Source organism: Pseudomonas citronellolis (assembly GCF_900112375.1).
GTDB classification, from domain to species: domain Bacteria; phylum Pseudomonadota; class Gammaproteobacteria; order Pseudomonadales; family Pseudomonadaceae; genus Pseudomonas; species Pseudomonas citronellolis.
The window spans coordinates 113,532-168,060 of record NZ_FOLS01000006.1 but is presented as its reverse complement, the minus strand read 5'-3'; the positions used below and the strand labels follow the sequence as shown (position 1 = coordinate 168,060).

The 54,529-nt window shown below is 65.0% G+C and carries 59 protein-coding genes and 1 tRNA gene (1 of these 60 running past the window's edge); 36 read left to right on the top strand and 24 right to left on the bottom strand.

All coding sequences use genetic code 11. From position 1 onward, the window contains the following. Positions 1–26: 26 nt before the first annotated feature. Both BM060_RS08090 and BM060_RS08085 read right to left on the bottom strand, forming a co-directional pair. A complete protein-coding gene (locus BM060_RS08090; protein WP_074979031.1) occupies positions 27–371 on the bottom strand; it encodes a hypothetical protein in 345 nt (114 codons plus the stop codon). Positions 372–627: 256 nt separating this feature from the next. Then, positions 628–861, bottom strand: coding sequence for a DUF4224 domain-containing protein (locus BM060_RS08085; RefSeq protein ID WP_074979029.1), 234 nt, complete (start codon positions 859–861; stop codon positions 628–630). Positions 862–1,203: 342 nt separating this feature from the next. Between BM060_RS08085 and BM060_RS32310 the strand changes: the two genes are divergently transcribed. Beyond that, complete coding sequence (locus BM060_RS32310) at positions 1,204–1,578, top strand: hypothetical protein (RefSeq protein ID WP_135499959.1); 375 nt, start codon at positions 1,204–1,206, stop codon at positions 1,576–1,578. A gap of 155 nt (positions 1,579–1,733) precedes the next feature. Here BM060_RS32310 and BM060_RS08080 read toward each other — a convergent pair whose 3' ends face one another. The 17 genes from BM060_RS08080 to BM060_RS08010 all read right to left on the bottom strand — a co-directional run bounded on the left by BM060_RS08080 (position 1,734) and on the right by BM060_RS08010 (position 13,600). Continuing rightward, the gene (locus tag BM060_RS08080) at positions 1,734–1,997 is read right to left on the bottom strand and encodes an HNH endonuclease (protein WP_245323015.1); all 264 of its coding nucleotides are present in this window, start codon (positions 1,995–1,997) and stop codon (positions 1,734–1,736) included. Between the two features lie 86 nt (positions 1,998–2,083). Then, on the bottom strand, positions 2,084–2,314 hold the full coding sequence (locus BM060_RS32305; protein WP_135499960.1) for a hypothetical protein: 231 nt from the start codon (positions 2,312–2,314) through the stop codon (positions 2,084–2,086). Further along, a complete protein-coding gene (locus BM060_RS08075) occupies positions 2,314–5,163 on the bottom strand; it encodes a phage tail tape measure protein (RefSeq protein WP_074979025.1) in 2,850 nt (949 codons plus the stop codon). Before BM060_RS08075 ends, BM060_RS32305 begins: the two co-directional genes overlap by 1 nt. A gap of 139 nt (positions 5,164–5,302) precedes the next feature. Beyond that, positions 5,303–5,569 (bottom strand): hypothetical protein, encoded by a 267-nt coding sequence (locus BM060_RS32900; RefSeq protein WP_074979022.1) that lies wholly within the window; start codon positions 5,567–5,569, stop codon positions 5,303–5,305. After that, entirely contained in the window at positions 5,569–5,808 is a 240-nt protein-coding gene (locus tag BM060_RS32895) for a hypothetical protein (protein ID WP_074979020.1), read from the bottom strand. The genes BM060_RS32900 and BM060_RS32895 overlap by 1 nt, the downstream gene beginning before the upstream one ends. Then, on the bottom strand, positions 5,805–6,173 hold the full coding sequence (locus BM060_RS08060; RefSeq protein WP_074979017.1) for a hypothetical protein: 369 nt from the start codon (positions 6,171–6,173) through the stop codon (positions 5,805–5,807). The genes BM060_RS32895 and BM060_RS08060 overlap by 4 nt, the downstream gene beginning before the upstream one ends. Next, on the bottom strand, positions 6,173–7,192 hold the full coding sequence (locus tag BM060_RS08055; RefSeq protein WP_074979016.1) for a phage major capsid protein: 1,020 nt from the start codon (positions 7,190–7,192) through the stop codon (positions 6,173–6,175). The genes BM060_RS08060 and BM060_RS08055 overlap by 1 nt, the downstream gene beginning before the upstream one ends. A 93-nt stretch (positions 7,193–7,285) precedes the next feature. Next, entirely contained in the window at positions 7,286–7,552 is a 267-nt protein-coding gene (locus BM060_RS08050; RefSeq protein WP_074979014.1) for a hypothetical protein, read from the bottom strand. After that, the gene (locus BM060_RS08045) at positions 7,545–7,844 is read right to left on the bottom strand and encodes a hypothetical protein (RefSeq protein WP_074979012.1); all 300 of its coding nucleotides are present in this window, start codon (positions 7,842–7,844) and stop codon (positions 7,545–7,547) included. The genes BM060_RS08050 and BM060_RS08045 overlap by 8 nt, the downstream gene beginning before the upstream one ends. Next, positions 7,844–9,382 (bottom strand): DUF3631 domain-containing protein, encoded by a 1,539-nt coding sequence (locus tag BM060_RS08040; RefSeq protein WP_074979010.1) that lies wholly within the window; start codon positions 9,380–9,382, stop codon positions 7,844–7,846. Before BM060_RS08040 ends, BM060_RS08045 begins: the two co-directional genes overlap by 1 nt. Then, a complete protein-coding gene (locus BM060_RS08035) occupies positions 9,375–10,298 on the bottom strand; it encodes a toprim domain-containing protein (RefSeq protein ID WP_074979008.1) in 924 nt (307 codons plus the stop codon). The genes BM060_RS08040 and BM060_RS08035 overlap by 8 nt, the downstream gene beginning before the upstream one ends. 5 nt (positions 10,299–10,303) lie before the next feature. Further along, entirely contained in the window at positions 10,304–10,681 is a 378-nt protein-coding gene (locus tag BM060_RS08030) for a hypothetical protein (RefSeq protein WP_074979006.1), read from the bottom strand. Next, positions 10,678–10,956, bottom strand: a complete 279-nt coding sequence (locus tag BM060_RS08025; protein WP_074979004.1) for a hypothetical protein — start codon at positions 10,954–10,956, stop codon at positions 10,678–10,680. The genes BM060_RS08030 and BM060_RS08025 overlap by 4 nt, the downstream gene beginning before the upstream one ends. A gap of 429 nt (positions 10,957–11,385) precedes the next feature. Beyond that, on the bottom strand, positions 11,386–11,595 hold the full coding sequence (locus BM060_RS08020; protein WP_074979002.1) for a helix-turn-helix transcriptional regulator: 210 nt from the start codon (positions 11,593–11,595) through the stop codon (positions 11,386–11,388). Positions 11,596–11,684: 89 nt separating this feature from the next. Then, positions 11,685–12,104: a hypothetical protein gene (locus BM060_RS32295; RefSeq protein WP_135499962.1), complete on the bottom strand. Its 420-nt coding sequence runs from the start codon at positions 12,102–12,104 to the stop codon at positions 11,685–11,687. Then, on the bottom strand, positions 12,101–13,306 hold the full coding sequence (locus tag BM060_RS08015; protein ID WP_074979000.1) for a tyrosine-type recombinase/integrase: 1,206 nt from the start codon (positions 13,304–13,306) through the stop codon (positions 12,101–12,103). The genes BM060_RS32295 and BM060_RS08015 overlap by 4 nt, the downstream gene beginning before the upstream one ends. 208 nt (positions 13,307–13,514) lie before the next feature. Next, positions 13,515–13,600, bottom strand: a tRNA-Leu gene (locus BM060_RS08010). A gap of 103 nt (positions 13,601–13,703) precedes the next feature. Here BM060_RS08010 and queA point away from each other — a divergent pair. The 6 genes from queA (at position 13,704) to BM060_RS07980 (ending at position 19,838) form a co-directional block, all read left to right on the top strand. Further along, positions 13,704–14,747, top strand: coding sequence for a tRNA preQ1(34) S-adenosylmethionine ribosyltransferase-isomerase QueA (gene queA, locus BM060_RS08005; protein ID WP_074978996.1), 1,044 nt, complete (start codon positions 13,704–13,706; stop codon positions 14,745–14,747). A 12-nt stretch (positions 14,748–14,759) separates the two neighbouring features. Then, positions 14,760–15,878 carry a tRNA guanosine(34) transglycosylase Tgt gene (gene tgt, locus BM060_RS08000; RefSeq protein ID WP_134163504.1) on the top strand — a complete coding sequence of 373 codons (1,119 nt, stop codon included), beginning with the start codon at positions 14,760–14,762 and terminating at the stop codon, positions 15,876–15,878. A gap of 39 nt (positions 15,879–15,917) precedes the next feature. Next, entirely contained in the window at positions 15,918–16,259 is a 342-nt protein-coding gene (gene yajC / locus BM060_RS07995) for a preprotein translocase subunit YajC (RefSeq protein WP_074978993.1), read from the top strand. A 66-nt stretch (positions 16,260–16,325) separates the two neighbouring features. After that, on the top strand, positions 16,326–18,188 hold the full coding sequence (gene secD, locus BM060_RS07990) for a protein translocase subunit SecD (RefSeq protein WP_074978991.1): 1,863 nt from the start codon (positions 16,326–16,328) through the stop codon (positions 18,186–18,188). A 13-nt stretch (positions 18,189–18,201) separates the two neighbouring features. Beyond that, positions 18,202–19,119 carry a protein translocase subunit SecF gene (gene secF, locus BM060_RS07985; RefSeq protein ID WP_009616157.1) on the top strand — a complete coding sequence of 306 codons (918 nt, stop codon included), beginning with the start codon at positions 18,202–18,204 and terminating at the stop codon, positions 19,117–19,119. A 182-nt stretch (positions 19,120–19,301) separates the two neighbouring features. Next, a complete protein-coding gene (locus BM060_RS07980) occupies positions 19,302–19,838 on the top strand; it encodes a glycine zipper 2TM domain-containing protein (protein WP_009616158.1) in 537 nt (178 codons plus the stop codon). A 398-nt stretch (positions 19,839–20,236) separates the two neighbouring features. Here the strand turns inward: BM060_RS07980 and suhB are convergent, their stop codons facing one another. Further along, a complete protein-coding gene (suhB, locus tag BM060_RS07975) occupies positions 20,237–21,052 on the bottom strand; it encodes a type III secretion system regulator SuhB (protein ID WP_043315890.1) in 816 nt (271 codons plus the stop codon). 152 nt (positions 21,053–21,204) lie between these two features. Here suhB and trmJ point away from each other — a divergent pair, with 152 nt between their 5' ends. The 21 genes from trmJ to BM060_RS07870 all read left to right on the top strand — a co-directional run bounded on the left by trmJ (position 21,205) and on the right by BM060_RS07870 (position 40,085). Continuing rightward, positions 21,205–21,984 carry a tRNA (cytosine(32)/uridine(32)-2'-O)-methyltransferase TrmJ gene (trmJ, locus tag BM060_RS07970; protein WP_074978989.1) on the top strand — a complete coding sequence of 260 codons (780 nt, stop codon included), beginning with the start codon at positions 21,205–21,207 and terminating at the stop codon, positions 21,982–21,984. Beyond that, positions 21,977–22,753: a serine O-acetyltransferase gene (gene cysE / locus BM060_RS07965; protein ID WP_009616161.1), complete on the top strand. Its 777-nt coding sequence runs from the start codon at positions 21,977–21,979 to the stop codon at positions 22,751–22,753. The genes trmJ and cysE overlap by 8 nt, the downstream gene beginning before the upstream one ends. Before the next feature lie 140 nt (positions 22,754–22,893). Continuing rightward, the gene (iscR, locus tag BM060_RS07960) at positions 22,894–23,391 is read left to right on the top strand and encodes a Fe-S cluster assembly transcriptional regulator IscR (RefSeq protein WP_009616162.1); all 498 of its coding nucleotides are present in this window, start codon (positions 22,894–22,896) and stop codon (positions 23,389–23,391) included. A gap of 28 nt (positions 23,392–23,419) precedes the next feature. Next, positions 23,420–24,634 carry an IscS subfamily cysteine desulfurase gene (locus tag BM060_RS07955; protein WP_074978986.1) on the top strand — a complete coding sequence of 405 codons (1,215 nt, stop codon included), beginning with the start codon at positions 23,420–23,422 and terminating at the stop codon, positions 24,632–24,634. Positions 24,635–24,662: 28 nt separating this feature from the next. Next, positions 24,663–25,049 carry a Fe-S cluster assembly scaffold IscU gene (iscU, locus tag BM060_RS07950; RefSeq protein WP_074978984.1) on the top strand — a complete coding sequence of 129 codons (387 nt, stop codon included), beginning with the start codon at positions 24,663–24,665 and terminating at the stop codon, positions 25,047–25,049. 25 nt (positions 25,050–25,074) lie between these two features. After that, positions 25,075–25,398: an iron-sulfur cluster assembly protein IscA gene (iscA, locus tag BM060_RS07945; RefSeq protein ID WP_009616165.1), complete on the top strand. Its 324-nt coding sequence runs from the start codon at positions 25,075–25,077 to the stop codon at positions 25,396–25,398. 7 nt (positions 25,399–25,405) lie between these two features. Beyond that, positions 25,406–25,927 (top strand): co-chaperone HscB, encoded by a 522-nt coding sequence (gene hscB / locus BM060_RS07940; RefSeq protein WP_043273029.1) that lies wholly within the window; start codon positions 25,406–25,408, stop codon positions 25,925–25,927. 45 nt (positions 25,928–25,972) lie between these two features. After that, on the top strand, positions 25,973–27,832 hold the full coding sequence (gene hscA / locus BM060_RS07935) for a Fe-S protein assembly chaperone HscA (RefSeq protein WP_074978981.1): 1,860 nt from the start codon (positions 25,973–25,975) through the stop codon (positions 27,830–27,832). 6 nt (positions 27,833–27,838) lie between these two features. Continuing rightward, positions 27,839–28,177 carry an ISC system 2Fe-2S type ferredoxin gene (fdx, locus tag BM060_RS07930; RefSeq protein ID WP_074978979.1) on the top strand — a complete coding sequence of 113 codons (339 nt, stop codon included), beginning with the start codon at positions 27,839–27,841 and terminating at the stop codon, positions 28,175–28,177. Between the two features lie 10 nt (positions 28,178–28,187). Further along, on the top strand, positions 28,188–28,388 hold the full coding sequence (gene iscX / locus BM060_RS07925) for a Fe-S cluster assembly protein IscX (RefSeq protein WP_074978977.1): 201 nt from the start codon (positions 28,188–28,190) through the stop codon (positions 28,386–28,388). 414 nt (positions 28,389–28,802) lie between these two features. After that, a complete protein-coding gene (gene ndk, locus BM060_RS07920) occupies positions 28,803–29,234 on the top strand; it encodes a nucleoside-diphosphate kinase (RefSeq protein WP_074978975.1) in 432 nt (143 codons plus the stop codon). Between the two features lie 27 nt (positions 29,235–29,261). Next, on the top strand, positions 29,262–30,404 hold the full coding sequence (rlmN, locus tag BM060_RS07915) for a dual-specificity RNA methyltransferase RlmN (RefSeq protein WP_074979114.1): 1,143 nt from the start codon (positions 29,262–29,264) through the stop codon (positions 30,402–30,404). A gap of 18 nt (positions 30,405–30,422) precedes the next feature. Continuing rightward, positions 30,423–31,178: a type IV pilus biogenesis/stability protein PilW gene (gene pilW, locus BM060_RS07910; RefSeq protein WP_009616172.1), complete on the top strand. Its 756-nt coding sequence runs from the start codon at positions 30,423–30,425 to the stop codon at positions 31,176–31,178. Beyond that, the gene (locus BM060_RS07905) at positions 31,175–32,209 is read left to right on the top strand and encodes a helix-turn-helix domain-containing protein (protein WP_074978972.1); all 1,035 of its coding nucleotides are present in this window, start codon (positions 31,175–31,177) and stop codon (positions 32,207–32,209) included. The genes pilW and BM060_RS07905 overlap by 4 nt, the downstream gene beginning before the upstream one ends. Before the next feature lie 2 nt (positions 32,210–32,211). Next, positions 32,212–33,324 (top strand): flavodoxin-dependent (E)-4-hydroxy-3-methylbut-2-enyl-diphosphate synthase, encoded by a 1,113-nt coding sequence (gene ispG, locus BM060_RS07900; protein WP_009616174.1) that lies wholly within the window; start codon positions 32,212–32,214, stop codon positions 33,322–33,324. A gap of 18 nt (positions 33,325–33,342) precedes the next feature. Continuing rightward, the gene (gene hisS, locus BM060_RS07895) at positions 33,343–34,632 is read left to right on the top strand and encodes a histidine--tRNA ligase (protein ID WP_074978970.1); all 1,290 of its coding nucleotides are present in this window, start codon (positions 33,343–33,345) and stop codon (positions 34,630–34,632) included. A gap of 26 nt (positions 34,633–34,658) precedes the next feature. Next, the gene (locus tag BM060_RS07890; protein WP_074978967.1) at positions 34,659–35,303 is read left to right on the top strand and encodes a YfgM family protein; all 645 of its coding nucleotides are present in this window, start codon (positions 34,659–34,661) and stop codon (positions 35,301–35,303) included. Between the two features lies 1 nt (position 35,304). After that, positions 35,305–36,447 (top strand): outer membrane protein assembly factor BamB, encoded by a 1,143-nt coding sequence (gene bamB, locus BM060_RS07885; RefSeq protein WP_099049079.1) that lies wholly within the window; start codon positions 35,305–35,307, stop codon positions 36,445–36,447. Between the two features lie 86 nt (positions 36,448–36,533). Further along, positions 36,534–38,018 (top strand): ribosome biogenesis GTPase Der, encoded by a 1,485-nt coding sequence (der, locus tag BM060_RS07880; protein WP_074978963.1) that lies wholly within the window; start codon positions 36,534–36,536, stop codon positions 38,016–38,018. A gap of 136 nt (positions 38,019–38,154) precedes the next feature. Continuing rightward, positions 38,155–39,303 (top strand): pyridoxal phosphate-dependent aminotransferase, encoded by a 1,149-nt coding sequence (locus tag BM060_RS07875; RefSeq protein ID WP_074978961.1) that lies wholly within the window; start codon positions 38,155–38,157, stop codon positions 39,301–39,303. Further along, positions 39,291–40,085, top strand: a complete 795-nt coding sequence (locus BM060_RS07870; protein WP_074978958.1) for an amidohydrolase — start codon at positions 39,291–39,293, stop codon at positions 40,083–40,085. Before BM060_RS07875 ends, BM060_RS07870 begins: the two co-directional genes overlap by 13 nt. A gap of 523 nt (positions 40,086–40,608) precedes the next feature. Here BM060_RS07870 and BM060_RS07865 read toward each other — a convergent pair. Next, the gene (locus BM060_RS07865; protein WP_074978955.1) at positions 40,609–41,562 is read right to left on the bottom strand and encodes an aldo/keto reductase; all 954 of its coding nucleotides are present in this window, start codon (positions 41,560–41,562) and stop codon (positions 40,609–40,611) included. A 342-nt stretch (positions 41,563–41,904) separates the two neighbouring features. Here BM060_RS07865 and dapA point away from each other — a divergent pair, with 342 nt between their 5' ends. Both dapA and BM060_RS07855 read left to right on the top strand, forming a co-directional pair. Then, a complete protein-coding gene (dapA, locus tag BM060_RS07860; protein WP_074978953.1) occupies positions 41,905–42,771 on the top strand; it encodes a 4-hydroxy-tetrahydrodipicolinate synthase in 867 nt (288 codons plus the stop codon). A 65-nt stretch (positions 42,772–42,836) separates the two neighbouring features. Continuing rightward, entirely contained in the window at positions 42,837–43,172 is a 336-nt protein-coding gene (locus BM060_RS07855; RefSeq protein WP_064584183.1) for a DUF5629 family protein, read from the top strand. A 322-nt stretch (positions 43,173–43,494) separates the two neighbouring features. Here BM060_RS07855 and leuA read toward each other — a convergent pair whose 3' ends face one another. Continuing rightward, positions 43,495–45,165: a 2-isopropylmalate synthase gene (gene leuA, locus BM060_RS07850; protein ID WP_074978951.1), complete on the bottom strand. Its 1,671-nt coding sequence runs from the start codon at positions 45,163–45,165 to the stop codon at positions 43,495–43,497. 404 nt (positions 45,166–45,569) lie between these two features. On the opposite strand from leuA, the gene BM060_RS07845 reads away from it, so the two are divergent. From BM060_RS07845 to BM060_RS07830, 4 genes are all read left to right on the top strand, one after another. After that, positions 45,570–45,980 (top strand): DUF2946 domain-containing protein, encoded by a 411-nt coding sequence (locus BM060_RS07845; protein WP_074979111.1) that lies wholly within the window; start codon positions 45,570–45,572, stop codon positions 45,978–45,980. A 98-nt stretch (positions 45,981–46,078) separates the two neighbouring features. Continuing rightward, complete coding sequence (locus tag BM060_RS07840) at positions 46,079–48,202, top strand: TonB-dependent copper receptor (RefSeq protein WP_074978948.1); 2,124 nt, start codon at positions 46,079–46,081, stop codon at positions 48,200–48,202. 117 nt (positions 48,203–48,319) lie between these two features. Continuing rightward, the gene (locus BM060_RS07835) at positions 48,320–48,832 is read left to right on the top strand and encodes a copper chaperone PCu(A)C (RefSeq protein WP_074978946.1); all 513 of its coding nucleotides are present in this window, start codon (positions 48,320–48,322) and stop codon (positions 48,830–48,832) included. A 102-nt stretch (positions 48,833–48,934) separates the two neighbouring features. Next, on the top strand, positions 48,935–49,342 hold the full coding sequence (locus BM060_RS07830; protein WP_074978944.1) for a DUF6491 family protein: 408 nt from the start codon (positions 48,935–48,937) through the stop codon (positions 49,340–49,342). Between the two features lie 3 nt (positions 49,343–49,345). Here BM060_RS07830 and BM060_RS07825 read toward each other — a convergent pair whose 3' ends face one another. After that, positions 49,346–50,182, bottom strand: coding sequence for a M23 family metallopeptidase (locus BM060_RS07825; RefSeq protein ID WP_074978941.1), 837 nt, complete (start codon positions 50,180–50,182; stop codon positions 49,346–49,348). A 328-nt stretch (positions 50,183–50,510) separates the two neighbouring features. Then, a complete protein-coding gene (gene xseA / locus BM060_RS07820; RefSeq protein WP_009616194.1) occupies positions 50,511–51,890 on the bottom strand; it encodes an exodeoxyribonuclease VII large subunit in 1,380 nt (459 codons plus the stop codon). A 137-nt stretch (positions 51,891–52,027) separates the two neighbouring features. Between xseA and guaB the strand changes: the two genes are divergently transcribed. Continuing rightward, a complete protein-coding gene (gene guaB / locus BM060_RS07815; RefSeq protein WP_009616195.1) occupies positions 52,028–53,497 on the top strand; it encodes an IMP dehydrogenase in 1,470 nt (489 codons plus the stop codon). A gap of 101 nt (positions 53,498–53,598) precedes the next feature. Next, positions 53,599–54,529 carry the 5' portion of a glutamine-hydrolyzing GMP synthase gene (gene guaA / locus BM060_RS07810; RefSeq protein ID WP_009616196.1) on the top strand. It continues 650 nt past the right edge of the window, so 931 of the gene's 1,581 nt are visible here — the first part of the coding sequence; its start codon is at positions 53,599–53,601; its stop codon lies off the right edge, out of view.

Sequence of the window (54,529 nt, the reverse complement as noted above, 5' to 3'; positions counted from 1 at the left end):
CACTGCGGGGCTTTCCGTTTCTGGCTTCAGTGCCACCCTTCTCGTTTCGATCCGCACATAAGACATTTGCTGTAGTTCCCCCACCTGCCGGACAGGTGGCGCATTGGACCGCCGCAGTTGTGGCAACCACCGTCCAGATCTCCGCGGGCCCAGCGGTACTCCAGGTAGACACTCCAGCAGAGCCACAGGAAACCACCGCAACTGACGGCCAGCGCGCCATAGAAGATTGCGCGCTTGATCGGCATGAGCATCTGGTCGAGCACGCCAGCTGACTCAGGTGTCATCGCGACAAACCCCATCCCAATCAGGCCAATGATCACCAGCAACGCCGGGCGGGCGTATAAGCGGAATGCGCGCTCAAGGTCGTTCATGGAGGGACTCCGTTCCTATGGATGGCCCAATCATCCGCCATGGCGCGGCCAAATGCCATCAGGCTAGAGCGGTGCCTGCTCTTCATTTACTGGCGAGCAACCCTGTCCCGCGCCGGATTTCAAGGCTTCAAGGCTTTGAGTCTTTGAGCCGGCAGGGCTCCTCATGAGTAGGAGCTCGATCGGCATTGTGGTGAACACCAGGTTCGACCCCTCTCCGGGACACCAGCAGTACGACGGATTTCGAATCCGTTGTGCCTTACGGCTGATGCTGTTGGCCTGAGCGAAGGTTAAGCTGTGGCTCTCGCTTCTTCTCATTTGATTTCCCGCCAAGGCGCGTCTCGACGACCTGGCGCAGAACCTTTGGACGACCATCACCGCCTACCACGAAAGTTAAATCGTTCTGTTTCAGCCAGCGAGCTTGGGCGGATGGCTTCTGATATCCGGACAGTTCTGCGACCTCTTCAGCAGTGAGCAGTAGGCTGCCTTCCATGTGCGATTCCTCGGTGTCCGGCTGGTATATCGGTAAACCTTACCAGTATGGTTAACTTGTTAACCATTTGCTGATTTCAAATGGAAGTTAACAAGTGGTCAAAGCTTAGTGCCACAAGGGTTGCAGGCTGGTTTGTTAACGGTAAACAACTGGTAAACCGATTTCAAAAGGGGGATTTTTTCTGCGCGTGAGGGCAGGCGTAGTTTCCAGTCGAAAGGGGCTAGGAATATCCGACTACCCCCCCACCTGACTGAGACCTGGTTGCAGTTTCGATCGGGGCAGACTGATACTCCGGGGTCAGCATTACCTACGACTGTGATCAGGGACTGAAGGAGAAGCACAATGGAACTGTGGGAATTGATCAAACGCTTGCTGGCTGCTGCCAATGGAGGTGGACAGACCTTCAGCCCTGGCATTATTGCGGGGCAGTACGAGCGTGAACTTCTCGCCGCTCAAGCCAAGCTCAACCAAACTCACGCTGAACTGATTGAAATCAGTGAACTACTCGGAGAGCAGTTGCAAGCGTCTGGGCTAATCCGACCTGCTGGCGTCCGCCGTGGAGGCGCTGCGATCCTGGGTGCGATGGAGAGAACAGACTTCGGTGAGGAGCTCTACCAGACTCTTCGCGGCCGAAACGTAGTCCAGTTTTTTGAAGGGATGCAGGCAGAAGTGGATGCAGGGGAAATCAGACGTCTCCTCCACCAACTGTCATCCTGAGTAACCTAGCATCCCAGGCCTTCACTTCGAGCGCCTCTCCAAATGCGCGGGCCTGTTTGAATCTGTAGTAACGAAAATTCTACGGATTAATGAAGAAAGACTTACCGAGGTGGTTTCCGCCTCGGCGCCCACCAGGGTATGCGTATCCCCCCGAGTCAGCTCACTGGCCACCCATCGATACCGATGGTTCTCTTCTGGTTGTATCCGAGGTCAGTCGCAGTCTTCTTCGCGTGACATCCATCAGGGCCCGAGCAAAGCACCTGGCAGTTTTCATCAGTGTCAGCACCACCAGCGTGAAGGGATAGCTTGTGATCCAGCTCGAAGCCCTCAGGGAAGGCGCAAAGCCTTCCACAGTGGGCGCAGCATGGATTCTTCGACCACACGCGCAGGCGCCTCTCCTGGAGCTTCCTGCCGGTCATCCTGCGCTCCCTCGTGCTGGGCACCGCTTGGAGCTGGCGACTTGGCGCTTCCTGCAGGCGGGGCTTGATGGTTTGCAGGCGAGCCATCAGTGCGCTCCTTTGCCGGTGATCTCCCGATATTTGATATTCGCGTCTTCCTTGCTGCTCGTGATGACTTGAATGAATCCACCTGGCTGGACAACGGTGATAACCCGAGTTCCTTTCTCTGTCACAACCTCGAACTCCATAGGACGATCTTCATTGTTCGTTGCAGTCCACAGCGTGGCTTTGCCGTCGGGGCGATCTACCAAGTCAATCTTCACTTCTTCATTTGGCATCAGTTGTACCTCTGCGCTGCGTCTACGGCTTGGGCAATGCGACGAGCCGCCCGTGCCGTACTGGTCTTCTGGCCGCCGCCATTTCCGGCTGCCTCGTAGTAATTGACTGTAGTACTGCGACTGCTGTTGTTCGTGGTGGATGGCACAGAAGCGTCCATAGTCGCCGGCAGCTTTGCGAAGGATCTATCGGAGCGGAGGGCCTCCAGGTTGTCCACGCCGATACGCGCTGTGGCCGCGGCGTCGAATACGAACTCCTTACCGTGGACCAGGCCTGCGACATCGTTGACCCCCGTGTAGCCGGTAAAGCCGCCAGACGCGAACCCGGGGAGCAGTTCGCCAAGATCTGCGATGCCACCCCCGCCATCACTCGCGGAAGCTGCGCCAGCAGCACCGGCGGCACCTCCACCGAAGAATCCAGCGATGCCTGTGATCGTCTTCACTACAAGGGCCTTGGCAGCAATCTCAATCAGGGCCTGAACAATGGCGTTGCTCAGATCGGCAATGATCGACATTGCGCCATCGGCGAAGCTTTCGGTGCCCTGCAGGATCTCCATGAAGTTCTGGGTAACCGAAGACGAGGCGGTATTCAGCACAGCCTCGATGGCATCCGCCGCCTGAGCGCTGTAGTTGCTGGCTGCGTCGGCATAGTTCGCCCAAGCCTCATCGGCCCCCTTGCTCCAGTCTTGCTGCAGATCGTCGAGTTGCTTGTAGTACTGCTGCTGGTCTTGCAGTTGCTGATTCAGCGAAGCCTGGATGGCCTTGGTTTCCTGGTCGTAGAGCTCTGGGGTGATCCGACCGGTGTTGTACTGCTCGTTGAGCGACTTCTGTTGGCGTAGGTAGCTTTGCTGGATGGAGGCCATTTCCTGCAGGCGGCTGGCCTCTTTGTCGCCCATGCCGAAGGTAGCGAGCGATAAGCCATTTCTCTGCTGCGCCTGATCGATTTGGGACTTGAGCGTCTCTTGGAATGCAGAGAGCTTTTGAGCGTCTTCAAGGCTCTGCTTGCGGAGCGAGACTTCTTTTTCCAAGGCGGCATTGCGCTTCAGCTGGGCCGTGATCAGATCTGAGCTCGCCAACAGTTGCTGCTGATCGGCGGTTAGGGTCTTTTTCTCCTTCAGTTGGGAGAGTTCTTCTTCCCAGCGTGCGAGCGCCTGGGCCTGAGCTCCCAGCTTCTGCGAGACCTTGTCTTGATCGTCGAGAGCGACGTTCTGCGCCTGGATGGCTGCGTACTGCTGGCGAAGGTTGTCCAGCATCTTGGCGCCGGCATCTTCCTGGTATGCCTTTGGCTTGGCGGTGGTCTTCTTGTCGAACTGATCGTTGATCTGCTTAACCCGCTCAGCATAGGAGCCGCCAGAGAACTCCTGGCCGTTGTACTCGACGCCGGCCAGCAGCGGGCTTGATTGGCCAGTGATCGAGGAGGCCTTCATCAGCCCAAGATACTGGTCCTTCAGATCGCTCAGAGCTTTTGCCTTGCGCTTCTCGGGAGAGCCGTCGGAGAGCGCTGTATCGATAGTGCCGGAGAGGCGGATGTAGTCTTGCTGCGCCTGGTTCGCATCGGCTTGGGCTTGTGCCATATCCCCTTCAGATTTGACCTGCGTATCCAGTAGCTTGATGCGTTGTTGAAGGTACTGAAGCCCCTCTTGTCCGGTGACGGTGCGGCTCTCCCCAGGGACGGAAACCTCCTGGCCAGGGAACCTCTGCAAGAATTCCAGCTGGCTCTTGGTCTGAGTCAACAGTTCGGCATTGGTCTGCGGCATGAACTTGGAGCGGCCGAAGTTGTAGGCACTGGCCGCAGCTTCAGCGATGTTGTTCCAGAGCTGCTTAACGCCAGTCAGCGATTCCTTGTACTGCTTCAGGCGCGCCATGGCGTTCTTGTTCAGGCTTTCGCCAAGCACGTCTAGGGCTTTCTGGTGTTCGCCTTGATCGTCGAGCGCCTTGATCAGGTCGTACTGCTCGGCGGTGATGAGGCGGTATTGCTCGCTCGCCTTTTGCGCTGCATCAGTGGCGTTTTTGCCCAGGCCGGCAAATGCCGTGGCAATGTCGGCGGCACTCTTGCCGGTGTACTGCGCCACAGCAGCGGCCGCTTCGCCAAGGTTCGCAACCTGGCTAAAGCTGAGGTCGCCGGCCTTGGCCAATGCCGTCACCGCATCTTCTGCGTCGCTGAAGTCGCCGACGGTTGCGCCAATCTGACTGGACAGAGCCACAAGCTGCCCGGTGGTGGCGCCGATGGTTTTGTTGCCAGCAAGAAGGGCCTGGTCGAATTCGCTCTGGGTCTTCTCTGCGTCGTAGTAGGTTAACGCCAGACCGGCAAGCGCGGCTCCAGCGATGGTGACTGGATTTGCCAAGGCCAGCAGATAGCGGGCAGTACCCGCTAGCGCGGCGCCAGCTCCACCGAACTGGTCCTTGATTTGACCGCCCTGCTGTAGGAAGACGGTCAGAGGGTTCTGCCCAGCAGCAAGCGAAGTAGCTATGTCTGTGAACTGCGCAGGAAGGCCGCGCGTCGCAGCTTGCATTTGCTTGATGCTGATGGCGTTAGCGCGATATGCGGAGTCGTTCGCGGCCAGGGCGTCGCGCTGGGCATTGAGCTGTTTGAGCAGGCCCTGGAACGAGGAGTCATCCAGGCGGTTCGCTTGGCGATGCTTCCGGAGCTGTTCTTCCATCTTGTCGAGACGGTTGTAGGCGCCGACCACCGGGTCGATTTGGCCGGCGAGCTTGTCGAGTTGATCACCCTGATACTTGGCTTCCTTGGTGGCGCTTTTCAGTGAGCGCTCAGCCTTGTCCATGCCGCGCTCAAAGCTGCCAGTGTTGGCGATCAGGTCTACTGTGAGGGTGCCGAGGCTGTCAGTGGCCATCTAGTTCTCCCGGTGGTGCGAAGTGGTTGCCTGCCGCCGTGCCGGCGATATCGCGCTTGAAATCGCTCGGAGGAGGGGATGCACGCGCAGGCTTTCGCGGTTGTTCTGGACACTCACGACTTGTCCGTTGAGGTCGGTGCTAGTGGATCTGTTTTGGCTCGAGCTTGAGCGTCATCAAGTACGGGGCCGGGTCGCCATTCAGCACCACGATGATCAGTTGGTCTGGCTCGACCTTCAGAACTCGAACCTCTCCCACTTCCTCGCTGACCTGGGCCAGGCGCCCGGCCAACTCGGGGTGGATTGGAAGCTGCTTCATGTGCGCGAGATAGGACTCGGGAAGCTCGGCTAGAAACTGCAGGAGGCGATCACCGGATGCCTCGAAAAACTCTCTCATCAGGTCGTTCATCAGCGGCGCCCCTTACCCTGGTGGTGGGCTTTCTCGCGGAGTGCTGCAGAAGAGACTTCAAAGGCCCGACGCATGTCATCGAAGGTGCCGTAGTCGTCAAGTTCCTCGTCCTCGTAGTTCGCTCGAGCGGCAATCATGGCGAGCTTCTGGAAGAGACGACCATCGAGCCAGTCGGCGTTCTGACCGATGATCCGGCCCATCGCGAAGATGACTTCGTTGCAGTTCTGATTCGTGCTCATCGAGTCGCCCCTTTGGCCGAGAGCTGCCAGTCAGAAACAGCTTCGTCGGGCACCTTGTCGGTGGCCTTCACCGCAGTCCAGAGGCAGCCTTTGTGGGTCACGCAGTCGCCACGCCGATAGTCCATGGCGCGCTGCCAGGTGCCGCAGTATTTGAGGCCACGCTCTTCGAGCGCAGTTGCTTGTTCAGAGAGCCCCTTCAATTTCCCTTCAAGCTGTTCGATGCGCTCAAGAGCGTGAATCAGTTTCCCTGTGAGCACGATAGCGGTGCCCATGCCGAATGGTTCCTTGACTCCAAGGCCCAGGCACTCCTTGGAGACTTTTTCGATTTCCTCGCGAAACTGGAGCGCCTTCGCTTCGTAATCCATCACACACCCCACTGAACGCCGGACAGCCAGGCGACAGAACCAGCGCGCGCCAATTCCCAGTTCAGGAAGCGCTCGACCAGCGCCGAAGTGAGATTGTTCTGCCAGAGCGAGAGAAGCTGGGTTCCGTCTTGGCCGTCGTAGATCTCGATTGTGGTGATATTCGACTGATGGATATCGACACCCTCATCCGTGAGCAGGATGCCGGCTGGATCGATCAAGGCGACCAAGGCGCCGTTGGAGTCCATCGGCACCGAGTCGCTGGTGACTACGGGAACTCCAAACAACTCGCCACCGCGCACTGTCAGGCTGCTTTCACCGAGGGACGATTGCATCAGCGAAAGCTCGAGTGCGGTCTCTGGATGCATGGCGATCACAGCTGTTTCGAGCGAGCCATCGAAGGCGGCGAAGAGTGCTCGGATATCTGCTCGAACGGCATCGGCATCGCTGCCTGAAGAGGGTACAGGCGCAACTCCGTGGGTGATGGAGGCTGGCGACTCGGCGCCGCCGGCGTTGGTCGGATCGAGCAGCGTGATACCTTCGAGGGCAGCAATCGGGTTCACCAGGTCGTTGCTCACTGCGGACTCGAATGCGGCGCCTTGTCCTTGAAGCAGTTCGTTGGTCAGTACCAGCAGACCGGTGATCTTCTTCGAGTCGAGGCGCTTCTGCTCGAAGGCTGTGTGAGTGGCCACCTTCGGCTGTCCTTGGGCGGTCCAATAGGCGGCGGGTCGTTCGGTTTGAGCCAGGACGCGGGTTTCTGCAGGGATTGCGCGGAATGGGGAGATGGCGTTGATCTTGCCGATCAGTGAGCGAACCTGAACAAGCTCGATAAATGCGCGCCCAGCGGAGCGGAAGTCAGGGTCGGCATGAAGATCGCTGGTGGTGACAACGGCCTTTTCCAACAGGCGGACCACGGCGTTGGAATGACCATACAGAGATCGGCTGATCGACAAGGCGGATTGGCGATCGCCACGGGTGGCTAGCAGCGCCTTGGTGAATTGAGAGAGGACGAGCTCGCGCATGGGGTTCTCCAGGAAAAGTTGCTGGAGAAATGGTCGCGTCCTTGCGCCCTGGGAACCATTCCGAGATTTCCGCGTATTCCGCGTTTTTCCGTGTTATCCGCGACCGTACGTCCTTTCGATCTCAACAGCGATGTCGCGCAGGCGGTAGAGGCGACGATTTCCAAGCCTCCGATAGGGGAGATGGCAAATGCCGTCGCTCACCTGCTTCCTGAGCGTGTCGCCGCTCGAATACCCCAGCAGATCAGCCGCATCGTTTTCGCTCACGGCGTGATCACCAGAAAGGCGGATGTCCCGTTCCCTGCATGTGTCCAGCAGCAACCGGGCGGTTGCTTCAACACGATCTTCGAAGGATTCAGCCATGACGAACCTCCGCTCCGGGCCAGCGCCAGGTTGCTGCCTCAAGAGCCTCTGTCTCCGTCATCGGTTCCCCGATCATGATGCAGAGAGGTTTCCCGCCAAGAGTGATTTGCCAATGGCTGCGGCGCTCCTGTCCATCGTTGGCTGCCAGCTCCGCCAACAACTCCAAGCGGTGCACCTTGATGTACTGGCGAACGTCAGGGGTGAGCTTTGAGGCCGGTGAAACGACCAGACGCTTACCATTCACCTTGGCGCTGAGCCCATGGTCATGGAGGAAGTCGATAGCGGCGCCCATCAGAATTCCTCCTTGTCGGCATCATCCCACTGCGGAAGTGCTTCTCCTTCTTCCCTTGGCCGAATAGGTGTTTTATCCGTCACACCGTCACAACCCGCGTCAGTCGTGGCTTTCGAGGCTTTTTTATCCGTCACACACAGGGTGCTTGTGACGCTTTTAAAATCGCTGGATACCGCGCCGTTACTGGTTTGTGACGGTGTGACGCTTGTAGAGGGTGCGACGTTGGAAAGGTATCGGTCGAAGGAGTCACGGAACTGATCCAGGGAATACCCTTTCTTGGTGTCGAAGCCCTGGCGAACTGTCCCGGATTTGATGCCGAAGTCGGCCAGCTTGGCCGAGAGCTGGCGTGGCGACATGGGCTTGCCGCGGTTCCAGGTTGCCCACGGTGCTTCCTCGTCGGCGACCAAGGCCTCGAGCAGATCGACGCTGAAGATCTTGCTGGCGCGCTTGTCGTCGAACACGGCTTTCACGTCGGCCAGCAGTTCGGCACCAACGCTGGGCGCCTCACCTTCCAAGCCGTGGAGCGTGATAGCGGCATTACGGGCCGACTTGGGCCAGTGCTCGCCCACCAGGTCGGCGATGGCCAGCAGCGGTTCCCAGGCATCGTTGGCGCGGTCGTTCAGTCCGGTGATGGGGGTTGGCCTGGCCTTGGCGATTGACGCAGCAACATCGAGAGCAAAGCGGGCAAGCCTCGAGCGCAGCCGCTCCCAAAGCGCAGGGTCGGAGTGGCGCAGGCTCTCCACGTTTTCGCCCGGAGTGCGACGGCGCAGGCGCAAGGGCACGCTACGGTCTGCCAGGGTGTCCGCGATCTTGCCGATGCCGCAAAGGGCCTTGGCGCCCCAGACGTTGAACGGGGTCGGCATGTGGTCGTCGCCCACGCAGCGGATGACGATTGCGCTGTCTCGAGTGAAGCCGGCATTGAGAATTCCGCGGGCGTCATCGTGGGCGGTCAGGAACGCGTCCACCTCATCGATCAGTAGGGTTGGCGACCATAGTTCGATGGAGCGGAAGAGGGCGGCGGGGGCGATGTTGGATACCTGAAGGGGACGGTTTGCCAGCTTGCCTAGAGCGGTGAGCAGAATGGACTTTCCACAGCGTTTCTCCGGGGCTGTGATGTTGGCGATGGGAGCCACCTGGACCACGTCGACGAACCAGGTGAAGGTCGCCCACAGTGCGGCTGCGCGCAGAGTCTCCTTGTCGGCAATTACGTGGCGGGCGAGGGCGTGGGTGATGTCGTCCAGCAGGTCGGCCCCATCCACGGGCTCATGCCATGGCTCAACCTCAGCGAAGATGTCGGAATTGGCTGCCTCACTCTCCGCCTCCCCGGGAGCGGTCAGGCGATCGAACTCCGGCATGCTCAACATCTTGGTTTCTTTGACCTGGATACGCAGTCGAGCAAACGCAGCAGGATCTTTACCGCGCATCTGTCGGAGCTGCTCCAGGATCAGCGGGGCATACAGCGCCCCGGCATCGTTCTCGAGGCTGTGGATAGCGTCCTGGATAGGGCTTTCAGCTTTGAGCGTCAGGACTTTATTCATGGGCAGCGCTCCAATTGGCCAGGTCGTTGAAGTCGGTCAAATGGATCGGCGCATCAGCAGGCCAATTGGGGAACGTGACCAAGGCGCCAGCAGCGAGGGCGGCGGCTGTTGCCGAGGTGCGCCCGGGGTTGCCCGGGGTCTGGCGGTCGTCGTCGCCAGCAATGACCAGCTCCACCAGGTCGCCGTATTTCGCTCGAAGAGCCGTGGCCACCGGTTTGAGGTTGCCGGCATTCATCGCGCAGGCGACGGGGCTGCCGCTGCTCTCGTGGATGCTGGCGCCGGTCGCCCAGCCCTCGCATACGTACAGCCGGCGCCCCGGGGTGATGCTGCCCAGAGGGGAGTAACAGCCGGTGATGCGGCCACCGCGCAGGAAGCGCTTGCCTCCGTCGGCACCGATGCGCTGCAGGTTTACCAGCACGCCGTCCAGATAGAGCGGTACCAGAAGCTCCTCCCGGTGCTGGCGCAGGCCGTAGGAGCGAACCTGCTTGGCCTGCAGGTAGGGGTGGGCAGGATCGGTGCGGCGGGCGTTGTCCCAGCGCCAGCTGGCGTATTCGGCTGCCTGCTGCTGGCGCTGGTGCTGATCGGCTTCACGCTGGCGCCGGGCCTGGTCGATACGCTGGCGCATCTGCTCGACATCAAGGGCAGTGACCTCGCCGCGGCTGCTCCAGTGGTGAACATCGCCGGCCTTCCAGCTGCCGAACGCGCCAGCGGCTATGCCGTCAGCGAACAGTACATACCAGCCATTGCGGGATCCTTGGCGGTCGCCGGGCACATGGAAACGGTGGATCGCGCTGTCAGCCAGCGGGAGCCAGTCGAGCGCGCCATAAGCGCCCTGCAGAGCCTCGCGGAAGAGGATTTCCGCTTTCTCCGGGCAAGCCGATCCCGTCGGCGCATAGGCGCCGTTTTGCGTAGTCATGTCAGTTACTCCAGGTCGGGATCGAAAGGAGTTGCGCCAGCCTGGAGTGCGCGCATCCCAATAATCGCCAATGCCGCGATACCAGTAGCAAAGCCGTCCTCAACCCCATGTCCGCAAACCCTCCAGTTTGGAGAGCTGAAGACGTTCCTGAGGGTAAGAAAGGCGTTACGCTCGCTGCCCTTCTGCAGCATTTGCAGTTCACGAACCAGAGTAAGGCCATGCGCGAAATCGATGTTCCATTGATCGATTTTTGGCTCAACACGTGCGGGGCTCCAAAAATCGAAGCGCCTGCAATGACCGTCCTCGTAGGTGTCGACAAAGCTCAGCTCATCGAACTTGCGCAGAGTCTTGCAGCGGGGAAGCTTGGTGATAGAGGCGTTCATTCCATATCCCCCTTCTCTACCGGTTGAGCTGCTGCGGCAAGCTCCCTGTCCATGTCAGCGGCGCGCTGATCGGAATAGGTCATCAGGTCATAGGTCAGGTAGTTGGCAAGCCCGGCCAAGGTCTTGGCGCGCTCCACTCGAGTTTCCAGCGCGGCCTTTCCATCAGAAAGCGCCTCACTGATGCTCACCGAAATGGCGTGCAGCCAACTGGCTTGTTCCCTGCAATAACGGGCGTGCTCGATGCCATCGTCGGCGATGCTTTCAATGGTGCTCATTTGCCACCTCCTGCGCTTCAAGAGCGCGAGCGCGGGCCATGGCGGCGTTGTAGCGAGCCAGACGGACGGAGAGGGAGGAGTTGCTGCGAAGGGCAGAGAAGGCGCGGGCCTTCCAGGCGGCAGCATGAGTAGACGGATTGCGAGTGTGCATGGTGTAGCTCCTAACGTTGAGGAGCTGCCACCGATCGCGGCCAAGCGATTGGAGGGTGGCAGCTGTACGCGGGTTGGCCGACCGGGACGTTAGGCACCCGGCACACCCGAAGGTGTCCCGCGCACAGCCGCCATAACACGAATGTGCGGACGCAAAAAAAGCGCCTGCAACGGTATGGAGGGCGCCTGTGCGCCTAACGATGTTCGACCGGCCAAGGTCGGTCACGGGATTTACCGTGACGGTCCCAATGTAGCTCTGAGGTGAGATGAGTGCAAGCATTAGGCGGCACTCCTCTCGGCGATACGCGCGTCCATCCAGGCGCGCACTTCGCTTTCCTGCCAAGCCGTGGTCATGGGGCCGAGTTTTACTTGAGTGGGGAAGGTGCCGTCCGCGATCCGGCGGTACAGATCTGACTTGCTGAGCGAGGTAATAGACAGCACCTCTTTGATGCGGATGAAGCGTTGGGGCTGGTTTGCTTTGTCTGCCATCGCACTAGCCTCCTTGGGGCTGGTTGGGAGCGACGGTCAGATTTTCGTGGCACATCTTGAGACTAAAAAGCCGGGGGGGTTTAGTCTCTCTACTCGGTTCTTTTAAGTGAGCGCTCTATTGTTTTTACATGGGCTCCACGCACTTCAGCGATCCAGCGCTTTGCTTCTGCTGCAGACATTTCCATAAACCGTACGGAGCGGTCGAACATTTCACGGTTAATTTTGTCTTCCAGCGCAGTGAATTGCGCGGGGCGACGCCCCTGAGATATGGGAATCAAGAACGGTAGCAAGAATGCTGGGATAGGTATTTCTGCTCCCAGCATCGCATCTAGTTGCTCTCGATCATGCCCCTCAATCGCTCGCTGGACAGCATGCACGTAATCGACGTTCCACATGCGCGCGTTTCCGTCCAACATTCCACGCTTCCACAATGAAAATTCTTCATCGGTAAGCGGCTCGTCCAACTTTTCGGCACGAGCGAGAAGTGCTGTCCATTCTGTTTTGTTCATGCTCGCCTAATGCTCATGACGTTTGCACCAGCGCACAGCGCGGCGATTTCGTCAGCCCAGGCTTGCATCATCTGCCGGCGCTGATCGAGGTAGTGGGCATGGTTGTAGGTGTCGCGCATCTCGTCGGCATCACCATGGGCCAACTGACGTTCTATCCAGTCGCGGTTGTAGCCGCGGCTGTTCAGCTCGGTGCTCAGTAGATGGCGGAATCCATGTCCGGTCTGCCGGCCCTTGTAGCCAGCCTCTGAAAGCGCCTTGTTGATGGTGTTCTCGCTCATGGGGCGCGAGCTGCTATTGCGTCCGGAGAACACTAGATCATGGTGGCCAGTGATCTGATGGAGCTGGCGCAGGATATCCACAGCCTGAGTGGGTAGCGGAACCAGGTGAGGTCGGCGCGCCTTCATCCGCTCCTTGGGGATCGACCAGGTTGCCGCATCGAGGTCGAATTCGCTCCAAGGTGCGGCGCGTAGTTCACCTGGGCGAACACCTGTGAGTACCAGCAAGTGAATGGCGCTGCGAGTGAGTACGTTGGTTCTGGCTGCGTCGACCTTGCGGAGCAATTCGGGAAGCTCAGCGATCGAGACGTGCGGGTGGTGGCGAGTATCGGGTGCGTGAGCGGCCACCACATCCAAATCTGTTGCCGGATTGGAGTTGACTGATCCCTTGGCCAGGCCGAAGCGGAAAATCTGGCCGAGCCATTGCCGAACCTTGCGGGCGACATTGTGAGCTCCGCGGTTCTCGATGCTGCGTAGCAGTTCCACCAACTCGGGGCGAGTGACTTCAACGACAGGGCGCATGCCGATGTTGGGGATGATGTCGTTGTCGAGGTAGAGGCGCGCTTTGTACGCGCTCGCTTCTGCCCAGCGAGGGGCTCGATATGTGTACCACTCGTTCGCCAGCATCTTGAAGGTATACACCTCGGCTTCCCGGGCCTTCTTTTCCGCTTGCTTGTGTTCGGAAGGATCGATGCCGGATGACACATGGGCACGAGCACGATCGCGCAACTCCCGGGCCTTCGCGAGCGTGACGGCAGGGTAGGCGCCAAGGCTGATCATCTTGGGCTTTCCGGCGTGGCGATAGCGGAAGCGCCAGAGCTTGCTGCCGGTGGTGGTGATTTCGAGGCAAAGGCCGAGGGAGTCAGAGAGGCGGTAGAGCTTCTCCTTGGGCTTGGCGGCGCGGACTGCGGAATCTGTGAGAGGCACGGCATTCCCCTTGAAGCCACGCCAGGCGCAGATCAAGTGGCCTGGTGTGAGTAGAAAATCAGGACCGAACTGGCTCTACTCACGAATCTACTCACAAAAAGTTGGGCTTACAAGGGAATGCATGGGAACGCTGGGCACAAAAAAACCGGCTCAAGGGCCGGTTTTCCTGGTGTCTTGGGCTTTCTGAGGAAAGCTTGGGACTATGTCGTGGTGCCCCGGGAGAGACTCGAACTCTCACTCTGTCGCCAGAAACGGATTTTGAATCCGCCGCGTCTACCATTCCGCCACCGAGGCAATGGCGCGGCAGTATAGGGAGGCCCTCGGTACCGGTCAATCCACCCGCGTGGCGATGCCATCGCAATTCCAGTAATATATCCGGCCCTTCGAGATATACCCCATGCGCGTCGCCGACTTCCATTTCGATCTGCCCGAGGCCCTGATCGCCCGCCATCCGCTCGCCGAACGTCGCGCCAGCCGCCTGCTGGTGCTGGACGGGCCGAGCGGCGCCCTCAGCCACCGTCACTTCGCCGACCTGCTGGAATACCTGCGGCCGGGCGACCTGATGGTGTTCAACAACACCCGGGTGATCCCGGCGCGGCTGTTCGGCCAGAAGGAATCCGGCGGCAAGCTGGAAATCCTCGTCGAGCGCGTGCTGGACAGCCGCCGCGTGCTGGCCCACGTGCGTTCGAGCAAGTCGCCCAAGCCGGGTTCGAAGATCCTCATCGACGGTGGCGCCGAGGCGCAGATGCTGCAGCGCCACGACGCGCTGTTCGAACTGGGCTTCGCCGAAGACGTGCTGCCGCTGCTGGAGCGCGTCGGGCACATGCCGCTGCCGCCCTATATAGACAGGCCCGACGAGGCCGCCGACCGCGAGCGCTACCAGACCGTCTACGCCGAGCGCGCCGGCGCTGTGGCCGCGCCCACTGCCGGGCTGCACTTCGACGAGGGCCTGCTGCAGGCCATCCGCGAGAAGGGCGTGGACACCGCCTTCGTCACCCTGCACGTCGGCGCCGGCACCTTCCAGCCGGTGCGCGTGGAGAAGATCGAAGACCACCACATGCACAGCGAGTGGCTGGAGGTCGGCCAGGACGTGGTCGACGCCGTGGCCGCCTGCCGCGCCCGTGGCGGCCGGGTGATCGCCGTCGGCACCACCAGCGTGCGTTCGCTGGAGAGCGCGGCCCGCGACGGTCAGCTCAAGCCGTTCAGCGGCGACACCGACATCTTTCTCTACCCGGGCCGGCCGTTCCATGTGGTCGATGCCCTGGTGACCAACTTCCACCTGCCCGAATCGACCCTGCTGATGCTGGTCTCGGCCTTCGCCGGCTATCCGCAGACCATGGCCGCCTATGCCGCGGCGGTGGAGCACGAGTACCGTTTCTTCAGCTACGGCGATGCCATGTTCATCACCCGCAACCCCGCGCCGCGCGGGCCCGAGGACTGATCCATGAGTTTCATGAAGTTCGAACTGCTGGCCACCGACGGCAAGGCCCGGCGCGGCCGCCTGAGCTTCCCCCGCGGGGTGGTGGAGACCCCAGCGTTCATGCCGGTGGGCACCTACGGCACGGTCAAGGGCATGTTGCCGCGCGACATCGAGGGCATCGGTGCGCAGATCATCCTCGGCAACACCTTCCACCTGTGGCTGCGCCCGGGCACCGAGGTGATCCGCAAGCACGGCGACCTGCACGACTTCATGCAGTGGCAGGGGCCGATCCTCACCGACTCCGGCGGTTTCCAGGTGTTCAGCCTGGGCGCGCTGCGCAAGATCAAGGAAGAGGGCGTGTACTTCGCCTCGCCGGTGGACGGCGCCAAGGTCTTCATGGGCCCCGAGGAGTCCATGGCGGTGCAGCGCGCGCTGGGCTCGGACATCGTGATGATCTTCGACGAGTGCACCCCGTACCCGGCCGAGTTCGACGTGGCCAAGCGTTCCATGGAGCTGTCGCTGCGCTGGGCCAAGCGCTCGAAGATCGCCCATGGCGACAGCCCCTCGGCGCTGTTCGGCATCGTCCAGGGCGGCATGCATGAAGAGCTGCGCATGCGCTCGCTGGAAGGCCTGCAGGAGATCGGCTTCGACGGCCTGGCCATCGGCGGCCTGTCGGTGGGCGAGCCCAAGGAAGAGATGATCCGCGTGCTGGACTTCCTGCCGCCACGCATGCCGGCCGACAAACCCCGTTACCTGATGGGGGTGGGCAAACCCGAGGACCTCGTGGAAGGTGTGCGCCGCGGCGTCGACATGTTCGACTGCGTGATGCCCACGCGCAACGCGCGCAACGGCCATCTGTTCGTCGACACCGGGGTGATCAAGATTCGCAACGCCGTGCACAAGCACGACGAATCGCCGCTGGACCCGACCTGCGATTGCTACACCTGCAAGCACTTCTCCCGCGCCTACCTCTACCACCTGGACAAGTGCGGGGAAATGCTCGGCAGCATGCTCAATACCATCCATAACTTGCGGCATTATCAGCGGCTTATGGCTGGTTTGCGCGAGGCAATCCAACAGGGTACATTGGCCGCCTTTGTCGACGCCTTCTATGCCAAACGCGGCCTTCCGACGCCGCCGCTGGGCGATTGATCCCGATTTTCCAAAAGAATATAGAGACAGGAGTATCCGATGAGCTTTCTGATTCCCGCCGCCTACGCCGACGCCGCTGCTCCCGCGGCCGCCGCAGGCCCGATGGGCACTGGTTTTGAGTGGGTCTTCCTGGTCGGCTTCCTGGTCATCTTCTACCTGATGATCTGGCGCCCGCAGGCCAAGCGTAACAAGGAGCACAAGAGCCTCCTGTCCAACCTGCAGAAGGGTGACGAAGTCGTCACTTCCGCCGGTATCGCCGGCAAGGTGCTGAAAGTCGCCGAGGACTTCGTGGTCGTCGAGGTCGCGGACAACGTCGAGCTGAAGTTCCAGAAGGGCGCCATCGCCGCGACCCTGCCGAAAGGCACGCTCAAGGCCATCTGAGTTCCAGGCAAAGAAAACCAATAGACGGGGCGCATGAAGCGCCCCGCGTCATAACGGGCGGTACCAATGCTCAACAAATATCCCCTGTGGAAATACCTGCTGATCCTGGCGGTGCTTGCCGTCGGTTTCATCTATTCCGCACCCAACCTCTACCCGGACGATCCGGCCGTGCAGGTCAGCGGCGCCAGCAGCGCGCTGCAGATCACCCAGGCCGACATCGACAAGGCCAGCAAGGCGCTGACCGACGCCGGCATCGCCGTCAAGGCGGGCAGCCTCGGCAAGAACAGCGGCCTGATCCGCCTGGTCAAGCAGGAAGACCAGCTTCCCGCCAAGGACATCGTGCGTCGCGCCCTGGGCGACGACTACGTGGTCGCCCTGAACCTGGCGCAGACCACCCCGAACTGGCTGCGCAACATCGCCGCCCACCCGATGAAGCTGGGCCTCGACCTTTCCGGCGGCGTGCACTTCCTCCTCGAAGTGGACATGGACAAGGCCGTCGACGCCCGCCTGAACGTCTACGAGAGCGAGATCAAGAGCGCACTGCGCAAGGAGCGCCTGCGCTACCGCAGCCTGCCGGTGCAGGACCGCGCCATCCAGCTGGGCTTCACCGACGACGAATCGCTGGACAAGGCCAAGGCGCTGATCGCCAAGGACTACCGCGACTTCGAGGTGACCCAGGATTCGCGCAACGGCATGCAGGTGCTGCGCCTGGCCATGACCGCGGCCAAGCTCGCCGAGATCCGCGAATACTCGATCAAGCAGAACCTCACCACCGTGCGCAACCGCGTCAACGAGCTGGGCGTGTCCGAGCCGCTGGTGCAGCGCCAGGGCGCCAACCGCATCGTGGTCGAGCTGCCGGGCGTGCAGGACACCGCCGAAGCCAAGCGCATCCTCGGCAAGACCGCCAACCTGGAGTTCCGCCTGGCCGCCGAGCCCGACGCCATCAAGTCGGCCACCGAGACCTTCGAATTCCGCGAGCCGCGCCGCCCGCCGGTGGCCCTGGAGCGCAGCGTGATCATCACCGGTGACCAGGTCACCGACGCCAGCGCCAGCTTCGACGAGAACGGCCGTCCGCAGGTGAACATCCGCCTCGACGGCCACGGCGGCGAGCTGATGAACCGCGCCACCCGCAACAACGTCGGCCGCAGCATGGCCGTGGTGTTCATCGAGCAGAAGCCGATCACCCGCTATGCCAAGCAGGTGGTCGACGGCGTCGAGCAGGAAGTCGCCGTCCCGGCCTTCAAGGAAGAGAAGAAGATCATCAGCCTGGCGACCATCCAGTCGGCCCTGGGCAACCAGTTCCGCATCACCGGCCTCGACGGCCCGGGCGAGTCCTCGGAACTGGCCCTGCTGCTGCGCGCCGGCGGCCTGGCCGCGCCGATGTACTTCGCCGAGGAACGCACCATCGGCCCGAGCCTGGGTGCGGACAACATCGCCAAGGGCATCGACGCCTCCCTGTGGGGCATGGTGTTCGTGTCGCTGTTCATCATCGTCATCTACCGCTTCTTCGGCGTGGTCGCCACCGTCGCCCTGGCCTTCAACATGGTCCTGCTGGTGGCGCTGATGTCGATCCTCGGCGCGACCCTGACGCTGCCGGGCATCGCCGGTATCGTGCTGACCATGGGCATGGCGGTGGACGCCAACGTGCTGATCTTCTCGCGGATACGCGAGGAACTGGCCGGCGGCATGTCGGTGCAGCGCGCCATCCACGAAGGCTTCAACCGCGCCTTCACCGCCATCGTCGACGCCAACCTGACCTCGCTGCTGGTCGGCGGCATCCTCTACGCCATGGGCACCGGCCCGGTGAAGGGCTTCGCCGTGACCATGTCGCTGGGCATTCTCACCTCGATGTTCACGGCCATCATGGTCACCCGCGCAATGGTCAACCTGATCTTCGGCGGGCGTGACTTCAAGAAGCTGTGGATCTAAGGGGGATCATGAGATGAATATCAAGATCGGTACCATCAACTTCATGGGCGTGCGCAACATTGCGTTCGCCGCCACCCTGGTCCTCACCCTGATCGCCCTCGGCAGCTGGATCACCAAGGGCATCAACTTCGGCCTGGACTTCACCGGTGGCACCCTCATCGAGCTGAACTACCAGCAGCCGGCCGACCTGGGCAAGGTCCGCGACGAGCTGGTCAAGGCCGGCTACGCCGAGGCCGTGGTGCAGAGCTTCGGCGACACCAGGGACGTGCTGGTGCGCATGCCCAGCGAAGACCCGGAGCTGGGCAAGAAGGTCGCCGCGGCGCTGCAGCAGGCCGACACCCAGAACCCGGCCAGCCTCAAGCGCGTGGAGTACGTCGGCCCGCAGGTCGGCGAGGAACTGCGCGACCAGGGCGGCCTGGGCATGCTCCTGGCCCTGGGCGGCATCCTCATCTACGTCGGCTTCCGCTTCCAGTGGAAGTTCGCCGTGGGCGCCATCCTCTCGCTGATCCACGACGCCATCATCGTGATGGGCGTGCTGTCGTTCTTCCAGATCACCTTCGACCTGACCGTGCTCGCCGCGGTGCTGGCGGTGGTGGGCTACTCGCTGAACGACACCATCGTGATCTTCGACCGGGTGCGCGAGAACTTCCGCGTGCTGCGCAAGGCCAGCCTGATCGAGAACATCAACATCTCGACCAGCCAGACCCTGCTGCGGACCCTGGCCACCTCGATCTCCACCCTGCTGGCCATCGCCGCGCTGCTGTTCTTCGCCGGCGACAACCTGTTCGGCTTCTCCATCGCGCTGTTCGTCGGCGTGCTGGCCGGCACCTACTCGTCGATCTACATCGCCGACGTGGTGCTGATCTGGCTGAAGCTCTCGGCCGAGGACCTGATCCCGCCGCAGGCCAAGGAAGTCGACGACCGCCCCTGAGGCCGTCCTGCCGTCCTTCGAAACTCCCGCTCCGGCGGGAGTTTTTCTTTGTGCGCGATCCGGCCGTGTGTCGGCATGCAGTGGCGCATCGTGAAGGAATGTCGGAACTTTCCTAAGAATTCCCTGCTCCAAGGCAAGGACAAGGGCAGGTGCCCGTATGAAAGGAAAGCCAGGAGGTCTATGTGAACAAGTCGTTGCTCATCGGTACCGTGTTGGGCGCAGTCGGCGTTACGGCGGGTGGAGCGGTGGCCACGTACAGCCTGGTGGACCGCGGCCCCGAGTATGCCGAGGTGGTCGCTGTCCAGCCGGTCAAGGAGACCATCAAGACTCCGCGCCAGGTCTGCAAGGACGTGGCGGTCACCCACCAGCGCCCGGTCAAGGACCAGCACCAGATCGTCGGCACCGCCATCGGCGCCATCGCCGGCGGCCTGCTGGGCAACCAGATCGGCGGCGGCAATGGCAAGAAGATCGCCACCGTGGCCGGTGCGGTCGGCGGCGGCTACGCCGGCAACAAGGTGCAGGAAGGCATGCAGGAGCGTGACACCTACACCACCACCGAAACCCGCTGCAGCACCGTGAACGACACCAGCGAGAAAGTGGTGGGCTACGACGTCAAGTACATGCTCGACGGCAAGGCCGGCCAGGTGCGCATGGACCGCGACCCGGGCAGCCAGATCCCGGTGGACAAGAGCGGCCGGTTGATCCTCAGCCAGCAGTAAGCATCGAAGCACGAGAAGGCGCCCCGCGGGGCGCCTTCTTCGTTTCCGGCAGAAGCTCTTTGTAGGAGCGAGCTTGCTCGCGAATGAGCCTCGTAGCGGAGTCTGTTCGCGAGCAAGCTCGCTCCTACGAGAATCCGTGCCGCCCATAGCGTAGGAGCGGATCTTATCCGCGAATCGCGCCGATACCTCCGGCTATCGCGGACAAGGTCCGCTCCTACAGGGGGCTGTGCCGAGGTGCTTTCGTAGGATGGGTTGAGCTTGCGATACCCATCGGGCCATGGTGATGGGTATCGCTTCGCTCAACCCATCCTACGGGGAGTTGAGCTTGCCGGAGGACTCGCTGGATGCGCCCAACAAAAAGCCCGGCACATGGCCGGGCTTTTTCATTCCGCTGGCGCTCAGCGCTTGAACGACGGCGGCAGGTGCGGCTGGATGCTGGTCAGCAGCGCCTTGAAGCACTTGGTGTTGCCGGCGACGATGTGGCCCTTCTCGAGGAATTCGTGGCTGCCGGTGAAGTCGCTCACCAGGCCGCCGGCTTCCTGTACCAGCAGGGCGCCCGCAGCCATGTCCCACTCGGACAGGCCGAACTCCCAGAAGGCGTCGAAGCGGCCGGCCGCGACGTAGGCCAGGTCCAGGCTGGCGGCGCCGGCGCGGCGGATGCCGGCGGTCTGGCCGACCAGGCTGCGGAACATGCCCAGGTAGGCGTCCAGATGGTCCAGCTGGCTGTCGCGGAACGGGAAGCCGGTGCCCAGCAGGGCGCCTTCCAGGCTCTTGCGGTTGCTCACCCGCAGGCGGCGGCCGTTCAGCGCGGCGCCGCGGCCGCGGCTGGCGGTGAACTCTTCCTGGCGCACCGGGTCGAGGACCACGGCGTGCTCCAGACGGCCCTTGTACTTGCAGGCGATGCTGACGGCGAAGTGCGGGACGCCGTGGATGAAGTTGGTGGTGCCATCCAGCGGGTCGATGATCCACAGGTAGTCGGCGCCTTCGCCGCTGCCTTCGAGGAAGCCGCCTTCCTCGCCCATGATGCCGTGGTTCGGGTAGGCCTTGCGCAGGGCGGTGACGATGCTGAGTTCGGCGGCGCGATCGACTTCGGTGACGTAGTCCTTGGCGTCTTTTTCGTTGACCGAGAGGGTGTCCAGGCGTTCGATGGAGCGGAAGATCAGTTCACCGGCGCTGCGGGCCGCGCGCAGGGCGATGTTCAGCATGGGCTGCATGGAGAGGTCACCTGGATGATGTTAAAGAAAGCCGAACATTGTACCAGAAAACCGTGGCGCTCATAGGGCGGCCTGTCGCTTGCGTGGCGCAAGACCGAGCGCTGCGGTAGGATTCCGTTCCTTTTCGTATCTGCTTGTGTGGAGAGCTTCGGTTGCTCGACAGAATTCGCGTGGTGCTGGTGAACACCAGTCATCCCGGCAATATCGGCGGTACCGCCCGGGCCATGAAGAACATGGGCCTGTCGCGCCTGGTGCTGGTCGACCCCATGGACTTCCCCAGCGGCGAGGCGGTGGCCCGCGCCTCCGGGGCGACCGACATCCTCGACGCCGCCCAGGTGGTGCCGACCCTGGAGGACGCCCTGGTGGGCTGCAGCCTGGTGCTCGGCACCAGCGCCCGTGACCGGCGCATCCCCTGGCCGTTGCTCGACCCCCGCGAGTGCGCGACCACCAGCCTGCAGCACGCCCAGCAGGGCGGCGAGGTGGCCCTGGTGTTCGGCCGCGAGTACGCGGGTTTGACCAACGAAGAATTGCAGCGATGTCAGTTCCACGTGCACATTCCCGCCAACCCCGAGTTCAGCTCGCTGAACCTGGCGACGGCGGTCCAGGTGCTCGCCTACGAGGTGCGCATGGCCTGGCTGGCCGCCGAAGGCCAGCCGACCAAGCAGGAGAAGCTGGAGACCACCGCCATGCTCAACAGCCTGCCGGTCACCGCCGACGAGCTGGAGCGCTTCTACGCGCACCTGGAGTCCACCCTGGTCGACATCGGCTTCCTCGACCCGCAGAAGCCGCGGCACCTGATGTCGCGCCTGCGCCGCCTGTATGGCCGCGCCGGGGTCAGCAAGCTGGAGATGAATATCCTCCGGGGTATCCTCACCGAAACACAGAAGGTCGCGCAGGGCGCGGCCTGCAAGCGGAGTGAAGATGATGTTTGAGCGTGTGCGCGAAGATATCCAGAGCGTATTCCATCGCGACCCGGCAGCGCGCAATGCCTTCGAGGTACTCACCTGCTACCCCGGCCTGCACGCCGTGTGGCTGCACCGCCTGGCCCACCTGCTGTGGACCTCCGGCTGGAAGTGGCTGGCGCGCCTGGTGTCCAACTTCGGTCGCTGGATGACCGGCATCGAGATCCACCCCGGCGCCAGGATCGGCCGGCGCTTCTTCATCGACCACGGCATGGGCATCGTCATCGGCGAGACCGCCGAGATCGGTGACGACGTCACCCTCTACCAGGGCGTGACCCTCGGCGGCACCAGCTGGAACAAGGGCAAGCGCCACCCGACCCTGGCCGATGGCGTGGTGGTCGGCGCCGGCGCCAAGGTACTCGGCCCGTTCACCGTCGGCGCCGGGGCGAAAGTGGGCTCCAATGCCGTGGTCACCAAGGAAGTGCCCCCGGGCGCCACCGTGGTGGGCATTCCCGGGCGTATCATCATGAAGGACGACGCCGAGCAGCAGGCCAAGCGCCAGGCCATGGCCGAGAAGCTCGGCTTCGACGCCTACGGCGTCAGCCAGGACATGCCCGACCCGGTGGCCCGCGCCATCGGTCAGTTGCTCGACCACCTGCAGGCGGTGGACGGCCGGCTGGAGGGCATGTGCCAGGCGCTGACGGCCCTGGGTAGCGACTATTGTGCGAAAAAGCTGCCGGAGCTGCGTGAAGAGGACTTCGCCGGCGTCAAGGATGAAGAGGGCAAGGCGGCGCATTGATGCGCCGCTAACGATTTCCTGCTACATTATGCCGCCCTTCGCTGGCTAATCCCGAGTAATTTGATAGGTCTTATAGTTGACTTAAATACTCGGAAAATGGCATTCTTCTGCCAGTCCAGTGATCCATTCGGGAATGTCCCATGCGTTTGACCACCAAAGGCCGCTATGCCGTAACTGCCATGCTCGACCTGGCGTTGCATGCCCAGCGTGGTCCGGTTTCCCTGGCGGACATTTCCGAGCGCCAGGGCATATCCCTGTCCTATCTCGAACAGCTGTTCGCCAAGTTGCGCCGTGGCAACCTGGTGACCAGCGTGCGCGGTCCCGGCGGCGGCTACCAGCTGTCCCGCGACATGGCCGGCATCCACGTCGCCCAGGTGATCGATGCGGTCAACGAGTCGGTCGACGCCACGCGCTGCCAAGGGCAGGGGGATTGCCACTCCGGCGACACTTGCCTGACCCACCACCTTTGGTGCGACCTCAGCCAGCAGATCCACGAATTCCTCAGCGGCATCAGCCTCGCCGACCTGGTCGAGCGCCGAGAAGTCCAGGAAGTCGCGCAGCGGCAGGATGAGCGTCGTTGCGGAGGCACCGGCAAACGGCCGAGCCTCGATAAGATTGAAGCGTCCGCCATCGATTGAGCGCGCGCCAGCCTGTAGGAGTTACCTGATGAAATTGCCGATCTACCTCGACTACTCCGCCACCACCCCGGTGGACCCGCGCGTCGCTCAGAAGATGGCTGACTGCCTGCTGGTGGACGGCAACTTCGGCAACCCCGCCTCGCGCTCCCACGTGTTCGGCTGGAAGGCCGAGGAAGCCGTGGAGAACGCCCGCCGCCAGGTCGCCGAGCTGGTCAATGCCGACCCCCGCGAGATCGTCTGGACCTCCGGCGCGACCGAGTCCGACAACCTCGCCATCAAGGGCGTGGCGCACTTCTACGGCAGCAAGGGCAAGCACATCGTCACCTCGAAGATCGAGCACAAGGCGGTGCTGGACACCACCCGCCAGCTGGAGCGCGAAGGCTTCGAAGTGACTTACCTCGACCCCACCGAGGAAGGCCTGATCACCCCGGCCATGGTCGAGGCGGCGCTGCGTGACGACACCATCCTGGTCTCGATCATGCACGTGAACAACGAGATCGGCACCATCAACGACATCGCCGCCATCGGCGAGCTGACCCGCTCGCGCGGCATCCTGTTCCACGTCGACGCCGCGCAGTCCACCGGCAAGGTCGACATCGACCTGGACAAGCTCAAGGTCGACCTGATGTCCTTCTCCGCCCACAAGACCTACGGTCCCAAGGGCATCGGCGCCCTGTACGTGCGCCGCAAGCCGCGCGTGCGCCTGGAAGCCCAGATGCACGGTGGCGGCCACGAGCGCGGCATGCGTTCGGGCACCCTGGCCACCCACCAGATCGTCGGCATGGGCGAGGCCTTCCGCATCGCCAAGGAAGAGATGCACGCCGAGAACGAGCGCATCCGCGCCCTGCGCGACCGCTTCTTCGCCAAGCTCGACGGCCTGGAGGAGCTCTACGTCAACGGCAGCCTGACCCAGCGCGTGCCGCACAACCTGAATCTGAGCTTCAACTACGTGGAAGGCGAGTCGCTGATCATGGCCCTGAAGGACCTCGCGGTCTCTTCCGGTTCGGCCTGCACCTCCGCCTCCCTGGAGCCGTCCTACGTGCTGCGCGCCCTGGGCCGCAACGACGAGCTGGCGCACAGTTCCATCCGTTTCACCTTCGGCCGCTTCACCACCGAGGAAGAGGTCGATTACGCCGCCGGTATCGTGGGGCAAGCCGTTTCCAAGCTGCGCGAGCTCTCGCCGCTGTGGGACATGTTCAAAGAGGGTGTCGACCTGTCCAAGGTCGAATGGCAGGCCCACTGACCCGCCCCATAGAGAGTGAGGATTAGCCATGGCATACAGTGACAAGGTCATCGACCACTACGAAAACCCGCGCAACGTCGGCAAGCTCGACGCCGAGGATCCCGATGTCGGCACCGGCATGGTCGGCGCGCCGGCCTGCGGCGACGTGATGCGCCTGCAGATCAAGGTCAACGAGCAGGGCGTGATCGAAGACGCCAAGTTCAAGACCTACGGCTGCGGTTCGGCCATCGCCTCCAGCTCCCTCGCCACTGAGTGGATGAAGGGCAAGACCCTGGACGAGGCCGAAGCCATCAAGAACACCACCATCGCCGAAGAGCTGGCCCTGCCGCCGGTGAAGATCCACTGCTCGGTGCTCGCCGAGGACGCCATCAAGGCGGCCGTGCGCGACTACAAGCAGAAGAAGGGTCTGCTCTAACCGCTCAGTTGAGTAAGGAGTTCCCATGGCCATCAGCATGACCGAAGCCGCCGCCAAGCATGTCCAGCGCTCCCTCGAGGGGCGCGGCAAGGGCGAGGGCATTCGTCTTGGCGTGCGCACCACCGGGTGTTCCGGCCTGGCCTACGTGCTCGAGTTCGTCGATGAGCTGGCGCCCGAGGACCTGGTCTACGAGAGCCACGGCGTGAAGGTCATCATCGACCCGAAGAGCCTGGTCTACCTCGACGGCACCGAGTTGGACTTCACCAAGGAAGGCCTCAACGAGGGCTTCAAGTTCAACAACCCGAACGTTCGTGGCGAGTGCGGCTGCGGCGAAAGCTTCAACGTCTGAGGCCGGCGTGGGTAGTCCTTGTCACTTCGCGCTCTTCGACCTGCAGCCGGCTTTCCGCCTCGATCTGGATGCCCTTGGCCAGCGTTATCGTGAGCTGGTCCGCAGCGTCCACCCGGACCGCTTCGCCGATGCTTCCGAGCGCGAGCAGCGCGTGGCGCTGGAGCGCGCCGCCGAGCTGAACGACGCCTACCAGACGCTGAAGAGCGCGCCGCGCCGGGCGCTGTACCTGCTGTCCCTGCGTGGCCAGGCGCTGCCGCTGGAAGCCACGGTGCAGGACCCGGAGTTCCTCCTGCAGCAGATGCAGCTGCGCGAGGAGTTGGAAGACCTGCAGGACAGCGCCGATCTGGATGGCGTAGCCGCCTTCAAGCGCCGCCTGAAGGCTGCCCAGCAGCAGCTGGAGGACAGCTTCGCCGATTGCTGGGACGACGCCGCGCGCCGCGAGCAAGCCGAGCGCCTGGTGCGCCGCATGCAGTTTCTCGACAAGCTGGCGCAGGAAGTGCGCCAACTCGAAGAGCGACTCGACGATTAATCCGCGCGGCCCGCGCCGCGCCCGTTACGCCTGATTAGAAGCCGCATGGTCCTATTGCAGATCGCCGAGCCCGGACAAACCCCTCAGCCGCACCAGCGCCGGCTGGCCGTGGGCATCGACCTGGGCACCACCAATTCCCTGGTCGCCGCCGTACGCAGCGGCGTCGCCGCACCCCTGGCCGATGCCGAGGGGCGCCTGATCCTGCCGTCGGCGGTGCGCTACCTGGCCGACCGCGTCGAGGTCGGCGAGTCGGTCAAGCGCGGCGCCTCCGCCGACCCGCTGAACTCCATCATCTCGGTCAAGCGCCTGATGGGCCGTGGCCTGGAGGATGTGAAGCAGCTCGGTGGCCAGTTGCCCTACCGCTTCACCCAGGGCGAGTCGCACATGCCGTTCATCGAGACCGTGCAGGGCCCGAAAAGCCCGGTCGAGGTCTCCGCGGAAATCCTCCGCAGCCTGCGCCAGCGCGCCGAAGCCACCCTGGGCGGTGAGCTGGTCGGCGCGGTGATCACGGTGCCGGCGTATTTCGACGACGCCCAGCGCCAAGCCACCAAGGACGCCGCGCGCCTGGCCGGCCTGCACGTGCTGCGCCTGCTCAACGAGCCCACCGCCGCGGCGGTCGCCTACGGCCTGGACAAGAACGCCGAGGGCGTGGTGGCCATCTATGACCTGGGCGGCGGCACCTTCGACATTTCCATCCTGCGCCTGACCCGTGGCGTCTTCGAGGTCCTGGCCACCGGCGGCGACAGCGCGCTGGGCGGCGACGACTTCGACCATGCCATCGCCAGTTGGATCATCCAGCAGGCCGGCGCTTCCGACGACCTCGACCCGGGCAGCCAGCGCCAACTGCTGCAGGCCGCCTGCGCGGCGAAGGAAGCCCTGACCCTCAACGAAAGCGTCGAGGTCGCCTATGGCGACTGGCGCGGCAAGCTGGACCGCAGCCAGCTGGATGCCCTGATCGAACCCTTCGTCGCCCGCAGCCTCAAGGCCTGCCGCCGCGCCGTGCGCGACTCCGGCATCGAGCTGGAGGACATCGGCGCCGTGGTCATGGTCGGCGGCTCCACCCGCGTGCCGCGCGTGCGCCAGGCGGTGGGCGAGCTGTTCGGCCGCGAGCCGCTGGTGGATATCGACCCCGACCAGGTGGTGGCCATCGGCGCCGCCATCCAGGCCGATGCCCTGGCCGGCAACAAGCGCGGCGAAGAGCTGCTGTTGCTGGACGTCATCCCGCTGTCCCTGGGGCTCGAGACCATGGGCGGGCTGATGGAGAAGGTGATCCCGCGCAACACCACCATCCCGGTGGCCCGCGCCCAGGAATTCACCACCTACAAGGATGGCCAGACGGCCATGATGATCCACGTGCTGCAGGGCGAGCGCGAGCTGGTCAAGGACTGCCGCTCCCTGGCGCGCTTCGAGCTGCGCGGCATCCCGCCGATGGTGGCCGGCGCGGCGAAGATCCGCGTCAGCTTCCAGGTGGACGCCGACGGCCTGCTGGCGGTGTCCGCCCGCGAGATGAGCTCCGGCGTCGAGGCGAGCATCCAGGTCAAGCCGTCCTACGGCCTGACCGACGGCGAGATCGCCCGCATGCTGCAGGACTCCTTCCAGTACGCCGGCGACGACATGAACGCCCGTGCGCTGCGCGAGCAGCAGGTGGAGGCCGAGCGCCTGCTCGAAGCCGTGCGCTCGGCGCTGGACGCCGATGGCGAGCGCCTGCTGGACGCCGACGAGCGGCTGGCCATCGAGGCCGGCATGGATACCCTGCGCGAACTGGCCGCCGGTAGCGATACCGCCGCCATCGAGCAACAGATCAAGCGTCTGTCCCAGGTGACCGACGCCTTCGCCGCGCGACGGATGGACGCTTCCGTCAAGGCCGCCCTGGCCGGTCGCCGGCTCAACGAAATCGAGGAATAAGCGAAGATGCCGCAGATCGTATTTCTGCCCCACCCCGAGCATTGCCCGGAGGGCGCGGTGGTCGAGGCCCAGCCGGGCGAGACCATCCTCAAGGCTGCGCTGCGCAACGGCATCGACATCGAGCACGCCTGCGAGATGTCCTGCGCCTGCACCACCTGCCACGTGGTCGTGCGCGAGGGCTTCAACTCCATGGAGCCTTCCGACGAGCTGGAAGACGACATGCTGGACAAGGCCTGGGGCCTGGAGCCTGATTCGCGCCTGTCCTGCCAGGCGGTGGTGGCGGACGAGGACCTGGTGGTGGAGATTCCGAAATACACCATCAACCAGGTTTCCGAAGGTCATTGAGGGAGCGGACATGAGCCTGAAATGGACCGATGTGCTGGAAATCGCCATCCAGCTGGCGGAAAGCCATCCCGACGTGGACCCGCACTACGTCAACTTCGTCGACCTGCACAACTGGGTGGTCGGCCTGCCGGAGTTCAGCGACGATCCGTCGCGTGGCGGCGAGAAAGTCCTGGAAGCCATCCAGGGCGCCTGGATCGAAGAGGCGGACTGAAAGCGGCGGCAGGCTACAGGCGGCAGGCTGCAGGTGAAGAGCGGGCCTTTCGTAGGATGGGTTGAGCTTGCGAAACCCATGCGGCCACTGTGATGGGTATCGCTTCGCTCAACCCATCCTACGGGTGTGGAAGTGGCCTTTCGCTTTCGCCTGCCGCTTGCGGCCTGTAGCTTGCAGCTGCCCTTATGCTTTTCCCCGAACCCGCGTATAATTCGCGGGTTTTATCTTTAGGTGTTCGGTCAGGTTCCCCGCGGTACCTGCCGGCGCCTGCCGGAACGCCGAGCGTGTACCGGCCCCGTGCGTGCCAGCCAGAGGCTGCCGCTGTCGCGCGGCTCACCCTGAATCACAGAAGCTCCTGGGGCCGCCCCAGGGGCTTCTCGGCATTACCAACCTTGCTTTTCGGAGTTATCCCAAATGGCCCTGCAACGTACCTTCTCCATCATCAAGCCCGACGCCGTCGCCAAGAACGTCATCGGCGAAATCCTGACCCGCTTCGAGAAGGCCGGTCTGCGCGTCGTCGCTTCCAAGATGGTCCAGCTGTCCGAGCGCGAAGCCGGCGGCTTCTACGCCGAGCACAAAGAGCGTCCCTTCTTCAAGGACCTGGTTGCCTTCATGACCTCCGGCCCGGTCGTCGTTCAGGTTCTGGAAGGCGAAGACGCCATCCTGAAAAACCGTGAGCTGATGGGCGCCACCGATCCGAAGAAAGCCGACGCCGGCACCATCCGCGCCGATTTCGCCGTTTCCATCGACGAGAACGCCGTTCACGGTTCCGACTCGGAAGCTTCGGCTGCCCGCGAGATCGCCTACTTCTTCTCCAGCACCGAGGTGTGCGAGCGCATTCGCTGATCCAGGCGAATGGGCGAGGGTGAATCCATGACTGATACCGCTGCAAAGGCCAACCTGCTGGGCATGACCAAGCCCCAGCTCGAGGAATTCTTCGAGTCCATCGGTGAAAAGCGCTTCCGCGCCGGCCAGGTGATGCAATGGATTCACCACTTTGGCGCCGAGGATTTCGACGCCATGACCAATGTCGGCAAGGCCTTGCGCGAAAAGCTCAAGGCCCGTGCCGAGATCCGCGGCCCCGAAGTGGTCAGCCAGGACATCTCCAGCGACGGCACCCGCAAGTGGGTGGTGCGCGTGGCGTCCGGCAGCTGCGTCGAGACCGTGTACATCCCGCAGAACGGCCGCGGCACCCTGTGCGTGTCGTCCCAGGCCGGCTGCGCCCTGGATTGCAGCTTCTGCTCCACCGGCAAGCAGGGCTTCAACAGCGACCTGACCTCCGCCGAGATCATCGGCCAGGTGTGGCTCGCCAACAAATCCTTCGGCACCGTGCCCGGCAAGATCGACCGCGCCATCACCAACGTGGTGATGATGGGCATGGGCGAGCCGCTGCTGAACTTCGATAACGTCGTCACCGCCATGAGCATCATGATGGAGGACTTCGGCTACGGCATCTCCAAGCGCAAGGTGACGTTGTCCACCTCCGGCGTGGTGCCGATGATCGACAAGCTCGGCGAAGTCACCGACGTGTCCCTGGCGCTGTCGCTGCACGCGCCCAACGACGAGCTGCGCAACCAACTGGTGCCGATCAACAAGAAGTATCCCCTGGCGGTGCTGCTGGACGCCTGCCAGCGCTACATCACCCGCCTGGGCAAGGAGCGCGTGCTGACCGTCGAGTACACCCTGCTCAAGGACGTCAACGACCAGCCCGAGCACGCTGAGCAGATGATCGCATTGCTCAAGGAAATTCCTTGCAAGATCAACCTGATTCCGTTTAATCCGTTCCCCCATTCCGGTTACGAGCGGCCGAGCAACAACTCGATCCGCCGTTTCCAGGACATGCTGCACAAGGGCGGCTTCAACGTCACCGTGCGCACCACCCGCGGCGACGACATCGACGCCGCCTGCGGCCAACTGGTCGGCCAGGTGATGGACCGTACCCGTCGCAGCGAACGCTACATCGCCGTACGCCAGCTGGCGGCCGACGCCGAGAAGGCGCCCGCCAATCGAAACTGATCTCGAGGGAGGATTCCGATGACCTTGCGCGCCGCGCTGTTCGTGTTCCTGGCCAGCCTGCTGGCGGGTTGCGTGACGTCTGGGAAGCAGGATCCCCTGAGCACCGCCAAGGGCCGTGAAGAGGCCCGCGACGCCTACATCCAGCTGGCCATCGGCTACCTGCAGAACGGCAATACCGAGCAGGCCAAGGTGCCGCTGCGCCAGGCCCTGGAGCTGGACTCCTCGAGCGCCGACGCCCACGCTGCGCTGGCCCTGGTCTACCAGCAGGAGATGGAGCCCAAGCTGTCCGAGCAGGAATACCGCAAGGCATTGTCCTCGCGCTCGGATGCGCGCATCTGGAACAACTACGGCAGCTTCCTGTACGAACAGAAGCGCTACGACGAGGCCACCAATGCCTTCCAGAAGGCCGCCGAGGACAGCCTCTACCCGGAGCGCTCGCGGGTCTTCGAGAACCTCGGCCTGGTCAGCCTCCAGCTGAAGCAGCGCGAGCAGGCCAAGCAGTACTTCGAAAAGGCCCTGCGCCTGAACCGCCGGCAGCCCAGCGCCTTGCTGGAAATGTCGCAGCTGTCCTATGACGATCGCCAGTACGTGCCGGCGCGCGACTACTACAACGAATACCTGAAGCAGGGACAGCAGAACGCCAAGAGCCTGCTGCTGGGCGTGCGGCTGGCGCGGGTCTTTGACGACAAGGACACCGCCGCCAGCTACGGCCTGCAGCTCAAGCGCCTGTATCCCGCATCCCCCGAATACCAGGCATACCAGGCAGAGAAATGATGAAGACGTCGCAGCCAGAAGTCGCCAGCACGAGCCGCGCCAATCCGGGTGAGGCCTTGCGCCAGGCGCGCGAGAGCAGGGGCTGGTCGACCTCGCAGGTGGCCGGTCAGCTGAACCTCACCGAGAATTCCCTGCGCCAGCTGGAGCTGGGCAATTTCGACAAGCTGCCGGGCCACACCTTCGCCCGCGGCTACGTGCGCGCCTACGCCAAGCTGCTGGGCATGGACCAGGCGCAGATGGTCACCGCCTTCGACCAGTTCACCGGCACCGACGCCACCGGCAGCAACGTGCAGAGCCTCGGCCGGGTGGCCGAGCCGATGCGCCTGTCGCGCAACCTGCTGCGCCTGTTCAGCCTGCTGCTGCTGGCGATCCTGGTGGGCTTCGGCTACTTCTGGTGGCAGGAGCGCGCCGGGCGCAACCTCGCCGAGAACAGCGGCCTGAACCTGGAGCACGTCGAGGTCGAGAGCGCCGACGGCACCACCGAGGTGCACAGCCTCGACGAGCCCGAAGACCAGGCCGTCGCCGAAGACAAGGCCAGCGCGCCGAGCGAGCCGGCCGGCGATACCGCCGCCGCCGAGCCCGAACAGAACGCCGAAGCCCCGGCCAACCCGGCCGAGGCCGCGCCCCAGGTGGCCGCCCCTGCAGCGCCGACTGCTCCCGCCGTACCGGCCGCCAACACTGCTGCCGTGCCTGCGACTCCGGTCGCTCCGGTTGTCCCGGCGGTCCCGGCTGCGCCCGCTGCCGAACCTGTTGCTCCGGCTGCCGCTCCGGTGGTGGCTTCGGCCGGCCAGGGCGTGGTCAAGGTGCAGTTCATCGCCGACTGCTGGACCCAGGTCACCGACGCCGACGGCAAGGTCCTGGTCAGCGCGCTCAAGCGCAAGGGCGACTCTATGGAAGTCGCCGCCAAGGTTCCCCTGGAGCTGCGCCTGGGCTTCGCCCGCGGCGCCCAGGTCAGCTACAACGGCCAGCCGGTCGACGTTTCGCCCTATTCCCGCGGCGAGACGGCACGCATGAAGTTGGGTGGTAACTAAAGATGCATTGCGCTTCTCCGATCAAACGCCGCCAGTCCCGCAAGATCTGGGTCGGCTCGGTGCCGGTGGGCGGTGACGCGCCCATCGCCGTACAGAGCATGACCAACACCGATACGCTGGACGTGGCCGCCACCGTCGCGCAGATCCGCCGCCTGGAAGACGCCGGCGCGGACATCGTGCGCGTCTCGGTGCCGGACATGGACGCGGCCGAGGCCTTCGGCAAGATCAAGCAGCAGGTCCGCGTGCCGCTGGTGGCCGACATCCACTTCGACTACAAGATCGCCCTGCGCGTGGCCGAGCTGGGCGTCGACTGCCTGCGCATCAACCCCGGCAACATCGGCCGCGAGGACCGCGTCAAGGCGGTGGTGGACGCGGCCCGCGACAAGAACATCCCGATCCGCATCGGCGTCAACGCCGGTTCGCTGGAGAAGGACCTGCAGAAGAAATACGGCGAGCCGACCCCCGAGGCCCTGCTGGAATCGGCCATGCGCCACGTCGAGCATCTCCAGCGCCTGGACTTCCAGAACTTCAAGGTCAGCGTGAAGGCTTCCGACGTGTTCATGGCCGTGGCGGCCTACCGCCTGCTGGCCAAGGAAATCGAGCAGCCGCTGCACCTGGGCATCACCGAGGCCGGCGGCCTGCGTTCGGGCACCGTGAAGTCCGCGGTGGGCCTGGGCATGCTGCTGGCCGAGGGCATCGGCGACACCATCCGCATCTCCCTGGCCGCCGACCCGGTGGAAGAGATCAAGGTCGGTTTCGACATCCTCAAGTCCCTGCACCTGCGCTCGCGCGGCATCAACTTCATCGCCTGCCCGAGCTGCTCGCGGCAGAACTTCGACGTGGTCAAGACCATGAACGAGCTGGAAGGCCGCCTCGAAGACCTGCTGGTGCCGATGGACGTGGCCGTGATCGGCTGCGTGGTCAACGGCCCGGGCGAGGCCAAGGAGGCCCACATCGGCCTCACCGGCGGCACGCCGAACAACCTCGTCTACATCGACGGCAAGCCGGCGCAGAAGCTGCAGAACGAAAACCTGGTGGATGAGCTGGAACGGCTGATCCGCGAAAAAGCGGCCGCCAAGGCCGAAGCCGACGCCGCCCTGATCGTGCGCGGCTGACCGCAACAAGGACAACATGTGAGCAAGTCCCTGCAAGCCATTCGTGGCATGAACGACATCCTGCCGGACCAGACCCCGGTATGGCGCTACCTGGAAAACACCTTCGCCGGCCTGCTGGAAGAATACGGCTACAGCGAGATCCGTCTGCCGATCATGGAGTTCACCGAACTCTTCGCCCGCGGCATCGGCGAAGGCACCGACGTGGTCGACAAGGAGATGTACACCTTCCTCGACCGCAACGAGGAGTCGCTGACGCTGCGCCCCGAAGGCACCGCGGGCACCGTGCGGGCCATGCTCGAACACGGCCTGACCGGCGGCGGCCAGGTGCAGAAGCTCTGGTACACCGGGCCGATGTTCCGCTACGAGAAGCCGCAGAAGGGCCGCTACCGCCAGTTCCACCAGATCGGCGTGGAAGTCTTCAACCTGCCGGGGCCGGACATCGACGCCGAGCTGATTATCCTCACCTGGCGCCTGTGGCAGAAGCTGGGCATGGCCGACGCCGTGACCCTGCAGCTCAACACCCTGGGTTCCAGCGAGGCCCGCGCGCGTTACCGCGAAGCGCTGGTGGCCTACCTGCAGGAACGCTTCGAGCAGCTCGACGAAGACAGCCAGCGGCGCATGACCACCAACCCGCTGCGCATCCTCGACAGCAAGGTGGAAAGCACCCAGGCGCTGCTGGTCGGCGCGCCGACCCTGCACGACTACCTGGACGAAGAGTCGATCGCCCACTTCGAGGGCCTGAAGGCCCGCCTGGACGCGGTCGGCCTGCGCTACGAGATCAACCAGAAGCTGGTGCGCGGCCTGGACTACTACTGCCGCACCGCCTTCGAATGGGTCACCGACAAGCTCGGCGCCCAGGGCACCGTTTGCGGCGGGGGCCGCTACGACGGCCTGGTCAGCCAGTTCGGCGGCAAGCCGACGCCGGGCGTGGGCTTCGCCATGGGCGTGGAGCGCCTGGTGCTGCTGCTGGAGACCCTGGGCGTGGTGCCCGCCGAGCTGAAACGCCCGGCCGACGTCTACGTCTGCGCCTTCGGCGAGCCGGCCGAACTGGCTGCCCTGAGCCTGGCCGAGAAGCTGCGCGACGCCGTTCCCGGCATCCGCCTGCTGCTCAACGCCGGCGCCGGCAGCTTCAAGAGCCAGTTCAAGAAGGCCGACAAGAGCGGTGCCCAATTCGCCCTGATCCTGGGTGACGACGAACTGGCCGCGCGCGTGGTAGGTTTCAAGCCCCTGCGTGGCGAGGGTGAGCAACAGAACATAGCCTGGGAGGCTCTGCCCGAGCACCTGGCAGCCTGCATCCAGCGGGCCTGAGAATCGAGCGGATTAGGAGTATTGGGGTGACCACGCGTACCGAAGAAGAACAACTGGCGGATCTCAAGGACTGGTGGCAGCGCAACGGCATGCCCCTGCTCACCGGGGCCGCCCTGGCGCTGGTGGTGGTGTTCGGCTGGCAGGCCTGGAAGAAGTACCAGGCCAACCAGTCGCAGAACGCCTCCATCCTCTACCAGCAACTGGTCGAAGCCTCGCTGACGCCCTCCGGCCAGCCGGACACCGCGCGCGTCGCCGAGCTGGCCAACAAGCTGACCAGCGAGTACGGCGGTACCCACTACGCCCAGTACGGCCGCCTGTTCGTCGCCAAGGTGGCGGTGGACGCCGGCAAGCTGGACGATGCCGCCAGCGAGCTGAAATCCGTGGTCGACAAGCCGGTTGACGCCACCCTCGGCGAGCTGGCCCGCCAGCGCCTGGCCCGTGTCCTGGCTGCCCAGGGCAAGGCCGAGGACGGCCTGAAGCTGCTCGAAGGCGACGCCGACAAGGCCTACCTCTCCAGCCGCGAAGAACTCAAGGGCGACCTGCTGGTGCAGCTCAAGCGCACCGACGACGCCCGCAGCGCCTACGAGAAGGCCAAGGCCGCCCTGCCCGAAGAGGCCGCCGCTGGCGCCCTGCAGGTGAAACTCGACGACCTCGCCAAGGGAGGTGCCTGACATGCTGCGCTGGAAACATGCGGCGCTGCTGGCGCTGACCCTGCTCGCGGTCGGTTGCAGCAGCAACAGCAAGAAGGAACTGCCGCCGGCGGAACTCACCGACTTCAAGGAAGAGGTGCGCCTGGACAAGCAGTGGAGCCGCTCGGTCGGTGACGGCCAGGGCGACCTCTACGAACTGCTGCAGCCGGCCGTGGACGGTTCCAGCATCTATGCCGCTTCCGCCGAAGGCCGCGTCATGGCCATGCAGCGCGAGAACGGCGACGTGCTCTGGAAACAGGACCTCGACCTGCCGATCTCCGGCGGTGTCGGCGTCGGTGGCGGCCTGGTGCTGGTCGGCACCCTGAAGGGCGACGTCATCGCCCTGAATGCCGCCAACGGCGAGCAGAAGTGGCGTACCCGCGTGCCCAGCGAAGTGCTGGCGGCGCCGGCCACCGACGGCGACGTGGTGATCGTGCAGACCCAGGACGACAAACTGATCGCCCTCGACGCCAGCACCGGCAACCAGCGCTGGGTGTACGAGAACACCGTGCCCGTGCTGACCCTGCGCGGCACCGGCGCCCCCATCATCGCCGGGCGCATGGCCATCGCCGGTCTGGCCAGCGGCAAGGTGGTGGCGGTGGACGTGCAGCGTGGCCTGCCGATCTGGGAAACCCGCGTCGCCGTGCCCCAGGGCCGTTCCGAACTGGACCGCGTGGTGGACATCGACGGCGGGCTGACCCTGGTCGACAACGTGATCTACGTGGCCAGCTACCAGGGCCGCGCCGCCGCCCTCGACCTGGCCAGCGGCCGGGTGATCTGGCAGCGCGAGGCCTCCAGCTATGCCGGCGTCGCCGAAGGCATCGGCAGCGTCTACGTCAGCGATGCCAGCGGCACCGTGGAAGCCCTGGACGGCCGCAGCTCGTCCTCGCTGTGGAGCAACGACGCCCTGGCGCGCCGCCAGCTGTCGGCCCCGGCGGTGTTCTCCAGCAACGTGGTGGTGGGCGACCTGGAAGGCTACGTGCACCTGCTGAGCCAGGTGGACGGCCGCTTCGTCGGCCGCGAGAAGGTCGACGGCGACGGCGTGCGCGTGCGCCCGCTGGTGGTCGACCGGTGGATGTACGTGTACGGCAACAGCGGAAAGCTGGTCGCCTTCACCATTCGCTAAGCTATGTTCTACCTGCCGGCCGCTGTTGGATGACGACAGCGGCCGGCGTGTTTTTTACGAATTCCTGAAATTTCCTGGAGAGCCGCATGGTTCCCGTAATCGCCCTGGTGGGCCGCCCGAACGTCGGCAAGTCCACCCTGTTCAACCGCCTGACCAAGACTCGCGACGCCATCGTCGCCGAGTACGCCGGCCTGACCCGCGACCGCCAGTACGGCGAGGCCAAGTGGCAGGGCAAGAAATTCATCGTCATCGATACCGGCGGCATCACCGGTGACGAGGAAGGCATCGACGCCAAGATGGCCGAGCAGTCGATGCAGGCGATCGAGGAAGCCGATGCGGTGCTCTTCATGGTCGACGCGCGCGCGGGCCTGACCGCCGCCGACGAGATGATCGCCGAGCACCTGCGCAAGCGGAACAAGCGCAGCTACCTGGTGGCCAACAAGATCGACACCGTCGATCCGGACATCGCCCGCGCCGAATTCAGCCCGCTGGGCCTGGGTGACGCCCTGACCATCGCCGCCGCCCATGGCCGTGGCATCACCCACATGCTGCAGACGGCCCTGGGCGAGATGTTCCAGCCCGAGCCCGAGGCGCCGGAAGACAACGACCTGCCGGACGAGCTGGAAGAAGTCGCCGAGGGCGAGGAAGCCAAGCGCATCCCCGGCCCCAGCGAGAAGGATGGCATCAAGATCGCCATCATCGGCCGCCCCAACGTCGGCAAGTCGACCCTGGTCAACCGCATGCTCGGCGAGGAGCGGGTGATCGTCTACGACCAGGCCGGCACCACCCGCGACAGCATCTACATCCCCTTCGAGCGCAACGAAGAGAAGTACACCCTGATCGACACCGCCGGCGTGCGCCGCCGCGGCAAGATCTTCGAGGCGGTGGAGAAGTTCTCGGTGGTGAAGACCCTCCAGGCCATCCAGGACGCCAACGTGGTGATCTTCGTGATGGACGCCCGCGAGGGCGTGGTCGAGCACGACCTCAACCTGCTCGGCTTCGTGCTGGAGACCGGCCGCGCGCTGGTCATCGCGCTGAACAAGTGGGACGGCATGGAGTCGGGCGAGCGCGACTACGTCAAGACCGAGCTGGAGCGCCGCCTGCTGTTCGTCGACTTCGCCGACATCCACTTCATCTCGGCGCTGCATGGCACCGGCGTGGGCCACCTGTACAAGTCGGTGCAGGAGTCGTTCCGCTCCGCCGTGACCCGCTGGCCGACCAGCAAGCTGACGCAGATCCTCGAGGACGCGGTGCAGACGCACCAGCCGCCGATGGTCAACGGCCGCCGCATCAAGCTGCGCTATGCTCACCTGGGCGGCGCCAACCCGCCGCTGATCGTGGTCCACGGCAACCAGACCGAAGCGGTGCCCAAGGCCTACACCCGCTATCTGGAGAAGACCTACCGGCGCGTGCTCAAGCTGGTCGGCACGCCGATCCGCATCGAATACAAGGGCGGCGACAACCCCTTCGAAGGCAAGAAGACCCAGCTCACCGAGCGCCAGGTCAACAAGAAGCGCCGGCTGATGTCGCACCACAAGAAGGCCGAAAAAAAGAAGAAAGACAAGCGTTGATAAAGACGAGAAGAGCGAGAGCCGAAAAGAGCGCTGGAGGCTGGACGAACGAGAGTCTTCCGGTGCTCTGTATTTCGTCCAGCCTCAAGCCTCCAGCGCTCTTAATCGGCTTTATCGGCTTTTATTAGGAACCGCTATGCTCGCCAGCAAACTGCCCAACGTCGGCACCACCATCTTCACCCGCATGTCGCAGCTCGCCGCCGAGTGCGGCGCGCTCAACCTGTCCCAGGGCTTCCCCGACTTCGACGGCCCCGCCGCCTTGCGCGAAGCCGTGGCCCGCCACGTCATGGCCGGGCACAACCAGTACTGCCCGATGACCGGCCTGCCGGCGCTGCGCGAGCAGGTAGCGGCCAAGGTCGCCGCCTTCTACGGGCGCAACGTCAGCGCCGACGCCGAGGTGACCATCACCCCCGGCGCCACCGAGGCGATCTTCTGCGCCGTGCAGGCGCTGATCCGCCCCGGCGACGAGGCCATCGTCCTCGACCCCTGCTACGACAGCTACGAACCCTCGGTGGAACTGGCCGGTGGCCGCTGCGTGCACGTGCCGCTGAACCTGCCGGACTTCCGCATCGACTGGCAGCGCCTGGCCGACGCCATCACCCCGCGCACCCGCCTGATCTTCCTCAACAGCCCGCACAATCCCAGCGGCGCGCTGATCGACCGCGCCGACCTGGACCGCCTGGCGGCGCTGATCCGCGAGCGCGAGATCTACGTCATCAGCGACGAGGTCTACGAGCACCTGATCTACGACGGCGTGCAGCACGCCAGCGTGCTGGCCCATGACGAACTCTACGCCCGCGCCTTCGTGGTCAGCTCCTTCGGCAAGACCTACCACGTCACCGGCTGGAAGACCGGCTACGTGGTGGCGCCGCAGGCTTTGTCGGCGGAAATGCGCAAGATCCACCAGTACGTGAACTTCTGCGGCGTCACCCCGCTGCAGTGGGCGCTGGCCGACTTCATGGCCGCGCACCCCGAGCACCTGCGCGAGCTGCCGGGCTTCTATCAGGCCAAGCGCGACCTGTTCTGCGACCTGCTGAACGGTTCGCGCTTCAGCTTCCAGCGCGCCGCCGGCACCTACTTCCAGGTGGTCGACTACTCGGCGATCCGCCCGGACCTGGACGACGTCGCCATGGCCGAGTGGCTGACCCGCGAACACGGCGTGGCGGCCATCCCGGTCTCGGTGTTCTACCAGCAGGCCCCGGCGGACATGCGCCTGGTGCGCTTCTGCTTCGCCAAGAAAGAGGAGACGCTGCGCCAGGCGGCGGACAAGCTATGCGCGATCTGAGCCAACTGCCCGACCTCAACCTGGCCCTGGTGCAGACCACCCTGGCCTGGCACGACGCGCCGGCCAACCGCGCGCATTTCGACGCGCTGCTGGAACAGGCCCGCGGCGCCGACATCGTCATCCTCCCGGAGATGTTCACCACCGGCTTCTCCATGGATTCCGAGGCCCTGGCCGAGGCGGAGGAGGGCGAAACCTACGCCTGGCTGCGCCACCAGGCCGCGCGCCTGGACGCGGTGGTGACCGGCAGCGTGATCGTCCGCGCCGCCGACGGCAGCCACCGCAACCGCCTGCTCTGGGCCCGCCCGGACGGCGAGATCCTGCACTACGACAAGCGCCACCTGTTCCGCATGGCCGGCGAGCACAAGCACTACACGCCGGGCGAGCGCCAGGTGCTGCTGGAGTGGAAGGGCTGGCGGGTGCGCCCGCTGGTCTGCTACGACCTGCGCTTCCCGGCCTGGAGCCGCGACGCGCAGGACACCGACCTGCTGCTCTACACCGCCAACTGGCCGGCCGCCCGCCGGTTGCACTGGAACCGCCTGCTGCCGGCGCGGGCCATCGAGAACCTGTGCTACGTGGCGGCGGTGAACCGCGTGGGCGAGGACGGCAAGGGCCACGCCTATGCCGGCGACAGCCAGGTGCTGGACTTCCAGGGCGAAGCGCTGCTGGAAGCGACCAATGGCGACGGCGTGTTCCACGCCAGCCTCTCGGCCCAGGCGCTGGCCGCCTACCGCGAACGCTTCCCGGCCTACCTCGACGCCGACCACTTCGTCATCGAGCCCTGAGGCTGTAGGTAGACGCTTTTCGTAGGATGGTGTTGAGCGAAGCGATACCCATCGCGGATAAATCCGCTCCTACGCTCTGGTCCGGAATGGACCCTGCCCGCGAATCGCGCGCAGGGCGCGCTCCTACAGGTTGATGCCGAACCTTGCGCCCATGCCGGACAGCCCCCTCTCCCGCTTGCGGGAGAGGATTGGGGAGAGGGAGCGGAGTAACCCACAACACAGTTGTCGCCGGTAAGCACCGTTCGCGAGCAAGCCCGTTCCTACATGGAAATGGCATGGTCGGGCAGTATCGTAGGAGCGGATCCCATCCGCGAATCGCGCCGGGACCTCCGGGCATCGTGCCCCTCTGTAGGAGCAACTGTCCTGCACCCTGTGCCGAGATGCTCTTCGTAGGAGCGAGCTTGCTCGCGAACAAACGCGGTGCCATGCGGTTCGCGAGCAAGCTCGCTCCTACGAAAGACGCCGCCAGCCGGTGATGTAGGAACGGACTCCATCCGCGATCATCGGCTACCCGGCGGGCGCCTCAATAGGCGCTCGCCGCATCCAGCCGGTGGATATCCTCCTGGCTCAGTTGCAGCTGCGTCGCCGCGACCAGGTCCGGCAACTGCTCCAGGTTGGAGGCGCTGGCGATGGGCGCGGTGATGCCCGGGCGGGCGATCAGCCAGGCCAGGGCCACCTGGGCCGGGGTGGCGTCGTATTCCTCTGCCACTTCGTCCAGGGCCACGAGGATGGTCACGCCGCGCTCGTTCAGGTAGCCCTTGACCTTGTCCACCCGCGCCGGGCTCTTGTCCAGGTCGGCCTCGCTGCGGTACTTGCCGCTGAGGAAGCCGCCGGCCAGGCCGTAGTAGGGGATGACGCCGATGCCCAGTTCGCGCACCGTCGGTTCCAGGCGCGTCTCGTAGTCGGCGCGGTCGTAGAGGTTGTAGTTCGGCTGCAGGCTCTGGTAGCTGGGCATGTGCAGGTGCTCGGCCACCTCGCGGGCTTCGCGCAGGCGCCGGCCGTCGTAGTTGGAGGCGCCAATGACGCGCACCTTGCCCTTCTTCACCAGTTCGGCGTAGGCGCCGAGGGTTTCCTCCAGGGAAGTGTGGGTGTCGTCGCAGTGGGATTGGTAGAGGTCGATGTAATCGGTCTGCAGGCGCTGCAACGAGTGCTCCACGGCCTGTTCGATATAGGCCGCGGAGAGGCCCTTGTGGCCGTTGCCCATGTCCATGCCGACCTTGGTGGCGATGATCATCCTGCTGCGGTTGCCGCGCTGCTTCATCCACTTGCCGATGATGGCCTCGGACTCGCCGCCCTTGTGCCCGGGCACCCAGCGCGAGTACACGTCGGCGGTGTCGATGCAGTTCAGCCCGGCGTCCAGCAGGGCGTCGAGCAGGCGGAAGGAGGTCGCCTCGTCGGCGCTCCAGCCGAAGACGTTGCCGCCGAACACCAGCGGCGGAATGGCCAGCCCGGAGCGGCCCAGTTCGCGAGAGTTCACCTGTCACTTCTCCATACTGCGGTGTGGTTGAACCAGCATAGACCCTAGGAGAAGGTTGACAGCCAAGTCCGACGTTGAGCATATTCGGTGCCTGATTCGCGCAACGGACTTCCCATGTTCGCCAACTCCGACCACTCGCTGCCGCTCCCGGGCTCCTTCGCCCCGGCCTGCGCGTGCGTCGCCGTTGCCAAGAAATCGAAGAAACAGTCGCTCATTTGACCGGGGCGCGCTGTCCCGTCAGATGGGCTGACAGGACAACCAGGCGCCAGGTCGATCTTCCCCCGCTTGCATCCCGCACCCTCCCTGACGGCGACCAGACGGTCAGCCACAAGGAGTTTTCGCATGTCTACGTTTCGTGGGATCTGGGTGGCCCTGGCCACGCCCTTCCATGCCGGGGAAATCGACTTCGCCGCCCTGCGCGGCCTGGTGGGCAGGTTGCTGGAGGACGGCGTCGCCGGCTTCGTGGTCTGCGGCACCACCGGCGAGGCCGCCGCGCTCAGCCATGAGGAGCAGCTGGCGGTGCTCGACGCCGTGCTGCAGTGGGTGCCGCCGCAGCAGGTGATCATGGGCCTGGCCGGCAACAATCTGCGCGAGCTGCTGGCCTTCCAGCAGGAAATCCAGCGCCGCCCCGTGGCTGGCCTGTTGGTGCCGGCGCCTTACTACATCCGCCCGTCGCAGCAGGGCCTGGAGGCGTTCTTCCAGGCCGTGGCCGACGCCGCCAGCGTGCCGCTGGTGCTCTACGACATTCCCTACCGCACCGGCGTGCGCATCGAGCGCGAGACCCTGCGGCGCATCGTCCGCCATCCGCGCATCGCCGCGGTCAAGGACTGCAGTGGCGACTTCGAGACCACCCTGGCGCTGATCGCCGACGGCGACGTCGAAGTGCTGGCCGGCGAGGACCTGCAGATCTTCGCCAACCTGTGCCTGGGCGGCGCGGGGGCCATCTCCGCGTCTGCCCACGTGCGCGCCGATCTCTACGTGCGCATGCAGCGCCAGGCAGAGGCGGGCGATCTGGCCGGCGCGCGGGGCACCTTCCTGCGCCTGCTGCCGTGGATGCAGGCCGCCTTCGTCGAGCCCAACCCGGCGCCGCTGAAGGCCGCCCTGGCGTTGCAGGGGCTGATCGCCGACGAACTGCGCGAGCCCATGCAGCCCTGCTCGGCGGCAACCGTAGAGCGTCTGCGCGGCGTGCTGGCGGCACTGGCCGACTAGGCGGGGAGGGCCGCCGGAGGGGCTTTGCTCTATGATGGCGGCCTGTCTCACCGGGAATACGAAAAATGTCCGAAGAAACCCTCTACCTGCTGGACCAGCTCGAACTGACAGACATGCTCGAACTGGACGGCCTGCATGCCTGGGAATTCAGCCTCGACGAAGACCTGCTGGACCGCGCCGAGATCGCCGCCGAAGCCGGCCAGGCCTTCGCCAGCGAAGACGTGGTGCTGCGCGTGGAGGTGGTCGACGGCCGCGACAAGCGGCGCTGGCAGTTCACCTACAACGAGGTGATGGAAGCGCAATACGAGGCCAGCGACGACAGCTGGACGCTGCAATCCGACGGCAGCGAGCACCGCCTGCGTTGCCTGGGCGCGGTGAGCGCCAGCGGCGACGACGAGTAGGCGTGGCGTCTCCCTGTAGGAGCGGGCCCTGCCCGCGATATCGCGCGCAGGGCCCGCTCCTACATGGGAATGGCGTAGGCGCGGATCTCATCCGCGATCCGCGCCGAGATGCCCGGCTATCGCGGACAAGGTCCTACGTAGCAGGTGAGCACGGCTTCTCGTAGGAGCGAGCTTGCTCGCGAACCGCATGGCACCGCCTTTGTTCGCGAGCAAGCTCGCTCCTACGAAGGGCACCTCGGCGCAGTCGGCAAAACAGTTGCTTGCCTGGCCGAGCAGGCGAAAAAAGGGGCCCGAAGGCCCCTTTTTCACATCACCGGTGAACTCAGGCGGCTTTCGCCTGGCCCAGGGTCACGGCGCGGTTCAGCGCGCTGAACAGGGCGCGGAAGCTGGCGGTGGTGATGTTCTCGTCGATGCCGATGCCGTGCAGCGAGCGGCCGCCTTCGACGCGCAGCTCGATGTAGGCTGCCGCGCGGGCGTTGGTGCCGGCGCCGATGGCGTGCTCGTTGTAGTCCATGATCTCGACGTCCACCGGCAGCGCGGCGACCAGGGCTTCCAGGGTGCCCTTGCCCTTGCCGTGCCAGCGGTGCTGCTCGCCCTTGTGGGTGACGTCGATGTCGATGGCGCAGATGCCGTTCTCTTCCTGCAGGCGGTAGTTCTTCAGGCCGAACGGCGAGACGGCTTGCAGGTACTCGCTCTGCAGCAGGTTGTAGATCTGCTCGGCGGTCATTTCCAGGCCGAGACGGTCGGTCTCGTTCTGCACCACCTGGCTGAACTCGATCTGCATGCGGCGCGGCAGGCTGATGCCGTATTCCTGTTCGAGCAGGAAGGTGATGCCGCCCTTGCCCGACTGGCTGTTGACGCGGATGACCGCCTCGTAACTGCGGCCGATGTCGGCCGGGTCGATCGGCAGGTAGGGCACTTCCCACACGGCGTCGTCCTTCTGCTGGGCGAAGCCCTTGCGGATGGCGTCCTGGTGGGAGCCGGAGAAGGCAGTGTGGACCAGGTCGCCGACGTAGGGGTGACGCGGGTGCACCGGAATCTGGTTGCACTCTTCCACCACCTTGCGCACGGCGTCGATGTCGGAGAAGTCCAGCCCCGGGTTGATGCCCTGGGTGTACATGTTCAGCGCCATGGTCACCAGGCAGAGGTTGCCAGTGCGCTCGCCGTTGCCGAACAGGCAGCCTTCCACGCGGTCGGCGCCGGCCATCAGCGCCAGCTCCGAGGCGGCCACGCCGGTGCCGCGGTCGTTGTGGGTGTGCAGGCTGATGATCACGCTGTCGCGCTTGTCGATGTGGCGGCCGAACCACTCGATCTGGTCGGCGTAGTTGTTCGGCGTGGCGCACTCGACGGTGGCCGGCAGGTTGAGGATCAGGCGGTTGGCCGGGGTCGGCTGGAACACGTCGATCACCGCGTTGCACACCTCGACGGCGAAGTCGGTCTCGGTGGAGCTGAACACCTCGGGGGAGTACTCGAAGCCCCACTGGGTTTCCGGCGCGGCGGCGGCCAGGCGCTTGATGGTCTTGCCGGCGGCGATGGCGATCTGCTTGACGCCTTCCTTGTCCTGGTTGAAGACGATCTTGCGGAAGCTTGGCGCGCAGGCGTTGTAGTAGTGCACGATGGCGCGTTTGGCGCCCTTCAGCGACTCGAAGGTGCGCTCGATGAGGTCGTCGCGGGCCTGGGTCAGCACCTGGATGGTGACGTCATCGGGAATGTGGCCGCCCTCGATCAGCTCGCGGACGAAGTCGAAGTCGGTCTGCGAGGCGGACGGGAAGCCCACTTCGATTTCCTTCAGGCCCACCTGCACCAGGCACTTGAAGAAGCGCATCTTCTTCTCGGCGTCCATCGGCTCGATCAGCGACTGGTTGCCGTCGCGCAGGTCGGTGCTCAGCCAGATCGGCGCCTGGTCGATGATCTTGTCCGGCCAGGTGCGGTCGGGCAGGGTGATCGGGGTGAAGGGACGGTATTTCTTCGACGGGTCTTTGAGCATGGTCATGGGCGGAATCCTTGTTCTTCCGGGCCAGCGGCGGCCCTGCGCGGTAGAAAGATGAAGAGGTGAAGCCGGGAAACGGATTCAGCCACGCAGTCGCGGGCTGACCAGGCGCAGGCAGGCGTGTTGGCGAAGCAGGATGAGGGTGTGTGCGGTTTTCATAGCGCCCACCCTAGTGCGCTTTGGGGGTGGATGGCAAGCATTGTGGAAAAATTGGTAGAAATCGTCGATCAATAAATACAAACGAGATTTTATGCTCGTATGTGAGCTTTATTGCGCAAGGAATTGCGAGGCGCTTTTTCTGCTCTACTCTCCGATGCGTCTCCATGCCGCACAGCATTGAGCCATCGGCGAATTGCGCCCATCGGCCCGGCAGGGTAAAACGCCGCCAATCGATTCGGGGACTTCCAGTGACAGGTCGCAGACGGCGAGGCACAGGACAAGGCACGGGCATCTGGCTGGCGCTCTTCGCCATGCTGATGATCCACCTCGGCCCGCTGCTGTCGCAGTCCATGCCCATGGATCACCCCATGCCGGCCATGGCCGGGATGGAGGACATGGCCTGCTCCGAACAGATGCGCGGCGGCCACCATGGCTCCGATGCCGCGCAGCAGGGCTTCTCCGCCGACCACTTCATGGAGAAGTGCGGCTACTGCGGCCTGCTGCTCCACAGCCCGGCCCTGCAAACCCCACGCCTGGCGCTCTCCGCCGACCTGCCCGGGGCTGCCCCGGCGCCCCAGGTCGTCATCGAACAATCCATCCCGCCTTCGCCGATCTTCCCCGGCGCCCGTTCGCGCGCGCCACCGTCCATGACCGCCTGACCTTTCTTTCGCCGTAGCCAGCGCAAGTGCCATCGCGCAGAGGAACCTTCCTCCGTGCGCGTCCGCCGCGCCTGGCCAGAAGAACATCGTCATCGATCATGGAATTTCGCATGTCCAGACTCTTCCTGCGCGGGCGCGTTCGCCCGGCGCGCCTGCGCACCCTTTGCGCACTCACCGCCCTCGGCGGCATCGTCGGCCTGACCCCGTCCGTACGCGCCGACGAGACCGACGACCCACACGCCGGCCACCACGCCATCGAACTGCAACCCAGTGTCATCACCGCGGTGGCGCAGAGTTCGCCGCTGACCGTGGTCACCGACCCGAAGCAGGCGCGCCAGCCGATCCCGGCCAGCGACGGCGCCGACTACCTGAAGACCATCCCCGGCTTCTCCGCCATCCGCAACGGCGGCAGCAATGGCGACCCGGTGCTGCGCGGCATGTTCGGCTCGCGGCTGAACATCCTCACCAACGGCGGCGTGATGCTCGGCGCCTGCCCGGCGCGGATGGACGCGCCCACTTCCTATATATCGCCGGAGACCTACGACCGGCTCACCGTGGTCAAGGGCCCGGAAACCGTGATCTGGGGCCCCGGCGCCTCGGCCGGGACCATCCGCTTCGACCGCGATCCGGAGCGCTTCGGCGAACTGGGTACGCGGATAAACGGCAGCCTGGTGGCCGGCTCCAACGGCCGCTTCGACCGCGTGCTGGACGCCGCCGCCGGCGGCCCCGAGGGCTACCTGCGCTTCACCGGCAACCGCTCGCAGTCCGACGACTACGAGGACGGCGGCGGCAACACCGTGCCCTCGCGCTGGAACAAGTGGAACGGCGACGTCGCCCTGGGCTGGACGCCGGACGCCGACACCCTGGTCGAGCTGACCGCCGGCAAGGGCGACGGCGAGGCGCGCTACGCCGGGCGCGGCATGGACGGCTCGCAGTTCAAGCGCGAGAGCCTGGGCCTGCGCTTCGAGAAATCCAACCTCGGCGGCGTGCTCGACAAGCTGGAGGCGCAGGTCTACTACAACTACGCCGACCACGTGATGGACAACTACAGCCTGCGCACGCCCTCGGGCACCGGCATGATGGCCGGGCCCATGGCCTCCAACGTCGACCGCCGCACCCTCGGCGGGCGCCTGGCGGCCACCTGGCGCTGGGACGACTTCAAGCTGGTCTCCGGCGTCGACGCCCTGAGCAGCGAACACCGCCAGCGCAGCGCCATGGGCATCGGCGCCTACGACGAAGTGCCGTGGAACAAGGACGCGGTCTTCCACGACTACGGCGCCTTCGGCGAGCTGACCTGGTATGCCGCCGAGCGCGACCGGGTGATCGCCGGCGCGCGGCTGGACCGCGCCTCGGCCAAGGACTACCGGCAGACCACCGGCTCGGGAATGACGACGCGGCCCAACCCCACGGCCGACGACACCCGCGCCGACACCCTGCCCAGCGGCTTCCTGCGCTACGAGCACGACCTGGCCGACTCGCCCACCACGCTCTACGCCGGCCTCGGCCACGTGCAGCGCTTCCCCGACTATTGGGAGCTGTTTTCCCCGAACATGGGGCCGGCCGGCTCGGCCAACGCCTTCGACGCCATCAAGCCGGAGAAGACCACCCAGCTCGATTTCGGCGCCCAGTACGAGGGCGAGAAGCTCAAGGCCTGGGCTTCGGGCTACGTCGGCGAGATCCGCGACTACATCCTGTTCACCTACACCAGCGGCGGCATGATGGGTGCAACGTCCCAGGCGACCAACGTGGACGCCCGCATCATGGGTGGTGAGCTGGGCGCGGCCTACCAGTTGACGCCGAACTGGAAGACCGACGCCACCCTGGCCTACGCCTGGGGCAAGAACACCAGCGACGACCGCGCGCTGCCGCAGATGCCGCCGCTGGAAACCCGCCTGGGCCTGACCTACGAGCAGGGCGACTGGAGCGCCGGCGCCCTGTGGCGCCTGGTGGCGAAGCAGGGGCGGGTGGCCGAGGGGCAGGGCAACGTGGTCGGCAAGGACTTCGACGAGAGCGCCGGCTTCGGCGTCTTCTCGCTCAACGCCGCGTACCGCGTGAACAAGCACTTCAAGGTCAGCACCGGCGTCGACAACCTGTTCGACAAGGACTACGCCGAGCACCTCAACCTCGCCGGCAACGCCGGCTTCGGCTACCCGGCGAACGACCCCCAGGCGATCCGCGAACCGGGCCGTACGCTCTGGACCAAGGTGGACTTCAGCTTCTGAGCCCCGGCGGCCGCGGTCGCCGGTATGAGCGGGGGCGCCCAGCAGCTATGCTGACCGAGCCCCCGGCGAAGCCGCCCGCTCGACGGGCGGCCCATGAGATCGTTAGGAGTTTCCAACATGCGCAAGACCCTCCTGGCCCTGGCGGCCATGCTGTCCTTCTCCACTCCGCTGCTGGCCCACGAATACAAGGCCGGCGACCTCGATGTCGAGCACCCCTGGTCGCTGCTGCTGCCGGCCAACTCGGAGAACGGCGCGGCCTATTTCGTCGTGCACAACCACGGCAAGGCGGCCGACCGCCTGCTCGGCGCCGACACCGAGCGCGCGGCCAGCGCCGAGGTCCACGAGCACCAGATGAAGGACGGCATGATGAAGATGCAGAAGGTCGACGGCGTGGACATCCCCGCCGGCGGCACCGTCACCTTCGCCCCGGGCCACTACCACCTGATGCTGTTCGGCCTGAAGAAGCCGCTGGCCGACGGCGAGCGCTTCCCGCTGACGCTGCACTTCCAGCAGGCCGGCGACCTCAAGGTCGAGGTGCAGGTGCAGAAACAGGCGCCCGAGGCGGGTGAGCACGGCATGTCCGGCCACGATATGTCGGGTCACGACATGCCCGGGATGAAGATGAACTGACCGTCCGGCCGGCCGCGCGCCGGCCTTTTCCCAGGGTGGGAAAATGGAGCCGGGCCGGTTTCGGCTCGACATGGGCCACCCATCCGTGGCCGGGAGGTGAGCATGCGCAATGTCCGCAGTGCCGCCATGCTGGCGGTTGCCGTCCTGCTGGCCGCCTGCAGCCAGTCCGGGCTGCGCAACGACGAGCTGCCCCTCGACCAGCATCTGGAACGCCTCGGCTACCGCCAGGGCGAGACGGTCAAGTCGATCCCGGTGTGGGAAACCCAGGGCTGGGAATACCTCGACAAAGGCCACATCGTTCTCGGCCATGCGCCCGGCCGGCGCTACCTGGTGGCCTTCTCCTCGCCCTGCGACAACCTGTCGTTCAGCAACCGCCTGAACATCAGCAGCACGGTAGGGGCGGTGACCAAGCTCGACCGCATCCTCTCGTATGACTCGACCGGTATCCCCGAGCCTTGTCTGATCGGCGAACTCTACCGTCTGGAGCGCATTCCCACCCGGGCGGAATGAACCTCAGGGCTTGAAGGCGCCGATGAAGATCGCCGGATCGACGCGGGCGTCGTTGAGGCTGACGTTCCAGTGCATGTGCGGCCCGGTGGCGCGGCCGGTGGCGCCGACGCGGCCGACCACGCCGCCGCGCGGCACCTGGTCGCCGAGCTTCACGTCGATTTTCGACATATGGCAGAACATGCTGATGAAGCCCTGGCCGTGGTCGACGAACACGGTGTTGCCGTTGAAGAAGTAGTTGCCGATCAGGATCACCTTGCCCGCCGCCGGGGCCTTGATCGGCGTGCCGGCGGGCACCGCGAAGTCCAGCCCGGAGTGTGGGTTGCGCTCCTCGCCATTGAAGAAACGGCGCAGGCCGAAGGGGCTGGAGAGCGGGCCGTTGACCGGCTTGTCCAGCACCAGGTTGCTCGGCGTGCCGGGGCTGAAGCTGCGGTAGGCGGCGGTCTGCTCGGCCAGTTCGCGGTTGATGCGCTTGAGGTCCTCGGGCAGCGGGTTGACCTGGCGGGTGTTCTTCAGGGTGATGCGCTGTTCGCGATAGTGCTTGCTGCCGACCTGGAACGGCAGGCTGCGGCTGGCGCCGGCCTGTTTCACCTGCAACTGCTGCTGGCCCGGCTTGACGCTGAGTGGGATGCCGACCACGGCGATCCAGTCGCGGCCTTCCTCGCGCACCACCAGCACCGGCTTGCCCTGGTAGCTGGCGCTCGGCGCCGGCCCCGCGCTGCCCAGCTGGACCACGGCGACGCCGCCGGGCACCGGCTTGTTCAGGGTACGGCTGATGAAACCCTCGGCATGGGCGGGCAGGGAGAGAAGGGTGGCGAACAGCAGGCAGAAGACGCGGAACATGGGCTTTCCGTAAATCCGGTAAAGCCGGCAGTCTACATGGCACGAACGTCGGGCGTGTAACCGTTGGCGGTTATTCATCAGTCCCTGTAGGAGCAACTGTCTTGCCGGCTGCGCCGGGGTGATGGGTATCGCTCCGCTCAACGCCATCCTACGGGGCAATCTTGCGCCGGAGGGCTCTTCGTAGGATGGGTTGAGCCTGCGAAACCCATGCGGTCGTGGTGATGGGTATCGCTTCGCTCAACACCATCCTACGAAGAGCCGTGCTTCCTGGAAACGTAGGAGCGGACTCCGTCCGCGATTTCGGCGCATGTCACAGCCAAGGCCCAGGTCAGTCCAGCAGCGAGAGGGTGACCGGGGCCTGGTGGTTGTCTTCCACCCGCACTTCTAGTTGGCCTTCGCCCAGTTTCGCGGTCAGGCGCTGGCCGGGCTGGGCCTGGGCGGCGCGGCGGATGGCCTGGCCACGTTCGTCGAGGAGGATGCTGTAGCCGCGCCCGAGGGTCGCCAGCGGGCTGACGATGTGCAGGCTCTGGGCCAGGCCGTCGAGGCGCTGGCGGCGCTCGCGGAGGATCGCCCGGGTGGCGTGGGGCAGGCGCGCGGCCAGGCTGTCGAGCTTCTGCCGCAGCAGCGCCAGGGCGCGGCCCGGGTGCTGTGCCTGCAGGCGTGTCTGCAGGCGGCCGATGCGTTCCTGGCGCACCTGCAGCTGGCGCTCGAAGGCGCGGCGCAGGCGCATGTCCAGGTCGTCCAGGCGCTGGGCCTGCTGGCGCAGGCGCTCGCCGGGGTGGCGCAGGCGCCGGGCGGTGCCTTCCAGGCGCAGGCGCTCGCGGGTCAGGCGGTCCTGGATGCGCAGGATCAGCCGGCGGCGCAGGCCGTCCAGGCGCTGCTGCAGGTCGCCGGCGTGCGGCGCCAGCAACTCGGCGGCGGCCGAGGGCGTGGGCGCGCGGACGTCGGCGACGAAATCGCTGATGGAAACGTCGGTCTCGTGGCCCACGGCGCTGACCACCGGCGTGGCGCAGGCGGCGATGGCGCGGGCCACGACTTCCTCGTTGAAGCACCAGAGGTCCTCCAGCGAGCCGCCGCCGCGGGCCAGGATGATGGCGTCGAAGCCGCGCGCATCGGCCAGCTTCAGGGCGCGGACGATCTGCGCGGTGGCCTCGCGGCCCTGCACCGCGGTGGGCACCAGGGTCAGCTCGACCTGCGGCGCGCGGCGGCGGAACACGCTGATGATGTCGCGGATCACCGCGCCGGTGGGCGAGCTGACGATGCCGATGCGCCGCGGATGGGCCGGCAGCGGCCGCTTGCGTTCGGCGGCGAACAGGCCCTCGGCGGCGAGCTTCTGCTTCAGCGCCTCGAAGGCCAGGCGCAGGGCGCCGTCGCCGGCCGGTTCGACGGCGTCGGCGATCAGTTGGTAGTCGCCGCGGCCCTCGAACAGCGAGACCTTGCCGCGCACCTTGACCGCCAGGCCGTCGCGCAGGGCCTGGCGCACGCGCAGGGCGTGCTGGCGGAACAGCGCGCAGCGCACCTGGGCGTTGCCGTCCTTCAGAGTGAAATAGATGTGCCCGGAAGCGGGGCGGGCGAGGTTGGATATCTCGCCTTCCACCCACACCTGCGGGAACACGTCCTCCAGGAGCTGGCGGGCGCGCTGGTTGAGCTGGCTGACGGTCAGCACCTCGCGGTCGAGGCCCAGCCGTTGGAAAGGGTCATTGAACATGGCGCTGGATGATAAGCCCGGGGCCTTGCCGAGGGCCAGCGCGAAACCCGCGAATCCAGCGGTCGGGCGCGTTGAGCCCGAGCGTGAAGCTGGGGTATAATGCCGCGCTTCCATTTTCCCGTGTGGGAGCCCTCGCCATGCTGCGCATCAGCCAAGAAGCCCTGACGTTCGACGACGTCCTCCTCATCCCCGGTTACTCCGAGGTCCTGCCCAAGGACGTGAGTCTGAAGACTCGCCTGACCCGGGGCATCGAACTGAACATCCCGCTGGTGTCCGCCGCCATGGATACCGTGACCGAATCCCGCCTGGCGATCGCCATGGCGCAGGAAGGCGGTATCGGCATCATCCACAAGAACATGGGCATCGAGCAGCAGGCTGCCGAGGTGCGCAAGGTCAAGAAGCACGAGACCGCCATCGTTCGCGACCCGGTCACCGTGACGCCCTCGACCAAGATCATCGAGCTGCTGCAGATCGCCCGCGAATACGGCTTCTCCGGCTTCCCGGTGGTGGAAGAGGGCGAGCTGGTGGGCATCGTCACCGGCCGCGACCTGCGCGTGAAGCCGAACGTCGGCGACAGCGTGGCGGCGATCATGACGCCCAAGGACAAGCTGATCACCGCCCGCGAAGGCACCGCCCTGGAAGAGATCAAGGCCAAGCTGTACGAGAACCGCATCGAGAAGATGCTGGTGGTCGACGAACAGTTCCGCCTCACCGGCCTGGTCACCTTCCGTGACATCGAGAAGGCCAAGACCTACCCGCTGGCCTCCAAGGACGAGCAGGGCCGCCTGCGCGTCGGCGCCGCCGTCGGCACCGGCGCCGATACCGCCGAGCGCGTCGCCGCGCTGGTCGCCGCCGGCGTCGACGTAGTGGTGGTGGACACCGCCCACGGCCACTCCAAGGGCGTGATCGATCGCGTGCGCTGGGTGAAGGAAACCTTCCCGCAGGTCCAGGTGATCGGCGGCAACATCGCCACCGGCGAAGCCGCCAAGGCGCTGGCCGACGCCGGCGCCGACGCGGTCAAGGTCGGCATCGGCCCGGGCTCCATCTGCACCACCCGCATCGTCGCCGGCGTGGGCGTGCCGCAGATCTCGGCCATCGCCAACGTCGCCGCCGCCCTCGAAGGCACCGGCGTCCCGCTGATCGCCGATGGCGGCATCCGCTTCTCCGGCGACCTGGCCAAGGCCATGGTGGCTGGCGCCTACTGCGTGATGATGGGCTCCATGTTCGCCGGTACCGAAGAGGCTCCGGGCGAGATCGAGCTGTTCCAGGGCCGTTCCTATAAGTCCTACCGCGGCATGGGTTCCCTGGGGGCGATGGCCGGCGCCACCGGTTCCTCCGACCGCTACTTCCAGGACGCCTCCGCCGGCGCCGAGAAGCTGGTCCCCGAGGGCATCGAAGGCCGCGTCCCGTACAAGGGCCAGCTGACCGCCATCGTCCACCAACTGATGGGCGGCCTGCGCGCCGCCATGGGTTACACCGGCAGCGCCGACATCCAGGACATGCGCACCCGGCCGCAGTTCGTGCGCATCACCGGCGCCGGCATGGCCGAGTCCCACGTGCATGACGTGCAGATCACCAAGGAAGCGCCGAACTACCGCGTCGGCTAAACCGCTCTTTCGCTGGAGGCTGGAGGCTGGAGGCTGGACGAGATTGCTCTTTCGTTCAGCCTTCAGCCTTCAGCCTTCAGCCATTTCCCCAGGGGAAGAAAATGGCCCATCAAGATATCCACGCTCACCGGATCCTGATCCTCGACTTCGGTTCCCAGTACACCCAGCTGATCGCCCGCCGCGTGCGCGAGATCGGCGTGTACTGCGAAATCCACCCGTTCGACATGAGCGACGACGACATCCGCGCCTTCGCCCCGCGCGGCATCATCCTGGCCGGCGGCCCGGAGTCGGTGCACGAGCTGGACAGCCCGCGGGCGCCCAAGGCGGTGTTCGACCTGAACGTGCCGCTGTTCGGCATCTGCTACGGCATGCAGACCATGGCCGAGCAGCTGGGCGGCAAGGTGCAGGGTTCGGACCTGCGCGAGTTCGGCTACGCCCGTGTCGACGTGGTCGGCAAGGCGCGCCTGCTGGACGGCATCGAGGACCACGTCGATGAAGACGGCGTGCTCGGCCTCGACGTGTGGATGAGCCACGGCGACAAGGTCACCGACATCCCCGAGGGCTTCCACATCCTCGCCAGCACCCCGAGCTGCCCGATCGCCGCCATGGCCGACGACGCCCGCGGCTACTACGGCGTGCAGTTCCACCCGGAAGTGACCCACACCAAGCAGGGCGGCCGCATCCTCTCGCGCTTCGTGCTGGACATCTGCGGCTGCGAAGCCCTGTGGACGCCGTCGAACATCGTCAACGACGCCATCGCCACCGTGCGCGCCCAGGTGGGCAACGCCAAGGTGCTGCTGGGCCTGTCCGGAGGCGTCGACTCCTCGGTGGTCGCGGCCCTGCTGCACAAGGCCATCGGCGACCAGCTGACCTGCGTCTTCGTCGACAACGGCCTGCTGCGCCTGCACGAGGGCGACCAGGTGATGGCCATGTTCGCCGAGAACATGGGCGTCAAGGTGATCCGCGCCAACGCCGAAGACAAGTTCCTCGGCCGCCTGGCCGGCGTCGCCGACCCGGAAGAGAAGCGCAAGA

Bases quoted from the DNA above. Each gene is read 5' to 3' on its own strand.
- BM060_RS08075 (WP_074979025.1), bottom strand. From the start codon at position 5,163: ATGGCCACTGACAGCCTCGGCACCCTCACAGTAGACCTGATCGCCAAC.
- dapA (WP_074978953.1), top strand. From the start codon at position 41,905: ATGTCTACGTTTCGTGGGATCTGGGTGGCCCTGGCCACGCCCTTCCAT.
- BM060_RS07835 (WP_074978946.1), top strand. From the start codon at position 48,320: ATGCGCAAGACCCTCCTGGCCCTGGCGGCCATGCTGTCCTTCTCCACT.
- leuA (WP_074978951.1), bottom strand. From the start codon at position 45,165: ATGACCATGCTCAAAGACCCGTCGAAGAAATACCGTCCCTTCACCCCG.
- BM060_RS07840 (WP_074978948.1), top strand. From the start codon at position 46,079: ATGGAATTTCGCATGTCCAGACTCTTCCTGCGCGGGCGCGTTCGCCCG.
- BM060_RS07855 (WP_064584183.1), top strand. From the start codon at position 42,837: ATGTCCGAAGAAACCCTCTACCTGCTGGACCAGCTCGAACTGACAGAC.
- guaB (WP_009616195.1), top strand. From the start codon at position 52,028: ATGCTGCGCATCAGCCAAGAAGCCCTGACGTTCGACGACGTCCTCCTC.
- queA (WP_074978996.1), top strand. From the start codon at position 13,704: ATGCGCGTCGCCGACTTCCATTTCGATCTGCCCGAGGCCCTGATCGCC.
- BM060_RS08025 (WP_074979004.1), bottom strand. From the start codon at position 10,956: ATGAGCACCATTGAAAGCATCGCCGACGATGGCATCGAGCACGCCCGT.
- BM060_RS08030 (WP_074979006.1), bottom strand. From the start codon at position 10,681: ATGAACGCCTCTATCACCAAGCTTCCCCGCTGCAAGACTCTGCGCAAG.
- iscX (WP_074978977.1), top strand. From the start codon at position 28,188: ATGAGCCTGAAATGGACCGATGTGCTGGAAATCGCCATCCAGCTGGCG.
- suhB (WP_043315890.1), bottom strand. From the start codon at position 21,052: ATGCAGCCCATGCTGAACATCGCCCTGCGCGCGGCCCGCAGCGCCGGT.
- BM060_RS08090 (WP_074979031.1), bottom strand. From the start codon at position 371: ATGAACGACCTTGAGCGCGCATTCCGCTTATACGCCCGCCCGGCGTTG.
- rlmN (WP_074979114.1), top strand. From the start codon at position 29,262: ATGACTGATACCGCTGCAAAGGCCAACCTGCTGGGCATGACCAAGCCC.
- ispG (WP_009616174.1), top strand. From the start codon at position 32,212: ATGCATTGCGCTTCTCCGATCAAACGCCGCCAGTCCCGCAAGATCTGG.
- BM060_RS08055 (WP_074979016.1), bottom strand. From the start codon at position 7,192: ATGCGCGAGCTCGTCCTCTCTCAATTCACCAAGGCGCTGCTAGCCACC.
- BM060_RS07955 (WP_074978986.1), top strand. From the start codon at position 23,420: ATGAAATTGCCGATCTACCTCGACTACTCCGCCACCACCCCGGTGGAC.
- BM060_RS08085 (WP_074979029.1), bottom strand. From the start codon at position 861: ATGGAAGGCAGCCTACTGCTCACTGCTGAAGAGGTCGCAGAACTGTCC.
- fdx (WP_074978979.1), top strand. From the start codon at position 27,839: ATGCCGCAGATCGTATTTCTGCCCCACCCCGAGCATTGCCCGGAGGGC.
- BM060_RS08020 (WP_074979002.1), bottom strand. From the start codon at position 11,595: ATGGCAGACAAAGCAAACCAGCCCCAACGCTTCATCCGCATCAAAGAG.
- BM060_RS32310 (WP_135499959.1), top strand. From the start codon at position 1,204: ATGGAACTGTGGGAATTGATCAAACGCTTGCTGGCTGCTGCCAATGGA.
- BM060_RS32305 (WP_135499960.1), bottom strand. From the start codon at position 2,314: ATGCCAAATGAAGAAGTGAAGATTGACTTGGTAGATCGCCCCGACGGC.
- bamB (WP_099049079.1), top strand. From the start codon at position 35,305: ATGCTGCGCTGGAAACATGCGGCGCTGCTGGCGCTGACCCTGCTCGCG.
- xseA (WP_009616194.1), bottom strand. From the start codon at position 51,890: ATGTTCAATGACCCTTTCCAACGGCTGGGCCTCGACCGCGAGGTGCTG.
- iscU (WP_074978984.1), top strand. From the start codon at position 24,663: ATGGCATACAGTGACAAGGTCATCGACCACTACGAAAACCCGCGCAAC.
- BM060_RS08060 (WP_074979017.1), bottom strand. From the start codon at position 6,173: ATGGATTACGAAGCGAAGGCGCTCCAGTTTCGCGAGGAAATCGAAAAA.
- BM060_RS07825 (WP_074978941.1), bottom strand. From the start codon at position 50,182: ATGTTCCGCGTCTTCTGCCTGCTGTTCGCCACCCTTCTCTCCCTGCCC.
- secF (WP_009616157.1), top strand. From the start codon at position 18,202: ATGAATATCAAGATCGGTACCATCAACTTCATGGGCGTGCGCAACATT.
- iscA (WP_009616165.1), top strand. From the start codon at position 25,075: ATGGCCATCAGCATGACCGAAGCCGCCGCCAAGCATGTCCAGCGCTCC.
- cysE (WP_009616161.1), top strand. From the start codon at position 21,977: ATGTTTGAGCGTGTGCGCGAAGATATCCAGAGCGTATTCCATCGCGAC.
- BM060_RS07830 (WP_074978944.1), top strand. From the start codon at position 48,935: ATGCGCAATGTCCGCAGTGCCGCCATGCTGGCGGTTGCCGTCCTGCTG.
- BM060_RS08040 (WP_074979010.1), bottom strand. From the start codon at position 9,382: ATGAATAAAGTCCTGACGCTCAAAGCTGAAAGCCCTATCCAGGACGCT.
- BM060_RS07905 (WP_074978972.1), top strand. From the start codon at position 31,175: ATGATGAAGACGTCGCAGCCAGAAGTCGCCAGCACGAGCCGCGCCAAT.
- BM060_RS32295 (WP_135499962.1), bottom strand. From the start codon at position 12,104: ATGAACAAAACAGAATGGACAGCACTTCTCGCTCGTGCCGAAAAGTTG.
- pilW (WP_009616172.1), top strand. From the start codon at position 30,423: ATGACCTTGCGCGCCGCGCTGTTCGTGTTCCTGGCCAGCCTGCTGGCG.
- BM060_RS07875 (WP_074978961.1), top strand. From the start codon at position 38,155: ATGCTCGCCAGCAAACTGCCCAACGTCGGCACCACCATCTTCACCCGC.
- BM060_RS08050 (WP_074979014.1), bottom strand. From the start codon at position 7,552: ATGGCTGAATCCTTCGAAGATCGTGTTGAAGCAACCGCCCGGTTGCTG.
- tgt (WP_134163504.1), top strand. From the start codon at position 14,760: ATGAAGTTCGAACTGCTGGCCACCGACGGCAAGGCCCGGCGCGGCCGC.
- BM060_RS32895 (WP_074979020.1), bottom strand. From the start codon at position 5,808: ATGAGCACGAATCAGAACTGCAACGAAGTCATCTTCGCGATGGGCCGG.
- BM060_RS08035 (WP_074979008.1), bottom strand. From the start codon at position 10,298: ATGACTACGCAAAACGGCGCCTATGCGCCGACGGGATCGGCTTGCCCG.
- der (WP_074978963.1), top strand. From the start codon at position 36,534: ATGGTTCCCGTAATCGCCCTGGTGGGCCGCCCGAACGTCGGCAAGTCC.
- iscR (WP_009616162.1), top strand. From the start codon at position 22,894: ATGCGTTTGACCACCAAAGGCCGCTATGCCGTAACTGCCATGCTCGAC.
- hscA (WP_074978981.1), top strand. From the start codon at position 25,973: ATGGTCCTATTGCAGATCGCCGAGCCCGGACAAACCCCTCAGCCGCAC.
- BM060_RS32900 (WP_074979022.1), bottom strand. From the start codon at position 5,569: ATGAACGACCTGATGAGAGAGTTTTTCGAGGCATCCGGTGATCGCCTC.
- ndk (WP_074978975.1), top strand. From the start codon at position 28,803: ATGGCCCTGCAACGTACCTTCTCCATCATCAAGCCCGACGCCGTCGCC.
- BM060_RS08045 (WP_074979012.1), bottom strand. From the start codon at position 7,844: ATGGGCGCCGCTATCGACTTCCTCCATGACCATGGGCTCAGCGCCAAG.
- BM060_RS07870 (WP_074978958.1), top strand. From the start codon at position 39,291: ATGCGCGATCTGAGCCAACTGCCCGACCTCAACCTGGCCCTGGTGCAG.
- BM060_RS08080 (WP_245323015.1), bottom strand. From the start codon at position 1,997: ATGACCGGCAGGAAGCTCCAGGAGAGGCGCCTGCGCGTGTGGTCGAAG.
- yajC (WP_074978993.1), top strand. From the start codon at position 15,918: ATGAGCTTTCTGATTCCCGCCGCCTACGCCGACGCCGCTGCTCCCGCG.
- secD (WP_074978991.1), top strand. From the start codon at position 16,326: ATGCTCAACAAATATCCCCTGTGGAAATACCTGCTGATCCTGGCGGTG.